The sequence below is a fragment of the Synechococcus sp. MVIR-18-1 genome (genome assembly GCF_014279835.1).
GTDB lineage: Bacteria > Cyanobacteriota > Cyanobacteriia > PCC-6307 > Cyanobiaceae > Synechococcus_C.
In genome coordinates, this window is the sequence record NZ_CP047942.1 from 2,271,901 (window position 1) to 2,329,264 (window position 57,364).

53 protein-coding genes (2 of these 53 running past the window's edge) are annotated in these 57,364 nt (G+C 56.1%); 35 read left to right on the top strand and 18 right to left on the bottom strand.

What is annotated here, in order from left to right:
• On the bottom strand, nt 1-573 hold the beginning of the coding sequence (locus tag SynMVIR181_RS12305; protein ID WP_186589427.1) for an ATP-dependent Clp protease ATP-binding subunit. The gene continues 2,271 nt to the left of window position 1, outside the view; 573 of the gene's 2,844 nt are visible here — the first part of the coding sequence; its start codon is at nt 571-573; the stop codon falls past the left edge of the window.
• A gap of 15 nt (nt 574-588) precedes the next feature.
• Nucleotides 589-990 (bottom strand): lactoylglutathione lyase, encoded by a 402-nt coding sequence (gloA, locus tag SynMVIR181_RS12310; protein WP_186519771.1) that lies wholly within the window; start codon nt 988-990, stop codon nt 589-591.
• A gap of 99 nt (nt 991-1,089) precedes the next feature.
• On the opposite strand from gloA, the gene eno reads away from it, so the two are divergent.
• Nucleotides 1,090-2,382, top strand: coding sequence for a phosphopyruvate hydratase (gene eno / locus SynMVIR181_RS12315; RefSeq protein ID WP_186590677.1), 1,293 nt, complete (start codon nt 1,090-1,092; stop codon nt 2,380-2,382).
• Between the two features lie 278 nt (nt 2,383-2,660).
• Here eno and SynMVIR181_RS12320 read toward each other — a convergent pair whose 3' ends face one another.
• Genes SynMVIR181_RS12320 through argJ form a run of 4 tightly spaced genes read right to left on the bottom strand, consistent with a single transcriptional unit; the run spans nt 2,661 to nt 6,674 of the window.
• Nucleotides 2,661-4,349, bottom strand: coding sequence for an AarF/ABC1/UbiB kinase family protein (locus SynMVIR181_RS12320; RefSeq protein WP_186589428.1), 1,689 nt, complete (start codon nt 4,347-4,349; stop codon nt 2,661-2,663).
• Entirely contained in the window at nt 4,346-4,663 is a 318-nt protein-coding gene (locus tag SynMVIR181_RS12325) for a hypothetical protein (protein WP_186590678.1), read from the bottom strand. Before SynMVIR181_RS12325 ends, SynMVIR181_RS12320 begins: the two co-directional genes overlap by 4 nt.
• 59 nt (nt 4,664-4,722) lie before the next feature.
• On the bottom strand, nt 4,723-5,391 hold the full coding sequence (locus tag SynMVIR181_RS12330; protein WP_186589429.1) for a hypothetical protein: 669 nt from the start codon (nt 5,389-5,391) through the stop codon (nt 4,723-4,725).
• A gap of 47 nt (nt 5,392-5,438) precedes the next feature.
• Complete coding sequence (gene argJ / locus SynMVIR181_RS12335; RefSeq protein WP_186589430.1) at nt 5,439-6,674, bottom strand: bifunctional glutamate N-acetyltransferase/amino-acid acetyltransferase ArgJ; 1,236 nt, start codon at nt 6,672-6,674, stop codon at nt 5,439-5,441.
• A 111-nt stretch (nt 6,675-6,785) separates the two neighbouring features.
• Here argJ and coaE point away from each other — a divergent pair, with 111 nt between their 5' ends.
• The 8 genes from coaE (at nt 6,786) to SynMVIR181_RS12375 (ending at nt 13,379) form a co-directional block, all read left to right on the top strand.
• Nucleotides 6,786-7,430 (top strand): dephospho-CoA kinase, encoded by a 645-nt coding sequence (gene coaE, locus SynMVIR181_RS12340; protein ID WP_255444310.1) that lies wholly within the window; start codon nt 6,786-6,788, stop codon nt 7,428-7,430.
• Nucleotides 7,431-7,602: 172 nt separating this feature from the next.
• A complete protein-coding gene (locus SynMVIR181_RS12345; protein WP_186589432.1) occupies nt 7,603-8,325 on the top strand; it encodes a calcium-binding protein in 723 nt (240 codons plus the stop codon).
• Nucleotides 8,326-8,588: 263 nt separating this feature from the next.
• Complete coding sequence (locus SynMVIR181_RS12350) at nt 8,589-9,203, top strand: hypothetical protein (RefSeq protein ID WP_186589433.1); 615 nt, start codon at nt 8,589-8,591, stop codon at nt 9,201-9,203.
• A gap of 255 nt (nt 9,204-9,458) precedes the next feature.
• Nucleotides 9,459-10,073, top strand: a complete 615-nt coding sequence (locus tag SynMVIR181_RS12355) for a hypothetical protein (protein ID WP_186589434.1) — start codon at nt 9,459-9,461, stop codon at nt 10,071-10,073.
• A gap of 255 nt (nt 10,074-10,328) precedes the next feature.
• Entirely contained in the window at nt 10,329-10,943 is a 615-nt protein-coding gene (locus tag SynMVIR181_RS12360) for a hypothetical protein (RefSeq protein WP_186589433.1), read from the top strand.
• A gap of 255 nt (nt 10,944-11,198) precedes the next feature.
• A complete protein-coding gene (locus SynMVIR181_RS12365) occupies nt 11,199-11,813 on the top strand; it encodes a hypothetical protein (protein ID WP_186589433.1) in 615 nt (204 codons plus the stop codon).
• Between the two features lie 255 nt (nt 11,814-12,068).
• The gene (locus SynMVIR181_RS12370; protein WP_186589433.1) at nt 12,069-12,683 is read left to right on the top strand and encodes a hypothetical protein; all 615 of its coding nucleotides are present in this window, start codon (nt 12,069-12,071) and stop codon (nt 12,681-12,683) included.
• Between the two features lie 138 nt (nt 12,684-12,821).
• Entirely contained in the window at nt 12,822-13,379 is a 558-nt protein-coding gene (locus SynMVIR181_RS12375) for a hypothetical protein (protein WP_186589435.1), read from the top strand.
• A 199-nt stretch (nt 13,380-13,578) separates the two neighbouring features.
• Here SynMVIR181_RS12375 and gatB read toward each other — a convergent pair whose 3' ends face one another.
• Nucleotides 13,579-15,063 (bottom strand): Asp-tRNA(Asn)/Glu-tRNA(Gln) amidotransferase subunit GatB, encoded by a 1,485-nt coding sequence (gatB, locus tag SynMVIR181_RS12380; RefSeq protein WP_186589436.1) that lies wholly within the window; start codon nt 15,061-15,063, stop codon nt 13,579-13,581.
• A gap of 317 nt (nt 15,064-15,380) precedes the next feature.
• On the bottom strand, nt 15,381-16,274 hold the full coding sequence (locus tag SynMVIR181_RS12385) for a methylglyoxal synthase (protein ID WP_222929415.1): 894 nt from the start codon (nt 16,272-16,274) through the stop codon (nt 15,381-15,383).
• A 233-nt stretch (nt 16,275-16,507) separates the two neighbouring features.
• Here SynMVIR181_RS12385 and thiO point away from each other — a divergent pair, with 233 nt between their 5' ends.
• Entirely contained in the window at nt 16,508-17,608 is a 1,101-nt protein-coding gene (thiO, locus tag SynMVIR181_RS12390) for a glycine oxidase ThiO (RefSeq protein ID WP_186589437.1), read from the top strand.
• A gap of 72 nt (nt 17,609-17,680) precedes the next feature.
• On the opposite strand, the gene ndk is transcribed toward thiO, so the two are convergent.
• A complete protein-coding gene (gene ndk / locus SynMVIR181_RS12395; RefSeq protein WP_186589438.1) occupies nt 17,681-18,139 on the bottom strand; it encodes a nucleoside-diphosphate kinase in 459 nt (152 codons plus the stop codon).
• A gap of 103 nt (nt 18,140-18,242) precedes the next feature.
• Between ndk and speA the strand changes: the two genes are divergently transcribed.
• Nucleotides 18,243-20,189: a biosynthetic arginine decarboxylase gene (gene speA, locus SynMVIR181_RS12400; protein ID WP_370593854.1), complete on the top strand. Its 1,947-nt coding sequence runs from the start codon at nt 18,243-18,245 to the stop codon at nt 20,187-20,189.
• 23 nt (nt 20,190-20,212) lie between these two features.
• Here the strand turns inward: speA and SynMVIR181_RS12405 are convergent, their stop codons facing one another.
• Complete coding sequence (locus tag SynMVIR181_RS12405; protein ID WP_255444312.1) at nt 20,213-20,875, bottom strand: Crp/Fnr family transcriptional regulator; 663 nt, start codon at nt 20,873-20,875, stop codon at nt 20,213-20,215.
• Between the two features lie 34 nt (nt 20,876-20,909).
• On the bottom strand, nt 20,910-21,233 hold the full coding sequence (locus tag SynMVIR181_RS12410; protein WP_115070815.1) for a DUF3307 domain-containing protein: 324 nt from the start codon (nt 21,231-21,233) through the stop codon (nt 20,910-20,912).
• Nucleotides 21,234-21,323: 90 nt separating this feature from the next.
• Between SynMVIR181_RS12410 and SynMVIR181_RS12415 the strand changes: the two genes are divergently transcribed.
• From SynMVIR181_RS12415 to SynMVIR181_RS12430, 5 genes are all read left to right on the top strand, one after another.
• Complete coding sequence (locus SynMVIR181_RS12415; protein ID WP_186589440.1) at nt 21,324-21,845, top strand: cyclic nucleotide-binding domain-containing protein; 522 nt, start codon at nt 21,324-21,326, stop codon at nt 21,843-21,845.
• Nucleotides 21,845-23,707 carry a CHASE2 domain-containing protein gene (locus SynMVIR181_RS12420; RefSeq protein ID WP_186589441.1) on the top strand — a complete coding sequence of 621 codons (1,863 nt, stop codon included), beginning with the start codon at nt 21,845-21,847 and terminating at the stop codon, nt 23,705-23,707. Before SynMVIR181_RS12415 ends, SynMVIR181_RS12420 begins: the two co-directional genes overlap by 1 nt.
• Before the next feature lie 27 nt (nt 23,708-23,734).
• On the top strand, nt 23,735-23,860 hold the full coding sequence (locus SynMVIR181_RS13360) for a hypothetical protein (protein WP_255444313.1): 126 nt from the start codon (nt 23,735-23,737) through the stop codon (nt 23,858-23,860).
• A complete protein-coding gene (locus SynMVIR181_RS12425; protein ID WP_255444314.1) occupies nt 23,817-25,586 on the top strand; it encodes a hypothetical protein in 1,770 nt (589 codons plus the stop codon). Before SynMVIR181_RS13360 ends, SynMVIR181_RS12425 begins: the two co-directional genes overlap by 44 nt.
• A gap of 223 nt (nt 25,587-25,809) precedes the next feature.
• On the top strand, nt 25,810-26,472 hold the full coding sequence (locus SynMVIR181_RS12430; RefSeq protein ID WP_186589443.1) for a Coq4 family protein: 663 nt from the start codon (nt 25,810-25,812) through the stop codon (nt 26,470-26,472).
• A gap of 104 nt (nt 26,473-26,576) precedes the next feature.
• On the opposite strand, the gene alaS is transcribed toward SynMVIR181_RS12430, so the two are convergent.
• Nucleotides 26,577-29,258 (bottom strand): alanine--tRNA ligase, encoded by a 2,682-nt coding sequence (gene alaS, locus SynMVIR181_RS12435; RefSeq protein WP_186590681.1) that lies wholly within the window; start codon nt 29,256-29,258, stop codon nt 26,577-26,579.
• 34 nt (nt 29,259-29,292) lie between these two features.
• Here alaS and SynMVIR181_RS12440 point away from each other — a divergent pair, with 34 nt between their 5' ends.
• Genes SynMVIR181_RS12440 through SynMVIR181_RS12455 form a run of 4 tightly spaced genes read left to right on the top strand, consistent with a single transcriptional unit; the run spans nt 29,293 to nt 34,282 of the window.
• The gene (locus SynMVIR181_RS12440; RefSeq protein ID WP_186589444.1) at nt 29,293-29,709 is read left to right on the top strand and encodes a hypothetical protein; all 417 of its coding nucleotides are present in this window, start codon (nt 29,293-29,295) and stop codon (nt 29,707-29,709) included.
• Nucleotides 29,706-32,900, top strand: a complete 3,195-nt coding sequence (locus SynMVIR181_RS12445) for a DEAD/DEAH box helicase (RefSeq protein WP_186589445.1) — start codon at nt 29,706-29,708, stop codon at nt 32,898-32,900. Before SynMVIR181_RS12440 ends, SynMVIR181_RS12445 begins: the two co-directional genes overlap by 4 nt.
• A complete protein-coding gene (locus SynMVIR181_RS12450; protein WP_186589446.1) occupies nt 32,897-33,784 on the top strand; it encodes an SWIM zinc finger family protein in 888 nt (295 codons plus the stop codon). The genes SynMVIR181_RS12445 and SynMVIR181_RS12450 overlap by 4 nt, the downstream gene beginning before the upstream one ends.
• A 3-nt stretch (nt 33,785-33,787) precedes the next feature.
• Nucleotides 33,788-34,282: an MEKHLA domain-containing protein gene (locus SynMVIR181_RS12455; RefSeq protein ID WP_186589447.1), complete on the top strand. Its 495-nt coding sequence runs from the start codon at nt 33,788-33,790 to the stop codon at nt 34,280-34,282.
• Nucleotides 34,283-34,311: 29 nt separating this feature from the next.
• Here SynMVIR181_RS12455 and SynMVIR181_RS12460 read toward each other — a convergent pair whose 3' ends face one another.
• Nucleotides 34,312-35,625: an NRAMP family divalent metal transporter gene (locus SynMVIR181_RS12460; RefSeq protein WP_186589448.1), complete on the bottom strand. Its 1,314-nt coding sequence runs from the start codon at nt 35,623-35,625 to the stop codon at nt 34,312-34,314.
• A gap of 425 nt (nt 35,626-36,050) precedes the next feature.
• Between SynMVIR181_RS12460 and SynMVIR181_RS12465 the strand changes: the two genes are divergently transcribed.
• The 10 genes from SynMVIR181_RS12465 (at nt 36,051) to SynMVIR181_RS13375 (ending at nt 46,002) form a co-directional block, all read left to right on the top strand.
• A complete protein-coding gene (locus tag SynMVIR181_RS12465; RefSeq protein ID WP_186589449.1) occupies nt 36,051-36,485 on the top strand; it encodes an Hsp20/alpha crystallin family protein in 435 nt (144 codons plus the stop codon).
• A gap of 207 nt (nt 36,486-36,692) precedes the next feature.
• The gene (locus tag SynMVIR181_RS12470) at nt 36,693-37,829 is read left to right on the top strand and encodes a TRAP transporter substrate-binding protein (protein ID WP_186589450.1); all 1,137 of its coding nucleotides are present in this window, start codon (nt 36,693-36,695) and stop codon (nt 37,827-37,829) included.
• Nucleotides 37,826-38,395 (top strand): TRAP transporter small permease subunit, encoded by a 570-nt coding sequence (locus SynMVIR181_RS12475; RefSeq protein ID WP_186589451.1) that lies wholly within the window; start codon nt 37,826-37,828, stop codon nt 38,393-38,395. The genes SynMVIR181_RS12470 and SynMVIR181_RS12475 overlap by 4 nt, the downstream gene beginning before the upstream one ends.
• Nucleotides 38,396-38,409: 14 nt before the next feature.
• On the top strand, nt 38,410-39,783 hold the full coding sequence (locus SynMVIR181_RS12480; protein WP_186589452.1) for a TRAP transporter large permease subunit: 1,374 nt from the start codon (nt 38,410-38,412) through the stop codon (nt 39,781-39,783).
• A gap of 36 nt (nt 39,784-39,819) precedes the next feature.
• Nucleotides 39,820-41,595 (top strand): diflavin flavoprotein, encoded by a 1,776-nt coding sequence (locus SynMVIR181_RS12485; protein WP_186589453.1) that lies wholly within the window; start codon nt 39,820-39,822, stop codon nt 41,593-41,595.
• Complete coding sequence (locus SynMVIR181_RS12490) at nt 41,595-43,424, top strand: diflavin flavoprotein (protein ID WP_186589454.1); 1,830 nt, start codon at nt 41,595-41,597, stop codon at nt 43,422-43,424. Before SynMVIR181_RS12485 ends, SynMVIR181_RS12490 begins: the two co-directional genes overlap by 1 nt.
• Nucleotides 43,425-43,515: 91 nt before the next feature.
• Nucleotides 43,516-44,229: a rubrerythrin family protein gene (locus SynMVIR181_RS13425; RefSeq protein ID WP_186589455.1), complete on the top strand. Its 714-nt coding sequence runs from the start codon at nt 43,516-43,518 to the stop codon at nt 44,227-44,229.
• 57 nt (nt 44,230-44,286) lie between these two features.
• Nucleotides 44,287-44,829, top strand: a complete 543-nt coding sequence (locus tag SynMVIR181_RS12500; protein ID WP_186589456.1) for an NADPH-dependent FMN reductase — start codon at nt 44,287-44,289, stop codon at nt 44,827-44,829.
• A complete protein-coding gene (locus tag SynMVIR181_RS12505) occupies nt 44,826-45,569 on the top strand; it encodes a pirin-like bicupin family protein (RefSeq protein ID WP_186589457.1) in 744 nt (247 codons plus the stop codon). Before SynMVIR181_RS12500 ends, SynMVIR181_RS12505 begins: the two co-directional genes overlap by 4 nt.
• Nucleotides 45,570-45,795: 226 nt before the next feature.
• Nucleotides 45,796-46,002, top strand: a complete 207-nt coding sequence (locus SynMVIR181_RS13375; protein WP_255444316.1) for a hypothetical protein — start codon at nt 45,796-45,798, stop codon at nt 46,000-46,002.
• A gap of 12 nt (nt 46,003-46,014) precedes the next feature.
• Here SynMVIR181_RS13375 and SynMVIR181_RS12510 read toward each other — a convergent pair whose 3' ends face one another.
• The 4 genes from SynMVIR181_RS12510 to SynMVIR181_RS12525 all read right to left on the bottom strand — a co-directional run bounded on the left by SynMVIR181_RS12510 (nt 46,015) and on the right by SynMVIR181_RS12525 (nt 51,098).
• Nucleotides 46,015-46,284, bottom strand: coding sequence for a hypothetical protein (locus SynMVIR181_RS12510; protein WP_186589458.1), 270 nt, complete (start codon nt 46,282-46,284; stop codon nt 46,015-46,017).
• Between the two features lie 94 nt (nt 46,285-46,378).
• Complete coding sequence (gene gcvP, locus SynMVIR181_RS12515) at nt 46,379-49,315, bottom strand: aminomethyl-transferring glycine dehydrogenase (protein ID WP_186589459.1); 2,937 nt, start codon at nt 49,313-49,315, stop codon at nt 46,379-46,381.
• 68 nt (nt 49,316-49,383) lie between these two features.
• A complete protein-coding gene (gene gcvH, locus SynMVIR181_RS12520; protein ID WP_186525673.1) occupies nt 49,384-49,773 on the bottom strand; it encodes a glycine cleavage system protein GcvH in 390 nt (129 codons plus the stop codon).
• 20 nt (nt 49,774-49,793) lie between these two features.
• Complete coding sequence (locus tag SynMVIR181_RS12525; protein ID WP_186589460.1) at nt 49,794-51,098, bottom strand: methionine gamma-lyase family protein; 1,305 nt, start codon at nt 51,096-51,098, stop codon at nt 49,794-49,796.
• Between the two features lie 164 nt (nt 51,099-51,262).
• Here SynMVIR181_RS12525 and SynMVIR181_RS12530 point away from each other — a divergent pair, with 164 nt between their 5' ends.
• Nucleotides 51,263-52,126: an acyl-CoA desaturase gene (locus SynMVIR181_RS12530; RefSeq protein WP_370586593.1), complete on the top strand. Its 864-nt coding sequence runs from the start codon at nt 51,263-51,265 to the stop codon at nt 52,124-52,126.
• Here SynMVIR181_RS12530 and SynMVIR181_RS12535 read toward each other — a convergent pair.
• Entirely contained in the window at nt 52,114-52,836 is a 723-nt protein-coding gene (locus tag SynMVIR181_RS12535) for a hypothetical protein (protein ID WP_370593855.1), read from the bottom strand. The two genes, SynMVIR181_RS12530 and SynMVIR181_RS12535, sit on opposite strands and share 13 nt — an antisense overlap.
• 81 nt (nt 52,837-52,917) lie before the next feature.
• Between SynMVIR181_RS12535 and SynMVIR181_RS12540 the strand changes: the two genes are divergently transcribed.
• The 4 genes from SynMVIR181_RS12540 to SynMVIR181_RS12555 form a co-directional block, all read left to right on the top strand.
• Nucleotides 52,918-53,850, top strand: a complete 933-nt coding sequence (locus SynMVIR181_RS12540; RefSeq protein WP_186524110.1) for a fatty acid desaturase — start codon at nt 52,918-52,920, stop codon at nt 53,848-53,850.
• A 42-nt stretch (nt 53,851-53,892) separates the two neighbouring features.
• The gene (gene rplI / locus SynMVIR181_RS12545; RefSeq protein WP_186589462.1) at nt 53,893-54,351 is read left to right on the top strand and encodes a 50S ribosomal protein L9; all 459 of its coding nucleotides are present in this window, start codon (nt 53,893-53,895) and stop codon (nt 54,349-54,351) included.
• 61 nt (nt 54,352-54,412) lie between these two features.
• Nucleotides 54,413-55,828: a replicative DNA helicase gene (dnaB, locus tag SynMVIR181_RS12550; RefSeq protein WP_186589463.1), complete on the top strand. Its 1,416-nt coding sequence runs from the start codon at nt 54,413-54,415 to the stop codon at nt 55,826-55,828.
• Nucleotides 55,829-55,970: 142 nt separating this feature from the next.
• Nucleotides 55,971-57,364, top strand: the 5' end (the start) of a protein-coding gene (locus SynMVIR181_RS12555) for an Ig-like domain-containing protein (protein ID WP_186589464.1). Its footprint extends 1,810 nt past the window's final position; 1,394 of the gene's 3,204 nt are visible here — the first part of the coding sequence; it begins with the start codon at nt 55,971-55,973; its stop codon lies beyond the right edge, outside the window.

The window sequence follows — 57,364 nt, forward strand, 5'->3', positions numbered from 1 at the left end:
CGCTGCGGACCTTTGCGCTGGAGGCATGGAGGCAGGGGCGGCTGCCGCTGCCGGAGGACGAGATCTTGGGGGAGGAGGCGCGACAACGCTTGAAGCTGACCGATCTGGAGCACGGGTCAGTTCTGCTTCAAGGCGATCGGCGGGCAGTCCAAATTGAGCAAACAAGTCTGCGCCCACGCGAGGGTCTCGCCCCATCGCAATCAAGAGATGGGAGACATCGATCAAGCGGGAGCCCCAGAGCGAGCGCACCCGATCCGCCTCCTCCAGCAAGAATTCGAGATCCTCTCCCACGAACAGATCCTCGCCCCGAGCCATAGGCTGCTCAGCCAGAAAGCCCTCGAGGCGATCGAGTAGTCGGTCCATCGGGAGAGGCAAGGCCCCAACAACCCTGCGATAGCGCTCATCGCTGAAGAGCACCTGCAGAAGATGCTCAACATCCAGATCCTCGTGACGCCAACGACGGGCCACATCCTGCCCAGACAGCAACAGCTCCCAAGCATCGTCACTAAAACGATCAGGCTCTGAAGTCAGGCTGTTCGGAGGTTCAAGGCTGGTGCGGGAGGTGGAAGTCATGGGGTTGGGGCGTGATTAGGCCGCGTCTGATCGGGAGGAGAGCTGAATGAGTTCCACCTTGTAGCCATCTGGATCGTCTACGAAAGCAATCACGGTGTTGCCATGTTTCATCGGACCAGGCTCACGGACAACCCGCCCTCCTTTTTCTGCAATGGCAGTACAAGCCGAATAAATGTCATCGAGACCAAGAGCGATGTGGCCATAGCCATCACCAAGGGCGTATTCCTCTGTATCCCAGTTGTGGGTCAGCTCCAGAACGGTGTTGTCACGCTCATCTCCATATCCCACAAACGCAAGCGTGAAACGACCGGATGGATAGTCCTTACGACGCAGCAATTGCATCCCCAAGACCTCGGTGTAAAAGCGGATTGATCGCTCCAAATCGCCCACTCTGAGCATGGTGTGAAGCATGCGCATGCTGATGATTCCGCCTGTTCTGTCCACATGCTGCCAAAACGCAAAGAGACACGGCAGCGGGCGTTCCATAGGATCAGTTCAGTCTTGTCTCCACCGCCCGTGCTCGATTCCCTCGATCTCGTCATCGACACCATCGTGGCCAGGGAGGTCTTGGATTCCCGTGGAAACCCCACGGTGGAAGCAGAAGTCTTGCTGGAAGGCGGTGCCAGTGGCCGCGCCATTGTCCCCAGTGGAGCCAGTACCGGCGCCCATGAAGCCCATGAGCTGAGGGACGGTGGGGAGCGCTACATGGGTAAAGGCGTCACCAAAGCGGTGGATCACATCGAAGATCGGATTGCTCCCGCGCTCTGTGGCCTATCGGCTCTGGATCAGGCCAGCGTGGACGCAGCCATGATTGAACTCGACGGCAGCGACAACAAATCCGGCTTGGGGGCCAATGCCATCCTCGCGGTGAGCATGGCCACGGCTCGCGCCGCGGCCAACGGCTTAGGCCTGCCTCTCTATCGCTATCTCGGAGGTCCGATGGCAACGCTGCTGCCGGTGCCTTTGATGAATGTGATCAATGGAGGCGCCCATGCCGCCAACAACTTGGATTTCCAAGAGTTCATGCTCGTTCCGCACGGCGCACCCAACTTCAGAGAAGCGCTGCGGATGGGCACTGAGGTGTTCCACACCCTGAAAAACCTGCTCAGCGAACGTGGCATGAGCACCTCCGTGGGCGATGAAGGCGGCTTCGCTCCTGATCTCGGCAATGAGGAAGCCGGAGAGATCCTGGTCCAGGCCATCCAGAAAGCTGGATACAAGCCAGGGGATCAAATTTCGCTGGCGCTCGACGTCGCGAGCACCGAGTTTTACGCCGATGGCCGCTATGCATTTAGTGGTGGCAGTTATTCCAGTGCCGAGATGGTGGACCAGCTGGAACAACTCGTGAATCGCTTCCCGATCATTTCGATTGAGGACGGCCTCGCAGAAGATGACTGGGATGGTTGGGCCCTACTGACCGAGCGCCTCGGCAAACGGGTTCAACTCGTTGGAGATGACCTGTTTGTTACCAATACCAAACGCCTGCAGCGGGGCATTGATGCCAATACCGCTAATTCGATCCTGATCAAGGTGAATCAAATTGGCTCACTGACAGAAACGCTTCAAGCCATCGACCTGGCTGGTCGGTCTGGATACACCAGCGTGATCAGCCACCGCAGTGGCGAAACAGAAGACACAACGATTGCTGATTTAGCTGTCGCCACGCGCGCAGGCCAGATCAAAACTGGTTCGCTGAGCCGCAGTGAGCGCGTGGCCAAATACAACCAGCTGCTGCGAATTGAGGACGAGCTCGGCAATCAAGCCGTGTATGCCGGCGCAACAGGCCAAGGGCCAAGAGGTCGCGACTAAGTCAGACCAACACTTTCCCCTTTCGCGGGACTCCAGCGGATCACTGGGTCACTGCTTGCGCGGCTGACCCACCAGAGCGATGCGCACCTCAATGGAGTGGGACAGACAAGGCAAAGATCAACGACTCAGGCAATATTTAGTGGCACCAATTGACAGCAGATAGGAGCGACTTCTTCCTTGATTCAGCTGTCAGCGTGCAAACCAGAAGGAAGCACGAGTTTGAGCTTGCAGAAGAGGCTGGTGACGCAATGAAATCTCTGATCAGGAAAGAATATCCTTCAAGATGAACGCTCAGTTCCTGACAACGTCTCAATCCGTCCGTCCCGGCGCAATTTCACTTGCAGCTTCAACCAGCCCATCCCAACCGGAAGAGCCGCGCCTAAAGGAAGTAAAGCCCAAAGTGGCCTAGCGCTAGCACCCATCAAAGCGGCTGCCACGGCAAGGCCGCCAAGCAACACCGATTGACCGATCGAATGCTGGGCCGTGACCATTCTCCGAAACTGACGGTCTGATTCACCCATCCGGATCTGGAGTTGCAGATCCCCTTGCTCCAGGCGCTCCAGGCTTTCGTCCAACCGACGCGGAAGGCCAACAGCCCTTGAGCTAATGGCACCGACCTGACGGCCAAATTCATTCAAAAGATCATTGGAGCCAGATCCACTGGAAGTCATGAGCGGCAGCAGATAGGGCTTGGCAATCGCCACAAGGCTAAAGCCGGGATCAAGGCTTTTGCCGACCCCTTCAAAGGTGGAAAGGGCCCGCATCACAAAGATCAGCTCCACAGGCAGGCGAAACGGCTGTCCGTACACCAGTTCGTAAAGGTCTCCCGAGAGTTTTTCAATCACGGAGCTACTGAATGGCGGCGTGAGTGCCTCCTTCAGCATCAGACGCACCAAGCGGCGCACCGGCCCCACATCAACACCAGTGGCGATCACTCCAGCCGCTTGCATCTCATCGACAAGCGAGGCAGCATCCCTTGCAGCGGCAGCTCTCACCATCCCCCCCAAACGCCTGCGTAGACGCTCGGATAGTTGACCCATCATCCCGAAGTCGTAATAGATCAGCGCTCCATCAGCCGCAACCGCCAAATTCCCTGGATGCGGATCGGCATGGAAAAACCCGAATCGCACGAGCTGCTGCAAATAACTAGCTGAGCCGATCTCCGCCACTTTGGAGGGATCAATCCCAGCGTCTAAAAGAGCCGCACGATCGTTGATTTTGATCCCTGGCAAGTAGTCAAGACAGAGCACTCGCCTTGTACTGAGTTCCCAGACCACCCCAGGCACTCGGATGTTCGGATCATCGAGAAACTGCTGTCGAAACCGTGCGGCGTGCTGAGCTTCAAGACGAAAATCAAGCTCTCGGAGCAACACACGCCTGCACTCCTGCGCCATTGCCACCCAGTCGCGCCCACGTCCCCATTTGGGATGACGCTGCAGCACAGCAGCAACCTGCTGCATCACCTCTAGATCCAGCCGAAACACACGCTCCAATCCAGGGCGCTGAATCTTCAGCACCACCTGGCGACCACTGCGAAGACTCGCCCGATGCACCTGGGCCAAAGACGCCGCAGCGATGGGCTGCTCATCTAAATCAATGATTTCTGCGCAGCGGGCACCCAGCTCCTCCTCAAGGACGGACTGGGCACGGTCAAAGGAAAAGGATGGAACACGGTCCTGCAGTGCCGCCAATTCAGAGACCCAACCGGCTGGCAAGACATCAGGCCGAGCCGATAACAACTGACCGAGCTTGATAAACGCCGATCCCAGTTGAAGGAGCTCCTGCGTCAGCCAGCGTGCACGCAACTGCTGGCGCGCTTCACGCCGCTCTGGAGTTGGACCCCCCGGATAGCTGAAGTCTCTGGCATCCCACCACAAAAACAACAGCAGGGTGAGAACAGCACGCCAAATACGTAGTCCGCGGAACGCCCTGCGCAGCAACGCCTTCAAGCGAGTGAACAGGATCACGACCGCTCCTCCATGCGCATCCCTAGTTCAGCGACCCGTGCTCGCAGCTGATCAATCTTGGTTTGCAAGCTCTCCTCCTCAACGGATGAAGCAGGCGAGGACTCCGCATCCACCCCATGTCCAGACCCTTCTCGATCAAGTCTGTCTGCTTCAGCCTTCACTTCTTCCTGAAACAGATCCCATTCCTGGCGAACACGATCGGGCGCATCTTGCACCAACACAGCCAATCCAGCGGCAGCATCAGCCACACCGTGACCCATCCGAGCGATCACACGATGCATCGCCGCTCTGAGCAGAGCATCTCGGGAGGTCATGGCCATTCGTCTCAACCCTGGAACTGTGGCAGATTCAGCCCCCGATCAGCGACGTTCGATCAAGGAGCGGGAGGCGCCTCAATTGGAGTGAAGAAGAGATCTGTTGCCGCCGGTGCGTCTTCAATAACGACGGAATCAACCACCACTGGAGCGTCTAGCTCTACCGCGGGGGTCGGCTGAACCAACTCGGGGGCCTCAGTCGGCAACGCGTTTGGCGCAGCCAAAGGGAGTTCTGGGTCGAGCAGCTCAGTAGGAGCGTCAGCCTCCAACAGAGTCGTTTCGTTCAGGGTTGGCATGTCTTCAAGCGGACGGGGGGCATCCACGAGGGCTTGCTGACTGCGATCACGCTCCATCGCTGCCTCAGCGATGCGCTCAGCCTCCTCTTTCGCTTTGCGCTGCTCCAATTCCTTAGCGAGCTTGGCTTTTTTCAGCGCATTCGCCTGCTTGGATGCCTTCGCATCGATCAATTCTTTGGCCGCGACATCAGCCTCAAGCGTCCCGGTCTCTCCATGTCGAAGCCGCAGCTCCTCGAGGCTTTCCCCTGGGAATGCACGTGCCCTAAAAGACTGGGGCTCAGCCTGGTCCAAGCCAGATCGGATCAAAACAACGCGCTGTGTAATGCCATAACCAAGCGCGAAGCACGCCCCTGCAACGAGGGGACCAACCCAAAAGCGCGGACGCGCCGGACGCTTGGACTTCGGCTTAGAGGCATTGGTCTCGGCGGGCATCAACAGGTCCTCCTCAGCGCAACCATCTTTGCAGCGATGTCCAGGCCTCAGGTGGTGTAGTCGGCATTAATGCGAACGTACTGATCGGAAAGATCGCATCCCCAGGCGATCGCCTGACCTGCACCATCACCAAGAGACAGGCGAATCTGCACCGTGTCATCCACGAGATATTCACCACAAGCGCGTTCACTGAGATAGGCAGACGCTGCAGCCCGATCGAATGACAACGGCTGTCCCTCTGACATCAGCTGGTGAGGGCCAATCCAAAGAGCCACCGCACAGGCGTCAAACGCAACACCTGCACGACCCGCTGCCGCCACGATCCGTCCCCAGTTGGGATCCCTGCCGTGAACTGCCGTTTTGACCAACGACGAGCCACAAATGGTGCGCGCAATCTGTCGCGCCTCCGTCTCTGAATCGGTGCCCTCCACCTGCACTTCCATCAAGCAGGTAGCTCCCTCGCCATCGCGAGCAATCGAGCGAGCCAGATGCTGGGCCACCAAGGTCAACCCCTCCTCTAATGCCTCGAGTTGATCCTCTAGCAGAGACTCTCCTGCCGCGAAGGCCAAGAACGTGTCATTGGTGCTGGTGTCACCATCCACAGTGATGGCGTTAAACGAACGATTCACCGCCCTGCAAACCATGTCTTGCCACAGGTCACAGGGCACAGCGACATCACAACTGAGATAGCCGAGCATCGTGGCCATGTTGGGGTGAATCATCCCGGACCCCTTCGCCATCCCACCGATCCGCACCCGGCGCCCGCCCAACACAGCCTCCAAGGCGATCTGCTTCTCCACCAGATCCGTCGTCAGAATGGCCTGAGCAGCTGCACCACCACCATCAGGGGCTAAGGAGCTCACCAATGGATCCACCGCGGCAAGAAGGGGATCGATCACGATCGGTACACCGATCACCCCGGTCGAGCAAATCAAGACCTCGTCCTGAGATAAACCCAGACGATCTGCAACCGCTTCTGTGATCAGAAGGCTGTCGGCAAGACCCCGATCACCGGTACAAGCATTGGCCTGCCCGGAATTGGTCACCACGGCTCGCACGCGACCGGACGTCACTTGCAGACGATCCGCACAAAGATCCACGCAGGCGGCGCGGACAATGGATGTGGTGAAGGTACCAGCACAGACCGCAGCCTCTGGTGCCAGCAAAAGGGAGAGGTCAGGTTTTCCAGATGGCTTGAGACCTGCGCTTAAGCCCGCCGCCTTGAAGCCGGAGGGAGCAGTGATTCCTCCGGAGATTGGAGACCAGATCACAGATTCCGTCATTGATCAGGGAGCAAAACCAACCGAGCAGCTCTTTCTATGCTTTTTACGACGGCATCGCCCAGCTCTGGAAGAGACGGCAAGGTCATACTTTCAAGGGACGAACCCCTTTCCTTGAGTGAAAGACAACGCTGGGAAGGACGGCACCGGCGCATCGGCCTAACAGGTGGCATCGCCAGTGGAAAAAGCAGCGTTGGCGAGTACCTAGCAACGATTGGTCTACCGGTTCTGGATGCCGACGCCTATGCCCGCAGGGCTCTATCCAACGGAACCCAAGCTGCTGAAGCAGTCCTACAGCGGTATGGAAGCCGGGTGAAATACCCATTGGATTCCATCAGTGCTGAGCATGTTCCATCCCGACCTATCAACCGCAGCGCCCTAGGGCAAATCGTGTTCAACGACCCTGAGGAACGGAAATGGTTAGAGCAGCTGATCCATCCCATCGTTTTAGACAGCTTCGAAAAGGAGATTGCTCAGCAACCAAAAACAACAGCCTTGGTGCTGATGATTCCTTTGCTCTTTGAAGCCAGTCTGCAAACGATGTGTTCAGAGATATGGGTCGTGCACTGTGACCCAGAACAGCAATTGCAGCGGTTATGCAGGCGCGATGGGTTGGATGAATCGACTGCTTTGGCGCGGATCAAGTCGCAATGGCCCCTCAGTGAGAAATGTCAACGCGCCGATCTCGTGCTCGACAACAGCAGTGATCATGACGTTTGGAAGAGACAAATCACGTCACAACTCAATCAATTCAACTGAGCTCCTCGGCTTCTGACCCACTACCAGAAGAACTGTTTTAGGTGAATGAGTCCACCCTGTGATCAAGATCACAGCACCGCTTGATCCTGGTCATCACTTCAGACATTGATTCGGGAGATGGTGTGTTCATCGGGGAAACAACACCCCAATCACTCACACCAACTTCAAAATCATGGCTTTCAAATTCCTCATGCCCTGGGAACAATCCTTTCAAGGCAATAATGCAAATGACACAGTCCTCAACTTTGGAGGAAGCAACAAAAGCATCAATGTTGGAGAAGGAGACAACCTCGTCTACAGCATTGGGAATAACACTGAAGCAACCTCAGGCAATGGTGACGATACGTTCGTGATGCTTGGTAGCGACCAAACAATTAAATCAACAGGTGGAGACAACTGGGTCCTGACTGGCTATGGAGACGACACCATCAGCTTGGGTGGAGGCGATGACAGCGTTACTTCCTTTGGCGGTAATAACACCATCGGGACCGGAGACGGTGATGACCGCATCACAACAGGGAATGGCAGAGATTGGCTGATTGGCGGCGGCGGTGATGATGTCCTGAGTGCAGGGGGTGGCTTTAATTACATGAATGGTGGAGAAGGCGACGACACTCTTATTGGTAAGGGAACAGTTATGGATGCCATGACTGGTGGAAGTGGCGCTGATCTTTTTGATATCTCTGAGGCCCAGGGCGATGTTCAAATCAATGATTTCTCTTTTGCAGAAGGTGATGTATTGAGAATGGATGAATCAATTTTTGGAGCTGCCTTCTATACAGGATCACTCCAGCAAGGCAATGATGCTGTTGTTGACTACAGCGGAGGAACAATTACTGTTAAAGGCTTCTTCTCAGAAGGCGGGATTAACATCAATCAAATCGAATTAGTCTAATCCACGGCTTCTGTTCCCATCATTGATAGCTTTCACTTCGGTTCATACAACTGAGAAAATCAGCAAGTCTAGGCATTAACATTGTTCTTCTATCTAAATGCTTACCAAACTCCGCCACGAGCGGAGTTTTTTTAATGCCTGACTGAACCTGTGACCAAGATCACAACACCGCTTGATCCAGCTCATCACCTCAGCCGTTGATTCGAAAGATGGTGTGTTCATCGGGGGAAACGACACCCCCAACACTCACACCTCTTTCACCGATGACTTCCATCAAAACCATCGCTGCTGCTTCCCTCGCCGCTGGACTCTCCCTTCTCTCTGTCTCAGGCAATGCCGCCCAAGCCAACCCGTTCAATACCTTCGGAGATGCCGGTGGCTGTGATTCCCTATCAGCCGGTGCATTCGAACCAGGCTTTGGTGGTGGTTTCGTATCAGGTCGCGATTGCGGAGATCACCGCGAGTGGGCCTCTGATGAGGCCCGCCGCGACCGCCGGCACTCCACACAGTCCCAACTCATCGGACTAGGCGGTGGGCTCATCGGTCACATCATCAACAACAGCCAACAGAGGCAGCAACACCAACCTGTACGCCCTTCCAATGACCTAGCCCTCATCCAGCAGCAGCAAGAAATCGAGCTGCTCAAAATGAAACTTCAGCTGCAGCAACAGCAGAGCAACAACGGCTATCGCACCGTGAGCAATACCTATCCACCCGCTGTTCAGCCCGTCTATCGCCAAGCCGGCTACGGACACATACAGCAAACCTCCTATCAGCGAACTGCTTATCCACAGCCTGTCTATCAACAGCCCGCTTCCCAACGCCCTAACTACCAACAGCCTGCTTACCAGCAGCCACAACCTCGCTTTCACTACTGATCTCTGCAATAAGTCACTGCCCCCCCCCCCGCCATCAGCGGTAGGGGGTTGGGTTATTGCTGATCTCAACCACTGAATTCAAGGCGTTCTTTTGAGCTTTTTGGAGATACACCTGCTGCGCTGCAGTGCTTTATGCGGCCCTGTGACCAAGATCACAACACCGCTTGATCCAGCTCATCACCTCAGCCATTGATTCGAAAGATGGTGTGTTCATCGGGGGAAACGACACCCCCAACACTCACACCTCTTTCACCGATGACTTCCATCAAAACCATCGCTGCTGCTTCCCTCGCCGCTGGACTCTCCCTTCTCTCTGTCTCAGGCAATGCCGCCCAAGCCAACCCGTTCAATACCTTCGGAGATGCCGGTGGCTGTGATTCCCTATCAGCCGGTGCATTCGAACCAGGCTTTGGTGGTGGTTTCGTATCAGGTCGCGATTGCGGAGATCCCCGCGAGTGGGCCTCTGATGAGGCCCGCCGCGACCGCCGGCACTCCACACAGTCCCAACTCATCGGACTAGGCGGTGGGCTCATCGGTCACATCATCAACAACAGCCAACAGAGGCAGCAACACCAACCTGTACGCCCTTCCAATGACCTAGCCCTCATCCAGCAGCAGCAAGAAATCGAGCTGCTCAAAATGAAACTTCAGCTGCAGCAACAGCAGAGCAACAACGGCTATCGCACCGTGAGCAATACCTATCCACCCGCTGTTCAGCCCGTCTATCGCCAAGCCGGCTACGGACACATACAGCAAACCTCCTATCAGCGAACTGCTTATCCACAGCCTGTCTATCAACAGCCCGCTTCCCAACGCCCTAACTACCAACAGCCTGCTTACCAGCAGCCACAACCTCGCTTTCACTACTGATCTCTGCAATAAGTCACTGCCCCACCCCCCGCCATCAGCGGTAGGGGGTTGGGTTATTGCTGATCTCAACCACTGAATTCAAGGCGTTCTTTTGAGCTTTTTGGAGATACACCTGCTGCGCTGCAGTGCTTTATGCGGCCCTGTGACCAAGATCACAGCACCGCTTGATCCAGCTCATCACCTCAGCCGTTGATTCGAAAGATGGTGTGTTCATCGGGGGAAACGACACCCCCAACACTCACACCTCTTTCACCGATGACTTCCATCAAAACCATCGCTGCTGCTTCCCTCGCCGCTGGACTCTCCCTTCTCTCTGTCTCAGGCAATGCCGCCCAAGCCAACCCGTTCAATACCTTCGGAGATGCCGGTGGCTGTGATTCCCTATCAGCCGGTGCATTCGAACCAGGCTTTGGTGGTGGTTTCGTATCAGGTCGCGATTGCGGAGATCACCGCGAGTGGGCCTCTGATGAGGCCCGCCGCGACCGCCGGCACTCCACACAGTCCCAACTCATCGGACTAGGCGGTGGGCTCATCGGTCACATCATCAACAACAGCCAACAGAGGCAGCAACACCAACCTGTACGCCCTTCCAATGACCTAGCCCTCATCCAGCAGCAGCAAGAAATCGAGCTGCTCAAAATGAAACTTCAGCTGCAGCAACAGCAGAGCAACAACGGCTATCGCACCGTGAGCAATACCTATCCACCCGCTGTTCAGCCCGTCTATCGCCAAGCCGGCTACGGACACATACAGCAAACCTCCTATCAGCGAACTGCTTATCCACAGCCTGTCTATCAACAGCCCGCTTCCCAACGCCCTAACTACCAACAGCCTGCTTACCAGCAGCCACAACCTCGCTTTCACTACTGATCTCTGCAATAAGTCACTGCCCCACCCCCCGCCATCAGCGGTAGGGGGTTGGGTTATTGCTGATCTCAACCACTGAATTCAAGGCGTTCTTTTGAGCTTTTTGGAGATACACCTGCTGCGCTGCAGTGCTTTATGCGGCCCTGTGACCAAGATCACAGCACCGCTTGATCCAGCTCATCACCTCAGCCGTTGATTCGAAAGATGGTGTGTTCATCGGGGGAAACGACACCCCCAACACTCACACCTCTTTCACCGATGACTTCCATCAAAACCATCGCTGCTGCTTCCCTCGCCGCTGGACTCTCCCTTCTCTCTGTCTCAGGCAATGCCGCCCAAGCCAACCCGTTCAATACCTTCGGAGATGCCGGTGGCTGTGATTCCCTATCAGCCGGTGCATTCGAACCAGGCTTTGGTGGTGGTTTCGTATCAGGTCGCGATTGCGGAGATCACCGCGAGTGGGCCTCTGATGAGGCCCGCCGCGACCGCCGGCACTCCACACAGTCCCAACTCATCGGACTAGGCGGTGGGCTCATCGGTCACATCATCAACAACAGCCAACAGAGGCAGCAACACCAACCTGTACGCCCTTCCAATGACCTAGCCCTCATCCAGCAGCAGCAAGAAATCGAGCTGCTCAAAATGAAACTTCAGCTGCAGCAACAGCAGAGCAACAACGGCTATCGCACCGTGAGCAATACCTATCCACCCGCTGTTCAGCCCGTCTATCGCCAAGCCGGCTACGGACACATACAGCAAACCTCCTATCAGCGAACTGCTTATCCACAGCCTGTCTATCAACAGCCCGCTTCCCAACGCCCTAACTACCAACAGCCTGCTTACCAGCAGCCACAACCTCGCTTTCACTACTGATCTCTGCAATAAGTCACTGCCCCACCCCCCGCCATCAGCGGTAGGGGGTTGGGTTATTGCTGATCTCAACCACTGAATTCAAGGCGTTCTTTTGAGCTTTTTGGAGATACACCTGCTGCGCTGCAGTGCTTTATGCGGCCCTGTGACCAAGATCACAGCACCGCTTGATCCAGCTCATCACCTCAGCCGTTGATTCGAAAGATGGTGTGTTCATCGGGGGAAACGACACCCCCAACACTCACACCTCTTTCACCGATGACTTCCATCAAAACCATCGCTGCTGCTTCCCTCGCCGCTGGACTCTCCCTTCTCTCTGTCTCAGGCAATGCCGCCCAAGCCAACCCGTTCAATACCTTCGGAGATGCCGGTGGCTGTGATTCCCTATCAGCCGGTGCATTCGAACCAGGCTTTGGTGGTGGTTTCGTATCAGGTCGCGATTGCGGAGATCACCGCGAGTGGGCCTCTGATGAGGCCCGCCGCGACCGCCGGCACTCCACACAGTCCCAACTCATCGGACTAGGCGGTGGGCTCATCGGTCACATCATCAACAACAGCCAACAGAGGCAGCAACACCAACCTGTACGCCCTTCCAATGACCTAGCCCTCATCCAGCAGCAGCAAGAAATCGAGCTGCTCAAAATGAAACTTCAGCTGCAGCAACAGCAGAGCAACAACGGCTATCGCACCGTGAGCAATACCTATCCACCCGCTGTTCAGCCCGTCTATCGCCAAGCCGGCTACGGACACATACAGCAAACCTCCTATCAGCGAACTGCTTATCCACAGCCTGTCTATCAACAGCCCGCTTCCCAACGCCCTAACTACCAACAGCCTGCTTACCAGCAGCCACAACCTCGCTTTCACTACTGATCTCTGCAGGATGCTGGGAGGTTCTTGCTTGATTACTTCGGATGATCATGCTGACAAAACAAGGGCTTTGGCATCACTATGGAAACTGAAAATCTGAGAAATCTAGCCAACATTCCAAAAAGGATAAAATTTGATCTAATGACTTCAACAAAAGGACTTACCTTGTTCACGGCGAGCCTTGTCTTAGGCATCAGCATCACTGGACTTGCTGCCCATGCTCAGATTCCATACGAGCTTCAACAACAGCAGAATCAGCTGGAAATCGATCGCCTGAGGCGACAGCTGGACACCCCGAACATTGGTATCCCGCAAGGCGGGATACCAACCAAAGCAACACCTCGGAGCTTTAGCTCAATCGACGCACGCTCCATTCAGCGAAGTGTCAACCTCGCCCGAGATATAGCCATCAGAATCAATGGAGGATTAAGTCAATATCGACCTGCAGGATGCATGTTTAAGGGCAGCGATCAGAACCCTTGCATCGCCCAAAGCGGCCCCCAAGGCATTCTGTTCGAAATCCCAGGAGGCCCTCCTGGATGGGAGGAAGCCAGAGTGCTCCCAAGAATTATGACCGTCCTGCTTATCTCTCCAGACGGAAGAGCATTGCTGCAAACGATCTCAAACATCGCTCTCCCGGTTCAACAACCAAATCCAAATGGCTACCCCTATCAACAAGGAATTCATCCACAACGCTAAATCACTTTTTCAGAAGTGATCTCATCTCTCTTCTTAACAGCATCGAGACAAAACCTTCAATGATCAGAACCTCTAGCTATCTCTAACATTTTGCCCTATAAATTCCCTTGAGTAAGGCTCAACCCAATCCATATATTATTCAATCATTCACAGAGTTATGATGCAGTGCCTGAATCGGAGGTGGCACTGCTCCTAAAAATCAGCCTTTGAGCTTTTGACTGAGAATCTGATTGGCCAATTTGGGATCAGCCTTGCCGCCGGTTTTCTTCATCAGCTGACCAACAAAGAAGCCTTGCAGTTTGTTCTTTCCGCCCCGAAAGGCTTCCACCTCATCAGGGTGGGCGGCAAGAAGCTCTTCCACGATCGCGGTAATCGCCGCGGGATCACTAATCATTCCCAGTCCACGTTCCTCCACAATCGCCTTGGGGGAACCACCCTTCTCAAGAAGCTCGGGGAGAATCTCCTTGGCGATCTTGCCGCTGATCTTGCCGCCATCGATCAGCTTGATCATCTCTGCAAGCTGTTCAGGACGGAAAGCCAATTCAACGAAATTCAGGCGATTGCTATTCACATAGGCGGCAATATCACCGGTAATCCAATTCGCCGACAGCTTGGGGTCCGCACCGCCTGCCACCACGGTTTCGAAATACTGCGCCATCGAACGTTCGTCGGTCAGCACACGCGCGTCGTACTGAGATAGCCCAAGGGCATCGGCATAACGATGCCGCTTGGCCGATGGAAGCTCAGGAAGTTCACTCCTCCAGGCTTCGCGCTGATCCGCACTCACCTCAATCGGGCCAAGATCAGGATCAGGGAAATAGCGGTAATCACTCGCTCCCTCCTTGCTGCGCATGCTCTTGGTGAGCTGTTTGCTCTCATCCCAAAGGCGCGTTTCCTGAACAATCGGTTCACCACCCTCATAGGCCTTGATCTGACGCTGAATCTCGTATTCGCAAGCCTTCTGGATCGCCGAAAACGAGTTCATGTTCTTGATCTCCACCTTCGTGCCGAAGGGTGCATCGGGGCCCCGTCGCACGGAGATATTGACGTCACAGCGCAGGGAGCCCTCCTGCATATTTCCATCACTCACTCCGATGTAGCGCATGATCCTGCGGATCTCAGATGCGTATTCCGCCGCTTCCCGGCCGTTGCGCAAATCGGGCTTGCTCACGATCTCGGCTAGGGCTACACCCGCTCGGTTGTAGTCGACCAGCGAATGCGTAGAGCCCGCCAGGCGATCGCTTCCGGCATGAACCAACTTGCCTGCATCTTCCTCCATATGCAGGCGCTCGATTCCGATCTTTTTCAGGTAGGTGTCTTTGCCTTTCTCAGCAACCTCCACCTCGATCCAACCCTCTTCTGCAATGGGCTGATCGAATTGAGTGATTTGATAATTTTTCGGCAAGTCTGGATAAAAATATTGCTTGCGATCAAATTTGCAGTGCTCAGCAATGTTCAGGTTCAGTCCCATCGCGGCCTTAACGGCGTACTCGAGCACTTTTCGATTCAAAACCGGAAGCGTGCCCGGCAAGCCGCACACCACTGGGTCGATGTGAGTGTTGGGGTCATCCCCGTAGGCAGTAGATGCCGAAGTAAAAATTTTGCTGTTGGTGCCCAACTGCACATGGGTCTCAAGACCAATCACGGCCTCCCAAGGCAAAAGGGTTGCTACAGGGTTGGCCATCTGCCGTAAGAGCCTTCGTATCGGCCAATTCTATGAAACAGGGGCTGCGGATAAGCTAGTTTCCTTCGCATGCGACCAACACAACTTTTTTAGAGGTGATTGCACCAGCATCAAAACAGACAAAGCTTTACAAAATATCCTGCCACGATTGATCAAAAAACTACAAATATAGTTTCTAATGCTTTGCAGAGACGATTGGCCAAGTCCAGAAAAGCCAAAAACAACCCAACGCACGCAAGAAAATCACTTAGCCAAAGAAACAGGGTTACTACTCAAGCAATAAGAAAATACCACTAGGCCGTCAGAAGCAAGATTAATTATGCATCTCCTTTCAAAACTTTTTGCTGCTGATTGCGATACTTTTCCAACACCTGATTGCGTATATTGTTACGAGCGCCTTCTTTAATCAAATAAGTAAGGATTGCCTCTGCGGTACCAGGATTGGTCGCAAATGGGATTTGATAAACGTCACAAAGCCTTCCCAAAGCCTCAATATCAGCATGATGCGGATGAGCCGAAAGAGGATCCCTAAAGAAAATAATTCCACACACATTATCGGTTGAAACCAAGGTGCCAATCGCTTGATCACCGCCCAAAGGGCCAGAAGCAACTTTTCTCCCAAGAACAAGTCCTGTCTCTTTATAGAGCATCATCCCAGTTGTACCAGTTGCTACCAGAGGGAATCGGCCGATAACATCAGAATGCTGCTTAACAAACTCTGCCAATGAGCTTTTCATTTCATTGTGAGCAATCAAAGCGAGATATTTTCTATCGTCTTTAAAAAGAAGTCCTTGCTTCTGCTCTCTACGCTTGGAACCAATGGCATTAAAATAATTTCTAAACTTTAACGCAAAACCAGAGGCACTACGGATAAATTTTGCATAGTCTTCAAGGGTGAAAACAGCAACAACAGACGAATCGACTGCCTGTACAGTCGCAGAGCGAGCACCTTCATGCGAAAACATACTTTCGCCAAAGAAATCACCCACCTCGATTTCGCCAATCTGTATGCCTTCTACAAGCACACGCGCCTTGCCACTAAGCATATACATCAAACAATCTGCAGGCTCCCCTTCCTCCATGACCGGCGAATCTATTTCAACCTTTTGGCAAGTTAAATAGTCCGAAAAAACTTGTATCTCTTCGCCAGTGAAATACTCCTTCAGCTCACTATTGGCAATTAGAACTTCATAAACAAGAGATGGATTCATTTCATTGAAATTAATACCCTTCAACATAGCGACAAGATCTATATACACCACTCTCCCTTGTCACGTCGAAGCGTCTGTTGCGATGTTCCGACTTCAAAGCCTCTCCAATCAGGTTGAACACTAGTCAGTGCTCTCACCAAATCATCGTTCAATCCACCCCAACCCCATCCCATTGATGAAAAAAACGTCATCCTGTTGAAGAAATTCGATCTTGTGAAGCTGCCGAATCAACCATGAGCAATAAGCAAGTGCTGATCCTTGGCGGCGGACTGATGGGCCTAGCCATAGCTCATCAGCTGGCCCGGCGTGGCCGTGCCGTTACCGTCTTAAGTCGTCGACGCAGCGAAGCCGCAGGTTTTGTCGCAGCTGGCATGCTGGCCCCCCATGCCGAAGGATTACGCGGCAACCTGTTGCAGCTTGGCCAACTGAGCCTGGAGCGCATTCCCCGCTGGGTGGCGCAGATTGAAGCTGATAGTGGGCTCCCCTGCGGCCTACGCGCCACTGGGATTGTGGTGCCCTTCCGAGATGCAACCGAGCGGAATCGCTATCCAACGGCCGCCTTTGGGGAAGCCCTCAACAGACAACGCCTCGAACAGCTGCTACCTGGCATCGCACCGGCCTGGGAGGCCGGTCTGCTGTTTGACCAGGACGGACAAATCGACAACCGCCGCCAACTCATGCGCGCCTTGGAGAGTGCCTGTGTGGACCGGGGTGTGCACTTCCAAGAAGGCGTGGAAGTTCTCAAACTCCTGAAACAAGACGGTCGCCTCCATGGCGTTCGAACCCGTGATTCAGAAGGCCAGCTCTCGACGCTGAACTGCACAACGGCCGTTCTCTGCAGCGGAGCCTGGAGTGCCCAGCTTCTTCCTGAATTGCCGGTGTTTCCAGTAAAGGGACAGATGGTGTCACTACAGACCCCAAGAGGCGCTCTCAAACACGTGATTTTCGGTCCGGGCACCTACCTGGTTCCTCGAGAGGATGGTCTTGTGGTCGCAGGAGCGACCTCAGAGCCAGAAGCTGGCTTTGATGAAGGATTAACGCCCCAAGGGCAACAACGTCTCAACAAAGGGATAGCAGCACTGCTTCCCGATGCGGTGAACTGGCCACCGATGGAGCGTTGGTGGGGATTTCGTCCCTGCACTCCAGACGAGGGCCCGCTGCTGGGACAAGGCCCAATCCCTGGGCTTTGGCTGGCCTGCGGCCATCACCGCAATGGCGTGTTGCTAGCCGCAATCACAACAGAGTTGTTGGCTGACGCCATTACCGGTTATGCCACAAGTACTGAAGCCGTGAGCCTGCTCAGCGCCTTCCGCTGGAACCGATTCAGTAACTGAATCGCAGAAAAAAGCCCCCGAGGATCCATCCCGAGGGCAAGCAGGCAAGAAACCTATGAGAACGAAGAACGATCAGCCTTCAACGCGCCAGCCTTGATCAGAAGGCGTCCAATCGCTCAATTCAGAAGGCTGGAACCAAAGCCCAATTTCAAACGCAGCAGTTTCTGGTGCATCAGAACCGTGAATCACATTGCGGCCGATGTTGATGGCCAAGTCACCACGGATGGTGCCTGGCTCAGCTTCCAAAGGCTTGGTGGCACCAATCAGCTTGCGCGCGCTTGTAATCACACCATCGCCTTCCCAGACCATGGCCACCACAGGGCCTGATGTGATGAAGTCGACCAAGCCCGCAAAGAAGGGACGTTCTTTGTGCACTCCGTAGTGCTGTTCAGCCAGCTCACGGCTTGGGGTGAGCTGCTTCAGCCCCACCAACTTGAAGCCCTTGCGCTCAAAGCGACCCAGGATCTCGCCGACAAGACCGCGTTGAACGCCGTCGGGCTTGATAGCAATAAAAGAGCGTTCGGCAGCCATAACGTTGAAAAAACCGTCGTCATCGTCAACGCCAGATGCCCTAATTGGCAAGCACCGGTGTGGCAATGGGGGTGAAGCTCCTTAGATTCCCCCCATCTGATCGATGTCCGTTTCCATGGTGCTCGCCGACTCCATCACCTGGACGGGGAGCGATAGCGCCCAGCTTTATGGGCTGGAACGCTGGGGTGATCCTTACTTCTCGATCAACCCACGCGGGCATGTGAGCGTGCAACCACGCGGAGACCGTGGCGGAAGTCTTGACCTGATGGAGCTGGTGGCGGGCCTGCAGGACCGCAGCCTTGGGCTACCCCTGCTGATCCGCTTCGACGACATTCTTGAAGACAGGCTGGAACGCCTGCACGCAGCCTTCGAACGGGCGATTACTCGCTACGACTATGAGGGGCGCTACCAAGGCGTCTTCCCGGTGAAGTGCAACCAACAGCGCCACGTAGTAGAAGAGCTTGTGACCTGCGGGAGGCGCTGGCATTTCGGCTTAGAGGCAGGCAGCAAAGCCGAACTCCTGATCGCTCTCTCTTTGATGGATGACCCTGAAGCCCTGCTGATCTGCAACGGCTACAAAGATCAGCGCTACATCGAAACCGCAATCTTGGCCAGACGACTTGGCCGCAGGCCAGTTGTCGTGATCGAACAACCGGATGAAGTGCAGCGCATCATTGATGCCAGCCAGGAGCTCGGAGCTGCACCGCTCATTGGCATTCGCGCTCGGCTCTCCAGCCGAAGCACCGGACGTTGGGGTAGCTCCGTCGGAGACAAAGCGAAATTTGGGCTACCCGCACCTGAAATCATTGGCGCAGTTGAGGCCCTACGGGACGCCAACCTGCTCAGCGAGCTGCGCCTGCTTCATTTCCATGTAGGCAGCCAAATCAACGACATCGCCGTAGTGAAAGATGCATTGCAAGAGGCCGCGCGTTTGTATGTGGAACTGCACGCTCTTGGAGCCCCGATGGGCTACTTGGATGTAGGCGGCGGTCTCGGAATCGACTACGACGGCAGTCGCACCGCTACAGCGGCATCAACCAATTACTCCCTGCAGAACTACGCCAACGACGTTGTAGCCACCGTTCAAGAAGGGTGCGAACCCAACAAGGTTCCCGTACCAACACTCGTCAGCGAAAGCGGTCGAGCGATTGCAAGTCACTTCTCAGTGCTTGTGTTCAACGTGCTCGGGAGTGGTGGCCTGCAGCAACCTGCTCCACCGGTTGAACAGGATGAACCTCTGATCGTTCGCAATCTGCGCGAAACCCTTCAAGGCATTGAAGCCTTACCCATCGACACTCCTGCAGATCCATCACGCCTGCAAGAAGCCTGGAACGATGCACTCAAGTTCAAAGAAGACGCCTTAGCCGCATTCCGGCTCGGCTATCTGAGCTTGAAAGAGCGGAGCATGGCGGAGCAACTCACCTGGGCATGCGCCAGGGCCTTGCTCGATCGTCTACACGATGTAGCGAAACTGCCGGACGACCTCAAAACACTGCCGGCTGTTTTGGCAGAGACCTACTACGCCAACCTTTCGATCTTCCGCTCCGCTCCAGACACCTGGGCCATTCAGCAACTCTTTCCATTGATGCCGCTGCATCGTCTCAACGAACAACCCACACGTCTCGGCCATTTCGCCGATTTAACGTGCGACTCCGATGGCAAGTTGAATCGCTTCATCGACGACGGGAACAACAAACCCCTGCTCGAGCTTCATCCTCTCAAGCCGAATGAGCCCTATCTGATCGGGATGTTTCTCGGCGGTGCCTATCAAGAAGTGATGGGCAATCTGCATAACTTGTTTGGAAGCACCGATGCCGCTCACATCCGCTTATCCCCAGGAGGCGAATACCAAGTGGACCATGTTGTTCGTGGTGACACAAACGCAGAAGTACTGGAAATGATGGAACACGACCCAGATCAGCTACTGGAACGGTTGCGCATAGCCAGTGAGAAAGCCATCAGCAGCGGACAACTGCGTATCAGCGAAGCAAGACGATTAATGGATCACCTTGAAAGCAGCTTGCGCCAAAGCACCTATTTGCAAAGTTAAATCCATGCAAATCCATCAACACTTCAGGATGCCGGTAACAAGCCTCGGCGGACAAGCGGATCGAGATCAGCGATAGCCAGTGATCCATCCTCCGCAACAGCAACAATTCCGCGAATGCGCAATTTACTGAGCGTGCGAGAGGCCGTTTCTCGAGCGAGGCCAGCAATCAAGGCAATCTCCCGTTGAGCCAGGACAGGAATCGAAGCCTGCGGATCACTCGCAGTTGAACTTTTTCTTGCTAAGTAAGCCAGCGCATCTAATAACCGCGTGGTGGCATCAGCGCTCTGTAAGGCAAAACGCTGATTGAGGTCTCTAAGCCTTGATGCTTCCAACCGGGCCAGAGCAAGTGCAAACCCTGGTTGCTTTTCTAGTAACGCTGAAAAAGGTGCCGCACGTAATTTCACCAATCTGAGAGACGTGAGAGCAACGACATCCGCCGAACGGGAGGCTCCATCGAGGGCCGCCATTTCTCCAAAAACATCTCCTTCTCCTAGGACTGACATCACCACTTCATCACCATCGGCGGTGTAACTGCGAACCTTGGCTAACCCAGAACGAAGCAAGAATAATGACTCACCCCAGTCTTGTTCCATCACAATCAGCTGATCCGTCTGATGAGATGACTCACGATGGCGATCAAGGAGTTGCACCAGTTGCTCCTCACCTAAAGACTTAAACAGCTGCATCTCAGATAATGAACTGACAGATAATGACGGCATCTCAAATCCTTATCAAAAACAAAACCCACGCCAATTTGCAGAGCACGTGAAGGCTCTGGTCCAAGGCGAGTGTGAAGCCAAAACGACTTTTTAACCCATCAATCATGGCGTGGAGCAGCGTCTCCATCATTCCCAGCAAGGGGACATCCGTTAGGAGAGCAACCGCAAGCCCATGGGTCGCAGCATGAGAACCCAGCCACCAACTCCAGTGGAGAGTGGAATCACGACCTGGCATTTTCTCCACTGCCATGCGGTCGCTCTGCAACACAAAATCACAGACGAAATGGCCCAGCACCAAAAGAATCAGCAAATTGAGTGAATCCATTACCGATGCGGACAACGGACAACACCGCTATAGCAGGAGAGGCCATTTGGTTACACCACCATGCTGGGCGTCCATCAGCGACTGAGCCAGTTGCTGGTCACTCATCTCAAAGAACTGGATGCCGAATCTCTGGTTTACGACAGCGGAGATGTCGTGATTGAAGAGCACGAGAATGCAAACGAAATCCTGCTTGTGCTCAGCGGAGAGCTAAGCGTTGAGATCAGCTCTCAACGCGAATTAGCCCGGATCAAGCCAGGTGAAATTGTCGGAGAGATGGGTCTATTCGGCAACAATCGATATTGCGCAACGGTGCGAGTGCTCAGCGGCCCCGCAGAAATCATCCGTGTCAATTCCGATGCCTTGCTTCGCTTGGCCCTATTCGATGCAGACCTTGCCTTGGAGATCCTCGCGCTAAGCAGCACTCGCTGCAAACAAGGGAATCAACTGAACATGCTGCTACTGGACTCAATCCAGGCTCTCAACGAAGGCAACGAATCTCAACTCCAGAAATGCCTCACCCAACTAGAAACTCAAGCCGGTGGCTTTCAGGCCGCTGCTCAGCAGTTGGCAAGCATCAATAGGCGCCTGATCGATCCCAGCGCGACGACTTAATGAACAAATTTGGCTGGCTAAAAAGCCATAGCGCCATCCTGATCTTTAGCGGATTCATTGCGCTTGCAGGCTCATTCGGACAACAAGAGCTGCGCCAGGGAGAACTGTGGTTTGCCGACTGGGCCCAAGAAATCACCGGTCCAAGAACTGTGCCCAAAAAGCTGATCATCGTGGCAATTGATGATTTCAGCCTGCAACAGGCTGCCAACGCCGACCTCAGTGATCTCAATGAACTTCAAAAATTGCGTCAATGGCCATGGCCGCGTAGCACCCATGCACTGGTGCTGAGTCGCCTGATCGCAGCCGGAGCAAAGGTCATTGGTTTCGACTTGCTCTTTGATACCCCCAGCAGCCATGGCAAAGAAGACGATGCCACCTTCGCTGCCAGCCTTCGACGCCACGCCGACAAAGTGGTCTTAGGTGTGCAAACACTGAACAGTCAAGGGCCTGTTGCCGGGTTGTCCTTGCTAGATCTCACCCCTTCCCTAAGGAATGCTCACCCATCGATCAAACGCGGGCTTCTCAACGGCCGTCCAGATCGCGATGGCGTCCTTAGGAGAACGCCTGGAACCACGAGCATGGATTTGCGACAAAAGCTTGGTCCAGCAGTCCCACCCGGTATGGCATCAGCCCTTCTCAATACACCCCCAGAAACCCAAAACAAAGGGATTTCACTGCTAGCCCCTTATGGACCACCACGCACCATCCCTACCTTTTCAATCTGGGAACTGCTGGAACCCAAGGCATACGCCGCACTCAAGCAATCAGGAACGTTCCAAGACGCAATCGTTTTAATAGGCCCCACTGCAGCTGTGTTCCAAGACCTACATCGAAGCGTCTTCTCTGGCGCCGTGGGAATGCCGGGGGTCGAGATTCATGCCACTGAAGTAGCCAATCGACTTGAAGGTCGGAGCCTCCAATTCTTTCCACCCATCCCCGGTTGGAACTTGATCTTGGCCGCCCTCGCTTGTGGCCTGGGAATTGCCCTTGGTGGTATTGAACGCCCGCTACAAAGGCTGAGCGTTGCAGCTATTGCAGCAGTTGGAACCTTGTTCGTGGGGGTAGGACTCGTCACCAAAGCCTGGTTGGTCCTCCCTATCGCCAGCATCGCTGTGGCCATTCTCGCCACAGGCATCATCTCCAGCGCCGATGCCACTGTGAAGCTGCAATGGCAGCGCCGACGTCTACGCAACACCTTGGGGCGCTACCTGTCTCCCGCAGTTGCAGCAGAAATCGCAGACAAACCCAACAACGCCGAAGGTTTATTGCAAAGTCGGCTTGTGGATGTTGTCGTGCTGATGAGCGACATCCGTGGCTTCACAGCATTTACGCAATCCATGACCGCGAAAGGCGAAGTACACAAACTCGTGGACAGACTCAATGCCTATTTCAGTGAGGTTGTTGAAGCAGTCCATACGGAGCAAGGCACCGTCGATAAATTCATTGGCGATGCAACGCTCGCTGTTTTTGGAGCTCCCGTACAACGCAGTGGAGCCATGAATGCAGAAGCCGGAATAAAGACCGCCATTGCTATTCAAGAACGTCTCGAAGGTTTAAATCAGGCCTGGATTTCAGAGGGTCAAGAGCCCTGGGCCCAGGTGATCGTTCTTAGCTATGGATGGGTCGTCAGTGGCAACATCGGTAGCAACAGCCGAATGGATTACACGGTCATCGGTGATGCAGTGAATACAGCAAGCCGGCTCGAACAAATCGCGAAGCAATGCAAACGCACGATCGTGATGAGCGAAGCAGTGGCAGAACTGATCGGTGATCAATGGCCTCTTGATGATCTCGGTGAATTTCCGATCAGAGGCCAGAAACCACAACGGGTGTTCGCCCTACAAACCGCCACTGCGCAATAACAGTTCAGCCTTTATCACTCCTAGGTGATGTCCAGCGAAACAGGCATCGATGAAATTGAGACAAGGCCTGCTGGGTGTACTGGCAATCTCTTCATTGACGGTGCCCGCTATGGCTGCACCATTTCAATCCGCCACGATCAGGCGGATCGTTGACGGGAAAGAGGTGTTCATAGACAAGAAACCAGCACGTATTCAGCAAACAGCAGGTCATGGTCAAGAACTCAGTACTGGCAAAAGTCGTGCTGAACTTTTATTTGATCGCCGTGCCCTGGGATTCCTCGGGACTAACAGCTTGATCCGTCTCGGCGAGGAATGCTTTCGCCTCGACAAAGGCCAAGTGCTGATTAATGGACCGCAAAGCGGTTGCCTTGGAAGCAAGGTGCTTGGTATCCGCGGGACGACATACGTACTCAACGCGCTCAATGAAGGGGGATACAGACTTTCAGTTTTAAGCGGCGCGGCGAGCATTTCAGAAGAAAAAACACCTACATCTGGTGAAAACGCCCCAGATATTCTCGAGCAATATCCCCGTCTCAATCCTGTGATCGGATTTGGCTCGAGCGCATGGGGAAGCAATGCCAAAGGTGAAACGCTCGGACAAGCCGCAGGTCTTATTTTGGGTGATGCCTCATTTTTCGTCCCTCTAAGCCAGAGCAATGGGAGCAAATTGTTGTACAACTACTCCACGGCAAGCAGCAACTTTGACAACGCATGGGGAGCAAGTACTGAATTTGGTTATAAGTGGTTTGATCCCAACAACCGCAGCATTACATCTCTGTTGGTTGGCTATGACGGATGGGAATCTCCAGGATGTTTCCACTCTCAATTAGCCGTTGGTGGTCAATGGCAAAAGGGACGCTGGCAATTTGGTGCCACCGGAGGAGTACCAATAGATGGCTGTGATAACAACCTCGGATTCGCCATTGGGCAACTCGGAATCCCTGTAGTCAATCTAGGTGAACAATCAGTCTTACTATCTTTATCTCCCTACGTGATGCATGGCATCGGCAACACCTATGGCGGCGGGCGACTTGGACTGAACGTACCGGTGGGAGAGAACGTGAGTCTGTCGGCTTACGGGCAGTACGACGAACTTCTGGACACAGTGGTCGGCGGACAGATCAGCTACCGCTTCAGCACCAATGGCGGATTCATCAACGATCCCAATCTCCAGAGACAGACTCTTGCTGCTCCTATCCCGTGGCAGGCAGGTGAATTCAAAAGCGAGCGCCCTATCCAGTTAGCGGTAGGAGGAGACATTTCCGTTCTCGGTCAAATGATCACAGCTCCATCAGAGGCTGTGTCAGAACAGCTAACGCCAACCAAATCCAGCATCACAATTAAGGCAGGGGAAGAGGCTGTTTTGGATTCTGACGGAAGACTTATCAGCAAAAATGCAATGTCGCGTGAGCGATTTTCACAGCTCATTCAGGAAACAATGGAAGGACAAAACCTTCTCCCAGAAAGCCACATGATCGGCGTTGTCTATCAACAACTCTACGGCCTGCCAAATCAAGAACTTCTCTCCATTCTCGGATCTGATTGGCTCATTGCTGCACGCCGGCCTTATCCACGCTTAAGGGGAACCAACAACTTAGTCATCCCAGAGAATAAGTTACCGAAGGAAGAAGTTGAAGAAGTTGAAGAAGTTGAAGAAGTTGAAGAAATCACACCAGAAGCCATTGTTCTGACTTACGTGTGCAAGGCTTACGGAAATTCACCCAATTTTGATTACTACAAGGGACAAACACCGCCGAATTCGGGTGGGAACCTTACGCAAGCCACGCGATTCACAACTACATCAAAAGCGTCTGCAACCTGTAGCGGCAAAAAAGCAGGGTCAACGGGCAATGATCCCACTAGCCCTAATTTCCTCTAATCAATTGCGATCAAATAACGTTTTACATACAAAAAATCTTTACAGGGACAGCAAATTTTGAATTAACGCAATGAAGCAATCCCTTTGCTTTGAACATATCCTTAATGCCCTCGTATCAGAATAATGCCAACAAATAACCAGAAATCCTCATCCTTACTAGAAGCATTAAACTCCTAAAAGCAGGAGCTATACGAAGTCATACTGGAACACCTACTCTCCTGTCATGCAACTCAGACTGCACGAACGCCTCCAGAGTTTAAAAATGGTGGCCAGCCTCGCCACATTTCTAAAAAATCCAGGCTCCCTTAACAGCATCTTTGCCGTATCAAACAGCATCAAAGACGGACCACTGGGCGAACAAACCGTCCGCCACCTGCTCTCAAATCCCCAATTCAAAGCCCTCGTGGACGAAGGCTGGAGACCGGATCCCATTGACCTACAAAAACTGCAAATGCTGCCTGAGGGCAGCCTCGGACGTTGCTATGCCAATCAGTTGATCAGCCTTGGAATCACTCCCGACACCCTGATCGACCCCTCACCTGTAACCAACGCAAACGAGTTCGTGATTCACAGGCTCAAAGAAACGCACGACATCGTGCATGTGCTCACAGGGTTTGGCATTGATGGCATCAGCGAGATCGGTCTTCAGGGATTCAACCTCGCTCAAAACCGCTCGCCTCTTGCAGTCATGCTGATTTTTGGATCCATGCTCAGCAGCCTGCAAGACGATGCACCACTCGAGCCCCTGCTGCGCGCGCTGGCCCATGGCTTCCAGATGGGACTTGATGCAGAGCTCGTTGTGAGCCGAAAATTAGAAGAGGGCTGGGAGCGGCCACTGAAAGAGTGGCGCGAGCAGTTAAAGCTTCCCTTAGACACTGAAGATTGAACGGCATCAGCAAGGGCAACTGTCAGGCCCCTGCAGCATGCATTTTGATCGCAGAAATATCGGGAAACAAGGCAGCTCTCACCAAGCGGTGAGAGCCATCAAAGTCATCCCAAATGATGTTTTAAATCGTCGCTAGCCGCCTCAAGCGCCCCATCCAAAGCTCCTCCATCGCGTCCACCTGCCTGAGCGAGATTCGGGCGACCGCCGCCGCCACCGCCGCAGCGCTTAGCAATCGCGCCAATGAACTTGCCCGCCTGCTGACCTTGCGCGATCACAGCTTTGCCAAACGCTGCCACCAAAATCACCTTTCCTTGGTCGCTTAGATCAGGCAAACCTCCCAATACAACAGCCGTGGAATCACCCAACTGATCCAGCAATCCCAAGGCAGCGCCCTGTAAGCCGTCACCATCCACACCATCAAGACGGGCCACCAAGAGCTGGTACTCACCAACCGCTACGGCTTGGGTAGCCAAGGCCGCTGACTTCGCAACAGCGAGTTCAGCGCGTGCCGCAGTCAACGCTTTTTGGCTGCTCTTCAGTTCCTCCTGCAACGCCGACACACGCTCAACGATCTCGCCGGGCTGAGCCTTAAAGCGATCACCGAGCTGCTTCACCACGACCTCACGCTCATTGAGATACGCCAGCACAGAAGCACCAGCCACCGCTTCAATCCTGCGGATCCCAGCAGCAACACCGCTCTCACTCACGATCTTGAACAGACCGATCTCGGCCGTATTGCTCACATGTGTACCACCACAAAGCTCCATCGACACACCGGGAACATCAACCACGCGAACCACGTCGGAATACTTCTCGCCAAACATCGCCACGGCTCCAGCAGCTTTTGCTTGATCGATCGCCATCTCGTTGACGTCTAGACGGTGCGCATCGCTGATCCAGTCATTAATCAAGGCTTCGATCTGCTCGAGCTCCGCTGGCTTCACCGCCCGCGGGCAGTGGAAATCGAAGCGCAGACGCTCGAAGTTGACCAAGGATCCAGCCTGGCCGATGCCTGGATCCACAACCTGTTTCAGTGCCGCTTGAAGCAAGTGGGTAGCCGTGTGATTCGCTTGAGCGCGACGGCGGCAGGCACGATCCACTTGACCATGCACCACATCACCAACGCCGAGACGTCCACGCTGAACCCTGCCGCTATGAACAAACACTCCGCGGTTGCGACTGACGCCCTCAATCACAACGATCAAACCATTGCCATCAGCTCCATCGCCGACGAGAAGGCCGCGATCACCCACTTGACCTCCGCCCTCTCCATAAAAAGGTGTGCGGTCCAGCAGCACTTGCACCGCATCGCCATCCGAGGCTGAGGCAGCCGCTTCACCGTTAACCAATAACGCCTGCACGCTGCTGCTGCTCGACATTGAGAGTTCATATCCCTCAAACGCCGTGGCGTTGAGATCTGCCGCCACTTGATCGATCGCATCTTGCAGCGTGAGATCAATACTGACTGCCGCGGCCTTGGCCCGCTGACGCTGTTGCTCCATCGCCTGCTCGAATCCGGCCAGGTCCACATCCAGGCCCTGCTCTTCGGCAATTTCCTGGGTGAGCTCCAGGGGAAAGCCGTAGGTGTCATAGAGCTCAAAGGCTTGGGCTCCACTGATCTGTTTGGGCTTGCTCTCAAGAACATCTGCCAACAGCTTCTCCCCCCGCTCCAAGGTCTCTAAGAAGCGCGACTCCTCCCTCTGAAGCTCTGCCAAGATCACCTCCTTCCGCTCAATCACCGACGGGTGGGCGTCCTGGAGGAGTGCGATCGAGGCCTGTCCCATCGTGACAAGAAAGGGTTGATGAATGCCCAACAAACGGCCATGCCGCACCACTCGACGTAAGAGACGGCGCAGGATGTACCCCCGCCCCAAGTTGCTTGCCGAAACTCCATCACAAATCAGTTGTGTCACAGCACGGCTGTGGTCACCAATCACCTTGAGAGACGTTTGTTTTGCATCGTCGAGCTGGTGGTAGTCGACCCCAGCAAGATCAGCTGCCGCTTGAATGAGGGGAAAGATTAGGTCTGTTTCATAGTTATTAGGGACCTTCTGCAGGATCTGAGCCATCCGCTCCAGGCCCAGGCCAGTGTCGATGTTCCGGTTTGCAAGCGGCGTGAGAGTTCCCTCAGCGTCGCGGTTGTATTGCATAAACACCAAGTTGTAGAACTCGATGAAGCGGTCATCGTCCTCGAGATCGATTCCTTCATCACCCAGTTCGGGCTTGAAGTCGTAGTAGATCTCCGAGCAGGGGCCACAGGGCCCGGTCGGGCCAGACGCCCAAAAGTTGTCGGCTTCGTCCATGCGGATGATCCGCTTGGGATTCACCCCCACCACATCACGCCAAATCTGTTCGGCCTCATCGTCTTCACGGAAGACACTCACCACCAAATGCTTGGGGGCGATACCAAAGACATCCGTACTCAGCTCCCAGGCCCACTCAATCGCCTGTTGCTTGAAATAATCGCCGAAGGAAAAGTTGCCGAGCATCTCAAAAAACGTGTGATGCCGCGCTGTACGGCCCACGTTCTCGATGTCGTTGGTGCGAATGCACTTTTGACTACTTGTGGCCCGCGGCGCTGGCCGCTTCTGCTGCCCGAGGAAGACCGGCTTAAACGGCAACATCCCCGCAATGGTGAGCAACACCGTGGGATCTTCTGGAATAAGGGAGGCGCTTGCCATCACCTTGTGGCCCCGCTCCTCGTAGAAGCTCAGGAATGCCGCCCGAATCTCCGCACCGGTGCGGGGGGTGGCAGCAGCGGATCGCGACGAACGTGCAACAGCCATGGCGGATTCCGCGTCAACAACAGATCGAACGGCCATGATCGCCCCTGAGCCGCCGCGCCCCGTCGTCGCACCGTCTCCTGCCACCGACAGTCGCGATCGCCTGCGCCGCCTCTCCATCGGCTGGGCCTGTCTTGCTGGCCTAACAGCAGGCCTTTGCAGCCTCCCCTTTGGCCTTGAAATGGCGGTCCGCTCCAGTGGCTGCGGATTGTTTTATGGCCTTCTGGCCTTTCATCTCGAGCGGGTGGACTCCAACGACTCTCACCTGCGTGCTGGCCTCGTTGGAGCGGTCTGTGGGTTACGAAGCCTGGGAATGTCGTTACCTTCCCCCTTGGCAGGGGCCGATGCCCTGGCAGTATTGGGATTGGATCTCCTCATTGGGTGGTTGCCGTTGATCGGCAGTGCACTCGTGCTTTACGGAACCCAACGCATGTTTTCTGCGTCGCGGCCATGAGCCTGCTGCACGCCACCTGGCTCCCGGCCATTCGTACTCCGACCAGCTCTGGACGAGCTGCCCTGTTGGTGTGGGCTGACACCTGGCGCGTTGCCGAACCCGCAGGCCCAAGTACAACCCCCGCCCTTCACCCCTTCACCCTCAGCCCAGATGATCTCAGGGCCTTGCTGACGGAACGGGATCTCTTGCCCGACGGCATCATTGACGCCACGGCATGCCTCACCCTGCCGAGCCGCAGCGTGAAGCCCCGAAAGAAACGCGGCACAGTAACCAGCAGCACTGAAGAACCGGGCTGGACAGGCCTTCCCTTACAAGCTGGAGAGCCGATCCCCAAACAAACAGAGTGGTGGCCTTGGCAGGTACAGGGCCTCGCCATTGAACCGATGGCAGCTACCGCCTGGCTCTCCAAACTTCCTCTTTCAGGACGTCATCCTGAGTTAGCGGATGAGTTGCGCTGGTGGAGTCACATGCAGCGATGGTCCCTCAGCCTCGTCGCACGAAGTCGCTGGCTCCCGCAAGTGGAGCTGAGCAAAGGTGAGGGCTATCCCCATCGCGCCCGCTGGGTACCGCTCCTGAATCGGGAAGAAGACCGGCGCCGCCTTGAGGACCTGGCCTCAGGGCTTCCTCTCGTTGCCACCTGTGCCCTGCCTTGGCGAGAACCCACCGGCAAACGCAGCAACCGGATCACCAGGCTCAGACCAGAAGCCATGCGCGCCGCGAATCCAGTGGCTTGCTGCCGGCCTCGCAGCGGACGACTACGGGTCGCCACGCTGTTGGCCGATCTGATGGATGCGCAACTGCGCAAAGGCTTCACCCCTAACCATGAAGGCTTGGATCCCCTGCTACGCGCCTGGGAGGAGGCCTTGAGCTCGGACTCAGGTGAGCTCCAACTCAGCGATGAAGAAACCGAACGCCTAGCCACCGCCAGTCATCACTGGCGTGAAGGGGTTGCTGGAAATGTGGCAGCGGCCCGCGCCTGCTTGGAACTGGCAACACCAGCAGACGATGAGGACCTTTGGCCACTGCGCTTCTTTCTGCAAGCAGAGGCAGATCCAACCCTCAAGCTGCCCGCGGGAGCGGCCTGGGCTGCAGGCCTCAGCGGCCTCCAACTTGGGGAAATCAAAGTGGATCAACCCAGCGAGGTCTTGCTCGAGGGCATGGGCCGAGCCCTGACCGTGTTCCAGCCGATCGAAAGGGGGCTAAACAGCGCCACACCCGAGAGCATGCAGCTCACACCAGCTGAAGCCTTTGTTTTGGTGCGCACAGCAGCCCGACAGCTGCGGGATGTGGGCGTAGGCGTTGACCTACCACCAAGCCTTTCTGGAGGGTTAGCCAGCCGGCTTGGCCTCGCCATCAAGGCAGAGCTCTCCGAGCGCTCGCGAGGCTTCACGCTCGGTGAAAACCTCGACTGGAGCTGGGAGCTGATGATCGGCGGGGTGACGCTGACCTTGCGAGAACTTGAGCGATTGGCTGGAAAGCGCAGCCCTCTGGTGCGTCACAAAGGCGCTTGGATCGAACTACGCCCCAATGACCTCAAAAATGCCGAGCGCTTTTGCGCCGCCAATCCAGACCTGAGCCTCGACGACGCGCTTCGACTGACTGCCACCGAAGGCGACACGATGATGCGCCTGCCCGTCCATCAATTTGATGCCGGTCCGCGGCTGCAAGCCGTGCTCGAGCAGTACCACCAGCAGAAAGCGCCAGACCCACTCCCCGCCCCCGAAGGATTTTCGGGTCAACTCAGGCCCTATCAAGAGCGAGGACTCGGCTGGCTTGCCTTCCTGCATCGCTTTGACCAAGGCGCCTGCTTGGCCGATGACATGGGCCTCGGCAAAACGATCCAGTTGCTGGCCTTTCTGCAACACCTCAAGGCAGAAAACGAACTCAAGCGAACGGTGCTTTTAATCGCACCCACATCCGTGCTCACCAACTGGAAGCGGGAGGCAACAGCGTTCACGCCCGAGCTCAATGTGCATGAGCACTACGGTCCAAAACGCCCCAGCACCCCAGCAGCACTGAAGAAAGCGCTGAAGGATGTGGATCTCGTGCTCACCAGCTACGGCCTGTTGCAACGCGACAGTGAACTGCTCGAAAGTCACGATTGGCAAGGTCTCGTGATCGATGAAGCGCAGGCGATTAAAAACCCCTCCGCGAAACAAAGCCAAGCCGTCCGTGACCTGGCCCGCCCCAAAAAGAACAGCCGTTTTCGCATCGCACTCACTGGCACACCGGTTGAAAACCGCGTCAGCGAGCTCTGGGCCCTGATGGACTTCCTCAATCCACGGGTTCTGGGAGAGGAAGAATTTTTCCGGCATCGCTATCGCATGCCAATTGAGCGTTACGGAGACCTGTCATCCCTTCGCGATCTCAAAGCCAGGGTGGGACCGTTCATCCTCAGACGGCTGAAAACCGACAAATCGATCATCTCGGATCTGCCCGAAAAAGTGGAATTGAGCGAATGGGTAGGTCTGAGTAAAGAGCAGAAATCCTTGTATGCCAAAACCGTTGAAGACACCTTGGATGCCATTGCCCGCGCGCCGCATGGCAAACGTCATGGTCAGGTGTTGGGTCTGCTCACCAAGCTCAAGCAGATCTGCAACCACCCTGCCCTTGCCCTCAAGGAGCAGGGAGCCAGCGAAGATTTCCTCAAGCGGTCCGTGAAGCTGCAACGCCTCGAAGAAATTCTGGACGAGGTGGTTGAAGCTGGGGATCGAGCCTTGCTGTTCACCCAGTTCGCGGAATGGGGCAAGTTGCTCCAGGATTATTTGCAACGTCGCTGGCGCAGTGAAGTGCCCTTCCTCAGCGGCAGCACCAGCAAAAGTGAACGGCAAGCCATGGTTGATCGCTTCCAGGAGGATCCGCGCGGGCCTCAGCTTTTCCTGTTGTCACTCAAGGCTGGCGGAGTCGGCCTCAACCTCACGCGCGCCAGTCATGTCTTTCACATCGACCGTTGGTGGAATCCCGCCGTTGAGAATCAAGCCACGGACCGCGCCTATCGCATCGGACAAACGAACCGGGTAATGGTGCATAAGTTCATCACCAGCGGCTCCGTTGAGGAGAAAATTGACCGCATGATCCGCGAGAAGTCCAGACTGGCGGAAGACATCATTGGCTCCGGCGAAGACTGGCTAGGAGGCCTCGAAATGGGACAGCTCAAAGAGCTCGTAAGCCTGGAGGACAACCAATCATGAGCATCACCCCACCAAGCGGGATTAACACCTCGATCAGTGACGACGGTCTGTCCCAGCAACCCTGGTGGGTTGAGCAGTGGATGGAGCTCATCAATTCCTACCGCTTTAAAAAGCGCTTGGAACGGGCCTGGGCCTACGCGCGAGAAGGTCATGTGACCTCCATTCGCTTTGAAGGCAGGCGGGTGCATGCCCGCGTCCAAGGCACAGACGAAGACCCATACAAAGTGAAGCTCTGGCTCGACGTTCTGAAAGATGAGGACTGGCGCTACGTGCTCGAAGCGCTCACGATGAAGGCCCGCTGGTCCGCTCAACTCTTGGCCGGGATCATGCCAGCCGACATCGAACGGGCCTTCGCTGCCAGTGGTCGGCGTCTGTTCCCGTTCAAGCTTCAAGAGGTGAGGAGCGAATGCAGCTGTCCAGACAAAGCCAACCCTTGTAAGCACATCAGCGCCGTTTACTTCTTGATGGGAGAACGGTTCAGTGAAGATCCGTTTGTGCTGTTTCAGCTGCGCGGTCGCACGCGAGCCAAGTTGCTGGAAGACCTGGCGGCGTATCGCCTACAAGCCATTGCGGAGAGCGCAAACCAGAGCGGCAACGCAGAAGCGCTTGCGATCGACGCCAGCAGCAGCGAACTCAATCCTCCCCATCCCGCAGTTCTCGATCCAACGCTTTGGTGGCGTTATGACGCTGGACTCGACGGAGACCTCGTGGTGATCACCCCAGCGATGGAAGGGGACACGGGACTGGACGCTGCAGGTGAACTGCCTCTCGCTGAAGAGCCCCGCTTTCCGGAGGCCAAGCCCCGGTTCTTGCAGCACCTCCGCGACCAGGGACAAGCCATGGCGCAACAGGCGATGTTGGAGGCGATGGCAGCGGGGAATTAAGCCATGACGGGCATGATTTCAAGCACCACGGCGCCTTGGTTGAGGCCCGACACCCAGGCGTTAATCAACCGCTTGCTGATCTCCTATCAACGGGCCTTTGCTCAACCCCTACTGGTGGGTGATCAGGGCATTCAGTTCCATCGCACAGCAGCGCAAGAGGTTTTCGCGAGTTCTATCGCTGTGTTGGCTCATGACCACAGTGCTGACCCGCTGCTGACCTATGCCAACGGCACTGCCCTGCGGCTCTGGGGGCGCAATTGGCAGACCATGGTGGGCATGCCCTCCAGGCTGACGGCTGAAGAAAGTGCGCGACGTGAGCGAGCAAGCGCCCTTCAGCAAGCCCATCAACGGGCTGGCTTCAAGGGCTATTGCGGGGTTCGAGTGAATCAAGAGGGCCGGCGTTTCATGATTCACAACGCGCGAATCTGGCCCCTCTTGAACACAAATAATGAGTTCTGCGGTCAGGCCGCTGCTTTTTCCAGCTGGTGGTGGCTTTAAGTCCTGAAGCAAACGGGATGACTGCTTGTTCAGGCACCCCAACCAAAAGCCGACCAACCGATAAACAGCAAGCTAAAGCCTGTCAAAAAGGCCAGGCCAAACCAAGTGAGCACTCGCATGGCAGGGCCATCGCGATGCTCTACCGCCACCAAGTCACTATTCATCGTGTCCATCGCCATCCAGGCAAACAACGGAGCTGTCAGAAAGCTTCCTGTCATCGCACCGAAGACAAAATCTTTCACGCCAATCCCGCCACTGAACGCAAACAGCAGGGCTACCAATGCGGCCATTAGATGCAGCACCAACCACACAGACAGCCGGCGCTGCTGAGGAGCTGAGGCCAAATCCCCTCGATCAGACCCCTGCAACAAGCCTTGGATCGCCGAAATACTGCGTGGATAGGCATCTAAACAGGTGAGCGTGGTGCTGAACATCGCCGCAAATGCGGCCGGGACAATCACCCATGCAGCCCAGCCACCCATCGCTTCGGTGTAGAGGCGAATGAGGTTCTGAGCAAAAGACACCCCACTACCCGCAAACATTCCCTCACCGGTGCCATACATCGTGTAAGCGCCCAGAATCACAAAGAAGACAGCCGTCACAACAGTGACCGCATAGCCAAGGTTGAAATCAAATTCGGCCTCCTTCAAAGACGCCGAATGCTTGCTGTCTTGGGCGCGCGAGAACATCCACAACGACGGCCACACGCACATCTCCACCGGACCGGGCATCCAGCCCATAAGGGGAATCAGGAATGCCAAGTTTGCCGCTGTCCAGGGAGAGGGAGTCGTGCCCACCCAGGTGGCTGCCACATCGCCAACAGAACCACGCAACAACAGGGTCAACGCGGCCACACCAGAAAGGATGGTCAGCAGAACAACCAGCACTTTTGAAAGACGATCCAGCGCCCGGTAGTGCCCGAGCAGAAGAATCAAACCACTCACAGCCAGCACGGCGATCGCCAAGCCGAACGTATTGAAATTCGCCAACAGCGGCACATTGGTCAGCAAGAGTCCGGCCACAAAGCTCACCGCCGCAATCGTGAGCGTTCCCGTCACCAAACTGACGAGGAGATAAAGCGGGAGGTAAAAGCGATTACGGCGCTGAAACCCCTCTAATAACGTCAATCCAGTCACTGCTGTAAAGCGTGTGCCCACCCGCAGGAATGGATACTTCACCAAATTGGTGAGCAGGATTAGACCCAATAACGCAAAACCAAATCTCGCCCCAGCCGTTGTGGACGACATCAAGTGAGACCCGCCAATACAGGCCCCCGCCATCAAAATCCCCGGCCCCAAGCTTTGCCTGAGACCAGCTGCCGAACGTGGGGCGGAGGTGGCCATAAAAAGTCGAATGCTTGGCGGCCATCATCCTGCCAAGCCTCACGCAGTAGGCCATCCGTTCATCGGACGAGATCAAGATGCGGCACGCTCTGAACGCGCATTCGTAGCGGTCGAACACGAATGAAGCCAGAACGCCAAGCTTGCCTAATGAACAAGGCCTCAATCTTCTTCCTTTGCGATGTGCTTTGCGGTGAGCTCCAAGGAGTTTGCAGGCGAGACAGTTCGCTTTCCAATGAGAGGCGATTTGAGCCATCTCCATCACAGTTCGGCTCTCACGACTTCTCAGTAGCAGCAACCGAACTTGGTGGTCTAGGCCGTACCAAAACGGGCGGTTCTTACACTCCCAGTTGAGATCAATTCAGCGCAGATTGGCGGAGCGGGAAACACAAATTTCCTGAATTTCATAGCCAATTTGAGATTGACCCATGATCACCCTTCGTACATCACCCTTCGATTTGCTGGATCGCCTGGAGCAGCAAGTTTCACAAGCTGAGCGCGTTCCTGCTGCTGAAGTGATCGAAACCAACGCCAGCTACACCGTGCGGCTGGAATTGCCAGGCGTTGACCACGACTCCATTGATGTCAAAGCCACGGATCGTTCGCTTGTGATCAGCGCTGAACGACAACCCACCATCTCCGCTGAAGACAACACCCCCCCAACCGAGACAGACGCAGCCTCAAACGCAAATGCGCAGCAACTGCTCAGCGAGTTCCGGACGGGAACGTGGAGTCGCAGTTTTCGCTTCGCCAAGCCACTCGATCGCGACCAATTGGAAGCCTCCTATCGCGACGGCATTCTTGAGATCAGGGCGGCAAAAAGCGACAACCGCACCACCGTGTCTGTGAAGGTGGAAAGCTGAAACAGAGGTGAACGCCTGTTCAAGAGCACGCGTACAACGGACGCACACAACGGAAAAGAGGTATCGGGCTCCTCGCCATGGCGGGGGGCCTTTTTTAAGGGAATAACCAAGACGGTGAAAGGTCCAGAGATCAACGAGAAAAACCTGCTCGATAAAATCCATGGCTGTTCCGTCGATTGACCGACGGGCTTCTGGAGGATGCAAGCCATGCAACGACGGCAGCTGCTTCGCCGCGGTGGTCAGGCGGCAGCGGCAGCGGCAGGGACCGCAGCTTTGAGTGCCTGCACGATCCGCCGAGCGGAAGAGACGCGCGCCAGCGGCCTACCGCAAGTGCGCTGGCGCATGGCCACCAGCTGGCCTATCTCCCTCGACACCATCTATGGAGGTGCCGTCACCATCTGCCAACGCGTCGAGGAGATGAGTGGTGGAGCCTTCCGCATTGAACCGTTTGCAGCAGGGGAAATCGTCCCGGGCTTGGAAGTGCTGGATGCCGTGCAAGCCCGTTCCGTTGAATGCGGCCACACCGCGAGTTACTACTACATCGGCAAAAACCCAGCCTTTGCCTTTGGGACAGCGGTGCCGTTTGGCTTGTCTGCCCAACAGCAAAACACCTGGTTGTATTACGGCGGCGGCAACGAAGCCATGAACGCCCTGTTTGCCGATTTCGGAGTGATGAGCTTCCCTGCTGGAAACACAGGCGGGCAGCTGGGGGGTTGGTTTAAAAAACCGGTCGAGAACCTGGCATCCCTTCAGGGCTTAAAAATGCGCATCCCCGGGCTGGGGGGGAAGGTGATGGCCAAATTGGGCGTGAACGTCCAGGTGCTTCCTGGGGGCGAGATTTACCTGGCTCTAGAGCGAGGCACCATCGATGCCGCCGAATTCACCGGCCCCTACGACGATGAAAAGCTTGGCTTAGCCAAAGCCGCTAAGCACTATTACTACCCCGGTTGGTGGGAGCCAGGTCCCACCTTGATGGCGCTTGTGAACCGCAAAGCCTGGTCCAACCTGCCGAAGGAGTATCAAGCCATGTTCAGCACGGCCTGCTACGAAGCCAACCTGGGAATGTTGAGTGATTACGAGCGGCGGAACAGCGAAGCTCTGCAACGCATCACCCGCCAAGGCATCAAGCTCGAGCGCTACAGCGACGACATCCTGAAGGCGGCCCGTCGCGCTAGCGCGGAGATTTTTAAAGAGCTCGCGGATGCGGATGCCGGGTTCAGAGATCTATTGGAACGCTGGCGCCTCTTCCGCCGTGAGGCCAGAACCTGGAACAACATCAATGAATTACCGCTTGCTGAATTTGATGACAGCAGCGAGGGAGATCAGCCAGGAGATCAGCGATGAACGATCGCTTGGCAGGTCTCGTGCGCATGCTCGACGGGCTGAATGCCGCCGCAGCATGGCTAGCGCGCTGGGCAGTGTTGCTGATGCTCGCTATCGGCTTCTGGAATGTGGTGGGGCGGTATGTGGGATCAGCGATCGGAATCAACCTCAGCAGCAATGGCCTGATCGAAGCCCAGTGGTATTTGTTTGCCCTAATTTTTCTGCTCGGACTGGGCTGGACGCTGCAAAAAGGCGGCCACGTTCGCGTTGATGTCCTGCAAAACCGCTGGAGCCCCCGCCGCCGGGATCGCCAAGAGCTCAGCTCTTTACTGCTGTTATTGCTGCCCTTCGCCTTTGGCGTGATGGCCTTATCGATCGCACCGGCACTACGCGCTTGGAGTATTGGAGAGATGTCTCCCGATCCGGGTGGCTTACCCCGCACATGGTTAAAGACTCTGATCCCAGTGGGGTTTCTGTTGCTGGGCCTCCAAGGAGTTGCGGAAGCCTTGCGGCTGCGCTGGAAGCTGATGCATGGGGATGAGCCATCCGATGGTCAACAACCAAGCCAGGGAGGCCCGGGCCTGTGATTGAAATTGAATCCATGGGTTGGGTGCTGAGTTTCGACCCCTCAGCGGTCCTCGCACCCGGGATGTTTCTGGCCCTGATCGTGGCCCTGCTGAGTGGATTCCCCGTGGCCTTCTGCCTGGGAGGCATCGGCGTGATTTTCGCGCTGTTGGGGATGCTCAGCGGCGAAATCGAAGCTCAATTCGTGAGCGCGCTGCCCCAACGGATTTTGGGAGTCATGGGCAACTTCACGTTGCTGGCGATCCCCGCTTTCGTGTTTATGGGGTCGATGCTGGAAAGTTCGGGCATCGCCGAACGCTTGCTCGAAAGCATGGGTCGCCTGCTGGGGCGCGTCCGCGGCGGACTGGCCCTCGCCGTGGTGCTCGTTGGCTCACTCCTTGCCGCCACCACCGGTGTGGTCGCGGCAACGGTCACCACCATGGGAATGATTTCTCTGCCAGCCATGTTGAAGGCTGGCTACGACAAAACGCTTGCCACGGGCGTGATCGTGGCATCGGGAACCCTGGGGCAGATCATCCCTCCAAGCATCGTGCTCGTCGTCCTCGGCGATCAGTTGGGAATCTCGGTTGGAGACCTCTTCATGGGCGCCTTGCTTCCTGGCCTGTTGATGGCGGCGGTGTTTGCGATCTATGTGCTGGTCATCAGTGCACTGAAGCCCGAACTCGCACCCCAACGTCCTCAAGCTGAACTGGGCGCCACCCAGCCGCTGCAGCTGGTGCAATCGATGCTGCCGCCCTTGTCCTTAATCCTGATCGTGCTGGGGAGCATCTTTTTCGGCATCGCCACCCCAACGGAAGCGGGCGTGATTGGTGCGGTAGGCGCAATCCTTCTGGCCGCTCTCAATGGAGGCTTCAGCCGCAAGCAACTCTCCAACGTGTGCGAAAGCACGATGAGAACCACGGCCATGGTGATGGCCATCCTGCTGGGATCCACCGCCTTCAGTCTTGTCTTCCGCGGCGTCGGCGGCGATCAACTCATTGCTGACGTGCTCCTCAACCTCCCGGGAGGTCGGGTTGGATTCCTGGTGTTCAGCATGCTGATCATCTTTTTGCTCGGCTTCTTCATCGATTTCTTTGAAATCGCATTCATTGCAGTGCCGTTGCTTTTACCAGCAGCGCGGCAGCTGCTGGGCCCCGATGCTCTGATCTGGTTTGGCGTGATGATCGGGGCCAATCTGCAAACGTCCTTTCTCACCCCACCCTTCGGATTCGCTCTCTTCTATCTCCGCGGCGTTGCACCCAAGGAGGTGAAAACCCGGGATATCTATCGGGGGGCCTTGCCTTTTGTTGGCTTGCAGGTGGCCGTTTTGGCTTTGATCATCGCCGTTCCAGGATTAGTGGACTGGTTACCTCGCCTTACAGCTGCGATGACACCTGGACCATTGGCCTGACGTTCTCCGTAGAGTTCAGGTCAGCGAGTAACTGCTATGGCCACCTCCAGCTTGAAGCCATCAGTGACTGCATCCAGCACCAGTCCGAGGCTCTCCCTTCAATCGGAAGTAATTGCGGCTGACAGCAGCACGATTCGCTCCCTCGACTGGGAGCGAAGTCGTTTTGATATTGAATTTGGCCTGCGCAACGGCACCACCTACAACGCGTTTCTGGTGCGGGGTGAACGCACCGCCCTGATTGATACGAGTCACGCCAAATTTCGGGACACCTGGTTGCCGCTCTTAAAGGAGCAAATCGATCCCAAACAGATCGATTACCTGATCGTGAGCCATACCGAACCAGACCACTCAGGGCTGATTGGCGACCTGATTGACCTGAACCCTGAGATCGAAATTGTTGGATCGAAGGTTGCGATTCAATTCCTAAACGACCAGGTCCATCGTCCGTTCCGCTCTCGAGCCGTCAAAAGCGGAGAAGAGCTCGATCTCGGCATCAATCCTGAGAGCGGCGTGCAGCATCGCTTTGAGTTTTTAAGCGCACCCAACCTGCACTGGCCAGACACGATTTTTTCGTTTGATCACGGCAGTGGGATTCTCTACACCTGCGATGCCTTTGGGCTGCACTACTGCTCAGAAGAGGTCTTTGACAGCGACCCTGGCGCCATTGCCCCGGATTTCCGCTTCTACTACGACTGCTTGATGGGGCCCAATGCCCGCAGCGTGCTTCAAGCCCTCAAGCGCATGGATGGGCTGCCCGAGATCAACACGATCGCAGTGGGTCATGGCCCTTTGCTTCGCCACCACCTCAGCCACTGGATCAACGATTACCGCGAATGGAGCGGGCAACGCAATAAGGGCGAAAGTTACGCAGCGGTCTGTTATTTGAGTCAATACGGCTTCTGTGATCGCCTGAGTCAGGCGATCGCCCACGGGATTGGCAAGACCGACGCCCAGGTTCAACTTGTGGATCTACGCGCCACCGATGCCCAAGAGCTCACAGCCCTAATCAGTGACGCCAAGGCCGTGGTGGTTCCCACCTGGCCAGCGAAGGCAGATGCTGAACTGCAAAGCAGCATCGGGACCTTGTTGGCTGCCCTAAACGGCAAACAACTCGTGGGCGTCTATGACGCTTTTGGTGGAGATGACGAGCCGATCGATTCCGTGGCAGGACAGCTACGCAGTCAGGGACAGAAAGAGGCCTTTTCCCCCCTGCGCATTCGCCAGCTTCCTCAAGGTGGCGATTACCAGCGCTGCGAAGAATCAGGCACGGACCTAGGCCAACTCTTAACGCGCGACAAAACGATCGCAGCCATGAAGAGCTTGGATGGCGATCTCGATAAAGCGCTAGGCCGTCTCAGCGGCGGGCTTTATGTGGTGACTGCCAGCCAGGGCGATGGCGACAGCCTGCGCCGTAGCGCGATGGTCGCGAGCTGGGTCAGTCAGGCCAGTTTCACCCCACCAGGTATCACGGTGGCCGTGGCCAAAGACAGGGCAATCGAGGCTCTGATGCAGGTTGGCGACCAATTTGTGCTGAATATCCTCCGCGAGGAGAACCATCAACAACTTCTCAGACATTTTCTCAAGCGATTCCCACCCGGCGCCGATCGTTTTGCTGGCATCAATGTGCTGGAGGAAGAGGCCGAAGGCGGTCCCGTCCTCGGAGACGCACTGGCCTACCTGGGTTGCCGCGTGGAACAACGCATGGAAGGCCCCGATCACTGGGTGATCTACGCCGTGGTGGAACAGGGGAACGTGGCTGATGCCAATGCGATGACCGCCGTCCATCACCGCAAAGTAGGGAACCACTACTAATGGCAACATCGAACCTCGAGGCCCCTGCAGCAACGACGCGGCAAGTGATCAGCCTGCCCATCGATGACGGACTCACTTGCCTGCGGGGACTGAGTCCTCAACGGCTCCGATTCGAATTGGAATATGCGCTGGAGCGGGGCAGCACCGCCAACAGTTTTCTGTTTGATGCCGGCACGGATGGCGAGGGCCAGCGTCAAAGCGCACTCCTGGTGCATCCTCCCGGCAAGGCCTATGAGAAGGCATTCCTCCCGGCTCTTGCCGGCCTGCTTCCCGCCGAAACCACCGCACTCAAGGTGGTGGTTGGCCACGTCAATCCCAACAGGGTGGCGCTGCTCCGCGATCTGGCCAGCCTGTATCCCGAGCTCGAACTGGTTGCCTCCAACGCTGGAGCCAAGCTCTTAGGAGAACTCTGGTCACAACGCAAACCTGCACCCCCGGGACAGGAGAGCGAACAGCCAGAGATCCCGGACCTGCCAGCCATCCAGGTGATCCGCCAAGAGCAAACCCTCTCTCTCAGCCATCGGCACCAGCTTCAACTCGTTCCCGCTCCAACCCCCAGATGGCCTGGGGGTTTGCTGGCGTTTGAAGAATCCCTCGGACTTCTGATGAGCGGCAAGCTGTTTTCGGCGCACATCTGTACCCATGAATGGGCTGAATCGGGTCGCAGTGCAACGGAAGAAGAGCGGCGTCACTTTTATGACTGCCTCATGGCACCGATGGCAGGCCAAGTGGACTCCCTGGTGGAACGCCTCGAAGAGCTGGACATCACCACGGTGGCGCCGGGTCACGGTCCAGCCATCGACACCAGCTGGCGCAGTTTGTTCAATGACTACAGGCGCTGGGGCGAAAGCCAACAGCAAGCCAGCTTGTCGGTGGCCCTGCTGTTTGCCAGTGCTTACGGAAACACGGCTGCCATTGCTGATGCTTTAGCTCAGGGTGTTGGCCGCACTGGGATTCGCATCACCAGCCTCAACTGTGAGTTCACACCTCCCGACGAACTCATCAACACGATCAACCAAGCAGACGGCATTTTGATCGGCTCACCAACGCTCGGCGGCCATGCGCCAACCCCGATCGTCTCCGCCTTAGGGACACTTCTTGCCGAGGGGGACCGCAGTAAGCCCGTGGGCGTTTTTGGCAGCTTTGGCTGGAGCGGTGAAGCCATCGACCTGCTGGAGAACAAGCTTCGTGACGGCGGATTTCACTTTGCATTCGACCCCATCCGGGTGAAGTTCAGCCCCGATGCAGCGATGATTCGAACCCTGGAAGAAACCGGCACCCGGTTCGGTCGCGAGTTGCATCGAGAGCAACGCAAACAGCAGCGACGTAGCGGCGGCGGGCTCAGTGAAAGCCGCAGTGATCCTGCCGTTCTTGCCCTCGGTCGGGTCGTGGGATCCCTCTGCGTTCTCACCGCGCGCAAGGGTGAACTCTCCGGCGCCATGATTGCGAGCTGGGTCACCCAAGCCAGTTTCACGCCACCGGGATTCACCGTGGCCGTTGCGAAAGATCGAGCCGTTGAAGCCCTCCTGCATATCGGCGATTGCTTTGCCTTAAACGTGCTCGCCGAAGGGCGCGAGAGCGGGCCCATGAAGCAATTCCTGCAACCGTTTGAGCCTGGAGCAGATCGCTTTGCCGGCCTGGAATTGAAAGCCAGTCCACGGGAACAGCCCTTGCTGCCAGACGCCTTGGCCTGGATGGAAGCAACGGTGAAACAACGCATGGAATGCGGCGATCACTGGCTGATTTACGCCGAGGTCTCCCATGGAGGCGTGCTCGATTCCGAAAGCGGCACGGCGGTGCATCAGCGGCGCAGCGGCGCGAACTACTAACGGACTCCGCGAAGCAAGCGCATCAACCCTGAGCCTTAACTCATAGTGAGTATGAGATAGGGCTAGTATCAAATGATCGGCTCATCAATCTATGGATCTTTCCAAGCCTTCCACCCAGGCCAACATCGAAGCGGCCTTTGGCGGCGAAAGCATGGCCAATCGCAAGTACCTGTTTTTTGCCGATGTCGCCAAGAAACTCGGCCGCAGCGATCTCGCCAAACTCTTCCGCGACACCGCCGCCCAAGAAACAGAGCACGCCTTTGCTCACTTTCGGCTGCTCCATCCGGAGCTCGTAGTCAGCGACCCCAGTGCACTCAGCGACGACGACAAACAGGTCTTGCTCAGCCGCTGCCTTGAGCTTGCCATCGAAGGCGAAACCTACGAATACACCACGATGTATCCGGAGTTTGCTGCGCAAGCCCGCAACGATCGTGATCACGGAGCTGAAGCGGAGTTCGAGGAACAGACCAGCGAATCCAAAGAACACGCAGGAATCTTTAAAACTGCAGCCAAAAACTTTGGCTTGCTCACGCCTATCGAGCAGCACCATGCCGAGTCCTATGGCGTTGCCCTCCAAGCCCTTCAAGGCAAGGGCCAAGCGGGACAGGCCGATGAGCCGGTAGCCGGAAAATGGATCTGCAAGGTGTGCTCGATGATTTATGACCCTGCAGAGGGCGATCCCGACTCCGGAATTGAGCCCGGCACACCGTTTGAAGCGATTCCAGATGATTGGTCCTGCCCGATTTGTGGTGTTCGCAAAGCCAGCTTCGTGCCTTACCGGGAAGCGGAATTAAAGGCCGCCTGACGTTCTGCGACGGCAGCCATGCCCTGGACACAAAGACATCAGGCAAAATTCAGCGTCATGGTGGAAAGTCTGGGCATGGGCAAAGCAAACACAAGCGATGTGCTGGTGATCACCGCCAGCAACGGCGAAAACCTCAAGCTGGCCCAGCGCTTCGTTGAGATGGCAGGAAGCCTGGGCCAATCAGCCAACCTGCTCGATCTCACGACCATCGACCTGCCCTTGTTCACCCCAAGAGCTCAAGAGCAGGTCACTCCGGAGGCGATTGCCCCGCTCGAGGCCCAACTCAAAGCCGCCCCCCGCTGGGTGATCTGCGCACCGGAATACAACGGCTCGATTCCGCCCTGCCTCACCAACGCCATTGCCTGGCTGTCTGTGCAAGGCGACGACTTCCGGGCGCTCTTCAACAGTCGGCCGATCGCAATCGCCACCTTCTCAGGAGGCGGAGGCATGGAACTTCTCCTCTCTCTTCGCATCCAGCTCACCCACCTCGGAGCGGAGGTTGTGGGTCGTCAATTGCTCAGCAATCACTCCAAACCAGCCAAAGACGACAGCATTCAGGACCTGCTGCATCGCCTAGGACAAAAACAACCGATTCAATGACTACGGCCCACAGCACAAACCAGCCAACGCTGGTGTTCCGTCCAGCCCAAGAACGCTTTCACAGCGTTCGCAACTGGCTTGAGTCTTGGCATAGCTTTTCGTTCGCCGGTCATCACGATCCCAACTGGATGGGATTCGGCCCCCTCCTTGTGATCAATGACGACACGATTTCTGCAGGACGGGGTTTTGGCATGCATTCCCATCGCGACATGGAAATCATCACGGTGATGATCGAGGGGGAACTCCAACATCAGGATTCGGCCGGAAACAGCGGCGTGATTCAGGCTGGAGATGTGCAGCGGATGAGCGCCGGAACCGGAATCATGCACAGCGAAATCAATGCAAGCGCAAAACCCTGCCGATTGCTGCAGATCTGGATCGAACCCAATCATCAAGGACTCGAGCCTGCCTATGAGCAACGCAGGATTGCCATCACCGATCAACACTGGATCCCTGTTCTAGATCCAAACAACAGCAAAGCCATGGCGATTGCGCGACCAGTTCAGCTCTGGCGCCTAAAGCTTGCTCAAAGCGAAAGCATTCCACTTCCAGAACTCGCCTATCCACAGGCCTGGATTCAGATGATCAAAGGCAAGATCTCAATCTCAGGCGAAATCGCAGCATCCCAATCAGATCTTGTCCAAGGCGATGGACTTGGATTTCATCCAAGCCAAGCAGGCATCCGCCACATTCATTCCTCAAGCAATCAAACCGACTTACTCCTATTTGGGCTGAACTAATACAGAGCCATTATTGGTACAGCAAGCCCAAGACATTTGTTGTATCAAATGCCATCAAAGCGACTCACATCAAAGCTTTGTTATGCCGAATGCATGGACGGATAATCAAAAACATTCAAACACTGACAATCAAAAAGCGAAATCTAAAGAAAATCACCTGCTAGCACTTAATTTTATTTTTTTGCCTTGAAATAACGTACATAACCACTCATCAACCCAAGCATCCATGGGATTCCTTGGTAAACCACAATTCGCAGTGCGCTACCGCGGATTTATTTTGATGCAACAACCGAATCAGAGCTGGTTGGTTCGGCCAGAACGAAGCCCAATGCAACTTCTCCCGTTTAGGACAACCATTTGTTCTCTTGAAGATGCGAAATCCCTTGTGGACTGGAAACTAGAAACCAGTCAAGACTTAAGAGAAGTTGCCTAATTAAAAACTGTTTTAAGCCGCTTGTGGAGGGGTTGGAGATCCATGGGGCTGCAATGGCAACACCAACGTTGCCCAACGCTCTGGACGTTCGGGGCGTACGCGACGGGAACGCCTCACTCCAAAAGGAACACGCACCACGTTGGTGCCCTCAATCACGAGAGTGTGGCCTCTGCCTAATGCTGCCTGGAGGCACTCGGGGAGCTCAGGCAACTGAAGAGAATCGCCTGCTGCAGTTGGAGTTAGCGCTCCTTGACCGTGAATGTTGGAAATGTCGCTGCTCATGTTGTCTCCTGAGACGGAGCAATTGCCGATCAGTGTGCAAACAGGTCAGCATGCGTGGTTGGAATCGAAACGTTTATTTCCGATTTCCGTGAACTTAACGCATTGCAAGGGGTTCGGCCATCTCTTCAACGCTTGGACAGGTGCAAATCAAATTTCGATCGCCATAGGCATTGTCGATGCGTGCCACGGAAGGCCAAAACTTGTTGCTGGCCTGTTCAGGAAGTGGAAATGCAGCCTGCTGCCGGCTATAGGGGCGATCCCAGCTATCCGCTGTGACTGCAGCCAAAGTGTGCGGTGCACGGCGCAGAGGATTGTTCTCCCGATCACTGGATCCGTCTTCGATTGCTGCGGCTTCAGCGCGGATGGCAATCATCGCGTCGCAAAAGCGATCCAGCTCTTCCAAGCTCTCGCTTTCCGTGGGTTCCACCATCACCGTGCCCGCCACAGGCCAACTCACCGTTGGGGCGTGAAAGCCAAAGTCCATCAAGCGTTTCGCCAGATCATCCACTTCCAATCCAGCAGTTCGCTTCAAGCCCCGCAGATCAAGGATGCATTCATGGGCCACCAGGCCACTCTCCCCTCGGAACAGCACGGGGTAGTGCGCATCCAAGCGACTCGCTAAGTAATTAGCGGAGAGAAGGGCGATCGCCGTGGCCTGACGCAGGCCAAAAGGGCCCATCAAACGCAAATACATCCAGCTGATTGGCAAGATGCCCGCACTTCCCCAAGGGGCAGCAGACACGGCCTGAATGGCCTGCTCTCCACCACAGTCCATTAGGGGATGTCCTGGCAAAAACGGCAGCAGATGCGCTGCCACTCCAATCGGACCGACCCCTGGCCCACCACCACCGTGAGGAATGCAGAAGGTCTTGTGCAAATTCAGATGGCAGACATCAGCCCCAAAGGCGCCAGGCCTGCAAAGCCCCACCTGCGCATTCAAGTTGGCCCCATCGAGATACACCTGCCCTCCATGCTCATGAACAAGCGCGCAGATTTCGCGAATCCGCACCTCAAACACGCCGTGCGTTGAGGGATAGGTGACCATCAAGGCCGCGAGAGATGCGCTGTGCTGCTCCGCTTTGGCGCGCAGATCCTCCACATCCACATTCCCCTCGTCATCACAGGCCACCGGCACCACGCGCATGCCCGCCATGACGGCGCTCGCTGGATTGGTGCCATGGGCACTCGTTGGAATCAAGCACACATTTCTAGACGCCTCGCCGCGGGAGCGATGCCAGGCGCGAATCACAAGCAGACCTGCGTATTCACCCTGCGATCCGGCATTGGGCTGGAGCGACACACCGGCAAAACCTGTGAGTGCCGCCAACCAGGTTGAGAGGTCTTGAACCATCCGCTGGGACCCCTGCTGCTGCTCGAGCGGAGCGAAGGGATGCATCGCCGCAAACTCCCGCCAACTCACAGGCACAAGCTCAGAAGCCGCATTGAGCTTCATGGTGCAACTCCCCAGGGGAATCATTCCGTGCACCAAGGAAAGATCCTTACTCACCAATCGCTGGATGTAGCGCATCAGCTCGGTTTCACTGTGGTAACGGTGAAACACCGACTGTTGAAGCCAGGGCGCTTGGCGAGAGGGAACGCCACTTAAAGGAGCATCCGTGCTCAGCTCACCGAGATCCGTTGGGACTGGAGCCTCCACCGCTTGTGCCAAAACCGCGATGAGACGCTTGATTTCGTCCGAATCCGAGAGTTCATCCAGGCTGATTCCAAAGCCCTTAGCCGTCTCGAATGAGGCTCCGTCCGGCAAGACACGGAGATTGATGCCTTCGCGTGCTGCCAGGCGATGGACCTGGGGAGCCATCGATCCGTAGACATCAAAACTGTCAAAACGAGGCGTGGCCTCAAGCGAATAGCCCAACTGACGCACCGCCTGTTCAAGCTGAAGGCGTAGTGCCACAAGCTTGTGAGCCATCGCTTCCAGCCCTTCAGGGCCGTGATGGATGGCATAAAACGACGCCATCACAGCCAGCAGCACTTGGGCCGTACAAATATTGCTCGTGGCTTTGTCGCGTCGGATGTGCTGCTCGCGGGTCTGCAAGGCCAACCGAAACGCTGGCTGGCCATCAGCATCGCGAGACTGGCCGACAATCCGGCCAGGCACCTGGCGGCGAAACGCATCGCGGGTGGCAAAAAAGGCGGCATGGGGACCGCCACCGCCCATGGGCACTCCAAAACGCTGGGTGCTGCCAACAGCGATGTCGGCGCCCAGCTCACCAACGGGTGCAAGCAACACCTGGGCCAGGGGGTCGACCGCGACGGTGACAAGGGCACCGCTGTCATGGGCAGCAGCGATGCAGGCGGAGGGATCCCAAAGCCGCCCACAACGTCCTGGCAATTGGAGCAACACCCCAAAGACATCGTCTCCCCAGCGGAACGACTCGGGCTCCACCACATCCAGCTCCACCCCAATCGGTAGGGCCCTGGTTTGCAACACGGCCAAGGTCTGGGGCAACACAGCTGCGTCCACCAAAAAGCGCTTGGCCTGCGGCCGGCGACAGGCGGCAAAGCTCAGGCCCATCGCTTCTGCCGCGGCAGTGCCTTCATCGAGGAGCGAGGCGTTAGCGATCGGCAAGCCAGTGAGCTCACTGATCAGGGTCTGGAAATTGAACAACGCTTCCAGGCGACCCTGAGCGATTTCAGCTTGGTAGGGCGTGTAGGCCGTGTACCAAGAGGGGTTTTCGAGCACCTGACGCTGAATGACCGCTGGCGTCACGGTGTCGTAGTAACCAAGACCAATCAGCGATCGCCTGAGCTGATTGGCGTCAGCCAAGCCACGCAGCTCCGCCAGAGCACTGGCTTCCGTACACCCTCGGGGAAGGTCCTCAACAGGAGGAAGTGCATCAAAAATATTGGCCGGAACAACCGCACGCAGAAAGGAATCGAGATCCTCAAATCCCAGCGCCTTCAACATCCGTTGTTGCGCCTGATCCCCGGGTCCGACATGCCGGCTCACGAATGGAGACAGGGTCTCTGCCACCGACGCGTCAGACACACGCTGTTCAAGCAAGGTCAAAAGGCCGGGTGCAGGGACAGCGACTGTAAGGAAGTCCCCGCGGCATTGACGGCCTAATCAAGCCTCGGTTAGGCAGCCGCCACCTTGGCGGAGTAGGTCGCTGAATCCATCAACTCCCCAATCTGGGCTGGATCTGACGGGCGGATGACCAAGAGCCAACCCTCCCCATGAGGATCGTTTTGAAGCTCCTCAGGATTGGCCAACACCGCTTCATTGCGCTGCACCACTTCGCCCGTAATCGGCGCGTACATCTCCTCAACGGCTTTCACCGATTCCACCGTTCCAAAGCTGGTTCCGCGGCTGAGCTCAGACCCCAGCTCAGGCACATCCACAAACACAATGTCGCCGAGCTGATCCACGGCGTAGGCGCTCAGGCCAACCCGCACGAGCTCCGCTTCCTGCCGGACATATTCATGACTGTCGGCGAACCGAAACTGGTCGGGAAAGTCGAAGGCCATCGGGCCAGGAGATGCGGTTGTCACCCAGTCTGCGCCAGATCAACCCAACCTGCCGTCCGCAACGCGCAAAGGGCCTTGATCAGTGCCAGTTCGACATGGGCGCGATGGGTTCCGCCTTGCACGTAAAGATTGAAGGGCTCTCGCAGGGGAGCATCTGCCGAAAATTCACTGGTGCTGCCATCGATGAAGGTGCCGCCGGCCATCACCAAATCACTGACATAACCAGGCATCGGCCCTGGCACCGGGTCGAGATAGGACCCCACTGGCGAGATCCCCTGGAAGGCCCGACAAATCACTTTCAAAGCGTCTGGGTCTCCGATCTGCACCGCCTGAATCAGGTCACTGCGTGGCTCCCCTGCAGAGGGCTGCACTGGATAGCCCAGATCAGCAAACACAGCCGCCACCAAATCAGCACCAATTAAGGCTTCCGCCACCATCTGCGGCGCAAGAAACAAGCCCTGCAACAGCAGGCGATGCAGGTCAAAACCACTGCCGCCCTCGCTCCCAATCCCTGGAGCCGTGAGCCTGCAACAAGCCTGTTCCACCAGCGAGGCTCTACCTGCCACGTAACCGCCGGCGGGAGCGATTGTGCCACCGAGATTTTTTATGAGTGAGCCGGCCACCAGATCGGCACCGACCTCAGGAGGCTCCCGCTCTTCCACCAGCTCTCCATAACAGTTGTCGACGAAACAAACGCAATCGGGCTGCCGCTGATGAATGCGCTCACAAAGGCGTTCAATCGTGTCGATGGAGAGCGATGGCCGCCAGCTGTAGCCACAGCTGCGCTGAATCAACACCAGCCGGCGGGGGGTTTCTAACGCCGCATCCAATGCAGCCTCATCGACCGCTCCAGAGTTGAGCAGGGGAAGTTCCTCGTAGTGCACTCCGAAGTCCCGGAGAGAGCCCTGCCCCTCTCCCCTCAGACCAATCACCTCTTCAAGGGTGTCGTAAGGACGACCCGTAATCGAGAGCATCCGCTCTCCAGGGCGCAACACCCCGAACAAAGCGGCGGCAATCGCATGGGTGCCACTCACAAATTGAAGTCGCACTGCCGCGGCTTCAGCACCCAGCACCCTGGCAAACACGCGATCGAGCACCTCTCGCCCTTGATCGCCATGGCCATAACCACTTACAGACGCGAAATGCTGGGTCCCAACGCGCTCAGCAGCGAAGGCATTCAGCACCTTTTCCAAGCGCACCGACACGCCCGCCGTGCGTTGCTCTGCCATGGGCCTGAGCCGATCTCTCGCTTGCCGAATGCGCGCTTTTGCCCACTGCTCAGCGCTCGCAGCATCCGTTGCGCCATCCCCAGGATTTGAATCCATCTGTCCTTATTCGCACTTTTTGTGCTCAGTTCTTTTACATTCGCATCTTCCAGCCGACTCAAGATTCGCCGATTTCTCGTCGTCTGAATCTCTAGAACCGGTGCAAGGAGACTCTTTTGGTTACATCCACCCCGGCTGACGCCAGCACCCAACGCGAGCTGCGCATGCGCGCAGCTGTGATGGCCCCGCGTCAGACGCTCCCCTCAACACAGCGCCGCCTTAAAGGTGGGACCACCAGCTTCATGGTGGTGATCCACGTGCTGGCAACGGTGGCCTTACTCCCACGCTTTTGGAGCTGGCAGGGGTTAGTTGCCTTCGGCGTTCTGTATTGGATGACCGTGCTTGGCGTCACCCTCGGCCTGCACCGGCTTGTGGCGCACCGCAGCTTTGAAGTGCCCGGCTGGCTGGAGCGGGTTCTCGTTGTGATGGGCACGCTGGCCTGCCAAAGCGGACCGATCGATTGGGTGGCTCTCCATCGCCACCATCACCGCTTTTCCGATCAGCCCAATGATCATCACGATGCAGGACGGGGCCTGTGGTGGAGTCACAGCGAGTGGATGCTGCATGACATTCCTGCTCTCAAAGAAAAGCATCGCTATGCGGGCGATCTTCTGAACGATCGTTTCTACGTGTGGCTCGACCGCTGGTTTTTAGTGCTTCAAATCCCACTGGGATTAGCGCTGTATTGGTACGGAGAGGCCGCAGGAATTCACGGAGGTGGTGTTGGCCTCGTTCTATGGGCCATCCCTTTGCGTCTTGCTGTGGTGTATCACGTGACTTGGCTGGTGAATTCCGCCACTCACGCGTTTGGCTACCGGAACTTCAACAGTCCTGATCTGTCACGCAACTGCTGGTGGGTGGCGGTGCTGTCCTTTGGAGAGGGCTGGCACAACAACCACCATGCCTATCCAGATAGCGCGCGCCACGGCTTGCGCTGGTTCGAATTTGACATCACCTGGATGCACATCCGCCTGCTGCGCAGACTCGGACTCACCCGCAAAGTGCGCCAAGCCCGCTATTCCGGCTGATCGCTCAGGGTTGCCTTAAAGGGGAGGCGACGCCGCAATTCATCAAGAAATGCGGCTGGCGTCGCCCCGTTTTGACCATCCAGCGAGAGATAGGTGGCGTGGAGATCGAGAAACTCCCCATCAAGCTCCTCAGCTGAGTAATCACGCAGACCGGCCATGACGGCAGCGAAGCGTTCACGCCGTTGGGTTTTGCCAACCGGATAGGCGCTCATCAATTGATCGCGACACTGACGCCAGGACTGCCCTCGGCAGAGGCAATCGGCGAGCGCTGCACTCAAAGCGGCCGCTTCCATCGGATCAATGCGCCAATCGAAACCCGGTGGCAAAGGGGCAAGGCCTACAAAAATCTCCAATAACTGGCCTGCCCCCAACGGCTTGCCGTTGGCACTGATCACGGGCACAGCGCTCACTTTGAGCACCTTGAGCAGATCGGGATGCACCTCGGCGAGATGCTCTTGGATCGGATCCAAGCCTGCATCGAGGATCGCATTGGCCTGCCCGAGAGCCAGAAACACCTCGGGGCCGGGAGAGGCGAGCTTGCCGTTGCGCAAGTTCGAGATTTGGGAGTTGTGAACACGGCCGAGATCAAGGGCATCAGCGAGGGCTGGCAACACCTTGTGAGACCAGCCATTGCGCTCGTGCCAGACATGGATCAAGTGCGCCATCGCCCGACGGCCCTCATCGAGCCGATCCCGGTAACCCTTGGTCACACGATCAGAAACGGCTTCCCCCTTGGTCACTTGATACGGATCCTTATTGGGTGTAGTTTATGGACATCAAGCGGATTAGGCATGGTTTCAAGCACGATCAGAACTCCGTCGCCACCCAGTCGGCCGGCAGCTTCGCACCTGGCAGCAGCTCAAGCAAGACTTCTTCATCGTCCACGCAAGGGACAGCCTGCGGCCAGCCCTAAAAATCACCAGCATTCCGTCACGATTGGATTCATGATCGTGATCCACGCCCTCGCGGTCGTGGCCCTTCTGCCTGGCTTCTGGAGCTGGCCTGCTGTGACCAGCCTGCTGGTTCTGTACTGGGTCACGGCCTGCCTCGGCGTCACCCTTGGCTATCACCGCCTGCTCACGCACCGATCCTTCCGCCTACCGCAGTGGCTGGAACGATTTTTCGCAACCTGCGGCGCCCTGAGCTGCCAACACGGCCCGATCGACTGGGTGGGGCTGCACCGGCATCACCACAAGTTTTCCGATACAGATGCGGATCATCACAACAGCCATCGCGGCTTCTGGTGGAGCCACATGGGTTGGATGTTCCACCCGATCGAGGCCATGCCTGCGGTGCCCCGTCTCACCGGCGATCTTGTGGGCGATCCCTATTACCGCTGGCTGAATGCCCACTTCCTCTGGCTCCAGCTCCCCCTTGGCTTGCTGTTGTTCTGGATCGGCACCGCGACAGGCGCCGGCGGTTGGGCCCTGGTGTTGTGGGGAATTCCCTTGCGCTTAGTGGTCGTGTATCACGTCACCTGGCTTGTGAACTCCGCCACCCATTGCTGGGGCAATGTTGTCTTCGACAGCGGTGATGCCTCACGCAATAACAAATGGGTCGCAGCGCTCACCTTCGGTGAGGGCTGGCACAACAATCATCACGCCTTCCCCCATTCCGCACGCCATGGCATGCAGCCTGGTCAGATCGATCTCACCTGGGAACACATCCGCTTGATGCGCGCCTTAGGGCTCGCCACCAAGGTTCGCCTACCGGTCGCGTCGTAAACTTCGCAATCGCTTCTCATCGTCAACCTCTTCTAAATCGCCATGGCCAAGCGCGTACAAGTCGTACTCAATGAGGACATCCTCAGCCTGGGCCGCAATGGCGATCTGGTTGACGTTGCCCCCGGATACGCCCGCAACTTCCTGCTTCCCTTCGGAAAAGCTGTTCCCGTCACCCCAGCGGTGATGAAGCAGGTGGAGCACCGCAGGGCGAAAGAGGCCGAGCGTCAAGCCACCCTCAAGCAGGACGCTGTGGCGTTCCGCACCGCCCTCGACACGATCGGGCGCTTCACCGTGAAGAAGCAAACCGGTGGAGACGACGTGCTGTTTGGCACCGTGACCAATGGCGATGTCGCCGAAGCGATCGAAGCAGCCACCAAGAAAGAAGTGGATCGCCGCGATATCACCGTTCCCGATATCCACCGCACGGGCTCCTACAAGGTGCACGTGAAGCTGCACAGCGAAGTCACAGCAGAAATCAATCTCGAAGTTGTTAGCTATTGATGCTTGGCATGGCCTCACGGCCAGCCAGAGTGTGATGACTTAACGGCGCCAAATCACTTCCATGGCGAGTGTCTCCCAACCCGATCACAGCGCGAGTGAAGGTGGGGGACAGCGGGGCTACGGCAAGGGCCGTCAACGCGATGAGCCCAATTTCGAAGCCCTCCCCGACTCGCTTCCGCCCCAGAACCTGGAAGCGGAAGAAGCGGTTTTGGGTGGGATCTTGTTGGATCCCGATGCGATCAGCCGGGTTGCCGACGTGCTCCAACCTGAGGCGTTTTATCTAGGAGCCCACCGGGAGATCTTCCGCACCGCGGTGATGCTCCATAGCCAGGGCAAACCCACAGATCTCACGGCGATGACCGCCTGGCTGGCGGATACGGGATCGCTCGAGAAGGTTGGCGGTAGCGGCCGCTTGGTGGAGCTGGTGGAACGGGTGGCCTCCACGGCCTCGATCGAACAGGTGGCCAGGCTGGTGATGGATAAGTTCCTGCGCCGGCAGCTGATCCGCTCGGGCAATGAGGTAATTCAGCTGGGCTTTGACCAAAGCCTGCCGATGGAACAGGTGCTGGATCAAGCCGAACAGAAGATTTTTGCGATTAGCCAGGAGAAACCATCCAAAGGCCTCACGCCCACCGCCGAAATCCTCACCAGCACCTTCAACGAGATCGAAAGCCGGTCACTTGGCACCTCGGTGGCAGGCATTCCGGTGAACTTCTACGACCTGGATGCGATGACCCAAGGCCTGCAGCGCAGTGACCTGATCATCGTGGCGGGCCGCCCAGCGATGGGCAAAACCTCGATCGTGCTCAACCTCGCCAAAAACGTGGCGCAATTGCACAACCTCCCGGTGTGCATGTTCAGCTTGGAGATGAGCAAAGAACAGCTCACCTACCGGCTGCTCTCGATGGAGGTTGGCATCGAAGCGGGAAGACTGCGCACCGGCCGTCTGCAACAGGAGGAATGGCCCTTGCTGGGCCAAGGCATCAACACCCTGGGGCAATTACCGATGTACATCGATGACAAGCCCAACTCAGGGGTGCTCGAGATGCGCTCTCTCTGCCGGCGGCTGATGGCCGAACAGGGAAAAGAACTGGGCCTGGTGGTGATTGATTACCTGCAGCTGATGGAAGGATCAACCCCAGACAATCGCGTCCAGGAAATCTCGCGGATTACGCGGGGCCTCAAGGGCATGGCCCGCGAACTGAACGTGCCGGTAATCGCCCTCTCTCAGCTCAGCCGCGGGGTGGAATCACGCACCAACAAACGACCGATGCTCAGCGACCTACGCGAATCAGGCTCGATTGAGCAAGACGCCGACCTGGTGTTGATGATCTACCGCGACGAGTACTACAACCCTGAAACCCCAGACCGAGGCATCACCGAAGTAATCGTGACCAAGCACCGCAACGGACCAGTGGGCACCGTAAAACTGCTGTTCGAACCGCAGTTCACCCGCTTCCGCAACCTGGCGGCGTAATCCAATCGAGCCGCTCTCAAAGAAGGATTTCAGCTCATCGACTGGTTTGATCCGAATCGTGCAAAAAAAGACGTCTTCCCCCATTTGGGGGATACACCTTGCGGCAACCTTTCTGAGAATGAGCTGAGAAGCCAATGAGACCTTGCCCTCAACCTCCGCACTGTTAAAAGGCAACAATGCCCTTGCGGGGGGAAACCAAAAGACGGTCTGCGCGGCTCAGCGCACATCAAGCAACCTCAAGACGCCGAAAGACAGCGAATCAGATCACCGACGAAGACAAACAAGCCGTCTCGTTGCGACCAATCACAACATTAACGATGTTGACTGGCTCCAAGGTCTGAATGAACAGATCACCTGGATCCAAGGTGATCCGATCCATGAAATATCAAATCAATTAAGGCAGAGAAATCAAGCAGGAATAGAAACAAGCGAACTACACATTATTGCCCACGGCAATAATGGCGATATCAAGCTCGGCAATACATTACTCACGAAACAATATTTAGAGAAGTCAGCCCAGCTCCTTCAAAGCTGGAAACTTGAAGCCATTTATTTATGGAGCTGCGAAGCAGGACTCAATGCGAAGCTAATAACAGCTCTAAAAGATTGCACAGAGGCTGAGGTTTATACCAGCAAATCTAGAATCAGCAGAGAGCACCCAAATATTTCCAACGGAGTAGGAAGGATAGCTTCGCTCGAAGAGCTAATCGGACAGAAGCAACTCAGGCAATGGGAAAATTCATTGTTTGCAGCGCCGTTTTTAGGAAAAGCCGCTTCAAGCTACGAAGAAATAACTATATCCGTAGACACAATATCTGCTTACTTATCATCGCCACCGCCTGGCTTAACAGTCTCAGCGCAGACTCTAGTTGACGATGGAGCCGGCAATATCAGCCTGTCTTCAGCATCGACCAGCCACATTTCAATAGTAGATGCGCCATCAGTAAAGGGATTCGGGGTAACAGGAGACATTGCTAGTGGCGACACACGAGAACTTGGGTATCACAACTCTTCAGGATTATCGGAAAAAATAACACTTGAATTCGATGAGATTGTTCCTGAAATTGGCTTTGCCACTTCCTGGCTTGCGGATGTAGAGGGAGATGGCATTTACAAAATGTATCGAGATGGAGTTTTAGTAAAAACTGGAGCTGTTGATGGCGAAACTGATCAAATAGATCCAGACGTCACTCTTTCAAGTGATGATGGATATGGATTCGATAAAATTGAGTTCACAGCAAATGGATTTGACAATGACTACCTCATTCATAAAATTATTTATGATGCACCAAAAGCTAACAACGCTGCAACCGCAAGCGTTAACGAATTAGATGATGCTTCGAGTCAAGATATTGCAAGCCAGACGGGAAGCCTAACTGTCAGCGACTCCGACAATTCAGGAACAATCACTGCTTCAATTGTTGGCGACCCAATTATTACTCTTAATGGAAGCTCTTACACATTACCGGCTTCAGCCAATGCCCTGACAGCAGATGGCGCAATGTCCATATCTCCTACTTCCCAGACGTGGGGAGG

What these genes read in the sequence shown, in the direction of transcription:
- SynMVIR181_RS12410 (WP_115070815.1), bottom strand. Translation starts at nt 21,233, where the DNA reads ATGGATTCACTCAATTTGCTGATTCTTTTGGTGCTGGGCCATTTCGTC.
- SynMVIR181_RS12490 (WP_186589454.1), top strand. Translation starts at nt 41,595, where the DNA reads ATGGCAACATCGAACCTCGAGGCCCCTGCAGCAACGACGCGGCAAGTG.
- SynMVIR181_RS12460 (WP_186589448.1), bottom strand. Translation starts at nt 35,625, where the DNA reads ATGGCCACCTCCGCCCCACGTTCGGCAGCTGGTCTCAGGCAAAGCTTG.
- SynMVIR181_RS12360 (WP_186589433.1), top strand. Translation starts at nt 10,329, where the DNA reads ATGACTTCCATCAAAACCATCGCTGCTGCTTCCCTCGCCGCTGGACTC.
- SynMVIR181_RS12325 (WP_186590678.1), bottom strand. Translation starts at nt 4,663, where the DNA reads ATGACCTCCCGAGATGCTCTGCTCAGAGCGGCGATGCATCGTGTGATC.
- SynMVIR181_RS12465 (WP_186589449.1), top strand. Translation starts at nt 36,051, where the DNA reads ATGATCACCCTTCGTACATCACCCTTCGATTTGCTGGATCGCCTGGAG.
- SynMVIR181_RS12480 (WP_186589452.1), top strand. Translation starts at nt 38,410, where the DNA reads ATGGGTTGGGTGCTGAGTTTCGACCCCTCAGCGGTCCTCGCACCCGGG.
- SynMVIR181_RS12385 (WP_222929415.1), bottom strand. Translation starts at nt 16,274, where the DNA reads ATGAATCCATCTCTTGTTTATGAAGTTCTAATTGCCAATAGTGAGCTG.
- gatB (WP_186589436.1), bottom strand. Translation starts at nt 15,063, where the DNA reads ATGGCCAACCCTGTAGCAACCCTTTTGCCTTGGGAGGCCGTGATTGGT.
- dnaB (WP_186589463.1), top strand. Translation starts at nt 54,413, where the DNA reads ATGGCGAGTGTCTCCCAACCCGATCACAGCGCGAGTGAAGGTGGGGGA.
- SynMVIR181_RS12505 (WP_186589457.1), top strand. Translation starts at nt 44,826, where the DNA reads ATGACTACGGCCCACAGCACAAACCAGCCAACGCTGGTGTTCCGTCCA.
- SynMVIR181_RS12450 (WP_186589446.1), top strand. Translation starts at nt 32,897, where the DNA reads ATGAGCATCACCCCACCAAGCGGGATTAACACCTCGATCAGTGACGAC.
- SynMVIR181_RS12425 (WP_255444314.1), top strand. Translation starts at nt 23,817, where the DNA reads ATGGCTGCACCATTTCAATCCGCCACGATCAGGCGGATCGTTGACGGG.
- SynMVIR181_RS12475 (WP_186589451.1), top strand. Translation starts at nt 37,826, where the DNA reads ATGAACGATCGCTTGGCAGGTCTCGTGCGCATGCTCGACGGGCTGAAT.
- SynMVIR181_RS12375 (WP_186589435.1), top strand. Translation starts at nt 12,822, where the DNA reads ATGACTTCAACAAAAGGACTTACCTTGTTCACGGCGAGCCTTGTCTTA.
- rplI (WP_186589462.1), top strand. Translation starts at nt 53,893, where the DNA reads ATGGCCAAGCGCGTACAAGTCGTACTCAATGAGGACATCCTCAGCCTG.
- SynMVIR181_RS13375 (WP_255444316.1), top strand. Translation starts at nt 45,796, where the DNA reads ATGGGATTCCTTGGTAAACCACAATTCGCAGTGCGCTACCGCGGATTT.
- SynMVIR181_RS12370 (WP_186589433.1), top strand. Translation starts at nt 12,069, where the DNA reads ATGACTTCCATCAAAACCATCGCTGCTGCTTCCCTCGCCGCTGGACTC.
- argJ (WP_186589430.1), bottom strand. Translation starts at nt 6,674, where the DNA reads ATGACGGAATCTGTGATCTGGTCTCCAATCTCCGGAGGAATCACTGCT.
- gloA (WP_186519771.1), bottom strand. Translation starts at nt 990, where the DNA reads ATGCGCATGCTTCACACCATGCTCAGAGTGGGCGATTTGGAGCGATCA.
- SynMVIR181_RS12430 (WP_186589443.1), top strand. Translation starts at nt 25,810, where the DNA reads ATGCAACTCAGACTGCACGAACGCCTCCAGAGTTTAAAAATGGTGGCC.
- SynMVIR181_RS12440 (WP_186589444.1), top strand. Translation starts at nt 29,293, where the DNA reads ATGATCGCCCCTGAGCCGCCGCGCCCCGTCGTCGCACCGTCTCCTGCC.
- SynMVIR181_RS12510 (WP_186589458.1), bottom strand. Translation starts at nt 46,284, where the DNA reads ATGAGCAGCGACATTTCCAACATTCACGGTCAAGGAGCGCTAACTCCA.
- ndk (WP_186589438.1), bottom strand. Translation starts at nt 18,139, where the DNA reads ATGGCTGCCGAACGCTCTTTTATTGCTATCAAGCCCGACGGCGTTCAA.
- SynMVIR181_RS12445 (WP_186589445.1), top strand. Translation starts at nt 29,706, where the DNA reads ATGAGCCTGCTGCACGCCACCTGGCTCCCGGCCATTCGTACTCCGACC.
- SynMVIR181_RS13425 (WP_186589455.1), top strand. Translation starts at nt 43,516, where the DNA reads ATGGATCTTTCCAAGCCTTCCACCCAGGCCAACATCGAAGCGGCCTTT.
- SynMVIR181_RS12405 (WP_255444312.1), bottom strand. Translation starts at nt 20,875, where the DNA reads ATGCAGCTGTTTAAGTCTTTAGGTGAGGAGCAACTGGTGCAACTCCTT.
- thiO (WP_186589437.1), top strand. Translation starts at nt 16,508, where the DNA reads ATGAGCAATAAGCAAGTGCTGATCCTTGGCGGCGGACTGATGGGCCTA.
- SynMVIR181_RS12355 (WP_186589434.1), top strand. Translation starts at nt 9,459, where the DNA reads ATGACTTCCATCAAAACCATCGCTGCTGCTTCCCTCGCCGCTGGACTC.
- SynMVIR181_RS13360 (WP_255444313.1), top strand. Translation starts at nt 23,735, where the DNA reads ATGTCCAGCGAAACAGGCATCGATGAAATTGAGACAAGGCCTGCTGGG.
- SynMVIR181_RS12525 (WP_186589460.1), bottom strand. Translation starts at nt 51,098, where the DNA reads ATGGATTCAAATCCTGGGGATGGCGCAACGGATGCTGCGAGCGCTGAG.
- SynMVIR181_RS12470 (WP_186589450.1), top strand. Translation starts at nt 36,693, where the DNA reads ATGCAACGACGGCAGCTGCTTCGCCGCGGTGGTCAGGCGGCAGCGGCA.
- SynMVIR181_RS12500 (WP_186589456.1), top strand. Translation starts at nt 44,287, where the DNA reads ATGGTGGAAAGTCTGGGCATGGGCAAAGCAAACACAAGCGATGTGCTG.
- SynMVIR181_RS12365 (WP_186589433.1), top strand. Translation starts at nt 11,199, where the DNA reads ATGACTTCCATCAAAACCATCGCTGCTGCTTCCCTCGCCGCTGGACTC.
- SynMVIR181_RS12540 (WP_186524110.1), top strand. Translation starts at nt 52,918, where the DNA reads ATGGTTTCAAGCACGATCAGAACTCCGTCGCCACCCAGTCGGCCGGCA.
- SynMVIR181_RS12350 (WP_186589433.1), top strand. Translation starts at nt 8,589, where the DNA reads ATGACTTCCATCAAAACCATCGCTGCTGCTTCCCTCGCCGCTGGACTC.
- alaS (WP_186590681.1), bottom strand. Translation starts at nt 29,258, where the DNA reads ATGGCTGTTGCACGTTCGTCGCGATCCGCTGCTGCCACCCCCCGCACC.
- speA (WP_370593854.1), top strand. Translation starts at nt 18,243, where the DNA reads ATGTCCGTTTCCATGGTGCTCGCCGACTCCATCACCTGGACGGGGAGC.
- SynMVIR181_RS12330 (WP_186589429.1), bottom strand. Translation starts at nt 5,391, where the DNA reads ATGCCCGCCGAGACCAATGCCTCTAAGCCGAAGTCCAAGCGTCCGGCG.
- SynMVIR181_RS12485 (WP_186589453.1), top strand. Translation starts at nt 39,820, where the DNA reads ATGGCCACCTCCAGCTTGAAGCCATCAGTGACTGCATCCAGCACCAGT.
- SynMVIR181_RS12530 (WP_370586593.1), top strand. Translation starts at nt 51,263, where the DNA reads ATGCGCGCAGCTGTGATGGCCCCGCGTCAGACGCTCCCCTCAACACAG.
- SynMVIR181_RS12420 (WP_186589441.1), top strand. Translation starts at nt 21,845, where the DNA reads ATGAACAAATTTGGCTGGCTAAAAAGCCATAGCGCCATCCTGATCTTT.
- SynMVIR181_RS12455 (WP_186589447.1), top strand. Translation starts at nt 33,788, where the DNA reads ATGACGGGCATGATTTCAAGCACCACGGCGCCTTGGTTGAGGCCCGAC.
- SynMVIR181_RS12345 (WP_186589432.1), top strand. Translation starts at nt 7,603, where the DNA reads ATGGCTTTCAAATTCCTCATGCCCTGGGAACAATCCTTTCAAGGCAAT.
- gcvH (WP_186525673.1), bottom strand. Translation starts at nt 49,773, where the DNA reads ATGGCCTTCGACTTTCCCGACCAGTTTCGGTTCGCCGACAGTCATGAA.